The organism is Sporosarcina sp. Y352, from assembly GCF_056786535.1.
Genome location: NZ_JBXCJE010000010.1, coordinates 57,672 through 115,342, shown reverse-complemented (window position 1 = coordinate 115,342; position 57,671 = coordinate 57,672). Strand labels below are relative to the sequence as shown.

The window sequence follows — 57,671 nt, the reverse complement described above, 5'->3', positions numbered from 1 at the left end:
TATTTTTCAGCGCTCGATTGAAGATATTATTGACGAATTGCCATATGAAGATATCGCTCATAAACGCTTGAGTTTATTGGTGAAACTTGGACTCGGTTATTTGACGTTAGAAAGAAAAACACAGTCATTATCGAATGGTGAATTTCAATGTGTCCATTTAGTTTCTGAGCTATTTGCTAACTCAAGGAACCCACATACATTATTTATTTTTGACGAACCTTCAAAAGGGTTATCGCAAAATATATTAAATCAATTCATTGATAGTGTCAGGCTTATTTTGCAGGATGAATCCGTCTCGATAATCATGATTGAACATAATGCTTATATGATGGAAAACTCTGATTTCATCGTTGATTTTGGTGAAAGACAGCTTGCGCCTGTAGAGCACCTTGACGTTGTCAGTCATGATGAATATTATCGTCAACCAAACAGCGCGAATAGAGTTGCACCGGTGCAAATTTCTTCAACCATCCATCAACAACATGGAATTAACCGCTTGAATGAAAATCAAATTGCCTATTTTAAAAATGCAGAAAACGTCTATAAGGGCGGAATCTTAAAAAGTTTATCCTCAATGGCTCGTTTGATATATGGGGAGTACGAATCTGAAACAATTGCACCTGTCATTGCCATTGATCTGGAACGTCACTTGTATAGTCAATATAGTTTTCTCTATGAAATTGGCGGCTTGATCAACCATATTGTGGCGTCGCATTCTACCAATAAAGATACGCGAAGCTTCGATTTCTATTATCAAGACAATCATTGTCCAAGCTGTTCGGGCCGTGGGGTGATAGAAGAATTTGATATAGATGTTGTTATTCAGGACAAAACCGTGCCATTCTGGGAGGGCCAATTGCATCCAGACGTGATGGAGGTATTAAAATATTATCAATATCCAAGACTGGAATTCATTTTTAATGAAATTAAGAATGAGCTTGGTCACGATATGAGTAAAAGCTATAATGAAATGACAGCAGAAGAAAAGCATACTTTTTTATATGGGTATTGGGAAAAGTCATTTTATGACAAAGCAGCTAAGGCACAGAGAACATGGCAAGGATTTAATAATGTAATTGGGATGTATATGTTCATCTCGAAATCCATTATTAAAGAGCATATGAAAGCATCTAAAGAGATGATTTCATGTCCGATTTGCAAAGGTTCCGTGTTAAATCATCACAAACAGCTCAAATTTGGCGACACGGATATTCGTGAAATAATAAAGCAGCCACTTGATCAAGTTTTGAAAACAGTAGGGGAGTTACCGGAACTGGTAAAATTGAAAGCTATTGTAGGCGGCGATATGACTTTGACAGAAGATGTTTCACTGTTAAGTAGGGAAACGCAAGTCGCTTTGAAAATGCTTGAATTAGAATTAGCAAGTTTTGCTGGGTATGAAATGGTACTGCAAAATGTATTGCCATTCTGGGACAGTATTAAAGGAAATATCGAATCCATCAGCAACAATAATCAAGTAACTATTTGTGATTTTGACAATATCAATGAGACGAGAGAAAACATCATTGATAGGTATTTCACTAATGGAAAATACAAAAAACTAACATATGTTTATGAAGCGTTTGGTTACAAAAAACTTATTACCCAAATTAATAAGATAAAGAAAAGTCAGCCTTGCCCATTCTGCAAAGGGAAGAAAGTCATTACTGAAGATAATCTACATGAGGGTGTAAATAAATTAACGATACCTTGTGTGAGCTGTAATGCAAGTGGCATCAATGATGAGGGACTCCAGGAAGTTGTCGAAGGCATAACAGTAGAAACATGGCTAAATGGAAATGTAAATCATATAGTTGATGAAAGCTTATATATTGAGACTGTTGCCGATATTCCAATCTTCAATCGTATTCGTGAGTTAAATAAACAAGATTTGTTGGCGGTTTATCAATGCCTTGACCACAATAATTAAAGTAGAATTATTGTGGCCGAAATTTATTGCAGGTCTAGACTCGAATTAATAGAAGGAAATCCGAAATATATAAAAGTATTATTCAACAATCGGTTGCTTTAATAAAGTAACGGAAAAGCCCATTTTCTCTGTTTTCATTTGCAGAGAAGTTGGGCTTTTTAATTTGGAATTTACTGAGGGTACCCTAAAAGAAGCTTCATTTGTTAATTAATTGCACTTTACAAATTATTGTAAGGGGTTGTAATTGCAAAATACAAGTATTGTTTTTAGAATATTTGCATTATGCAAGTAAGTGGTGATATCAGCTTCCTAATTAAGGATAAAAGGGATGGTGCTTGCATTGTGCAACTAATTATTCATAGAAAAAGCAATAATAAATTTCCCGAATTTCAAGCTGATGTTTCAGGTCGAGAATCTAAATGCTAATGCGAAAGTTGTATTGAAAGTGCATACTATTTGAGTAGCTAATTTAATTCGTATAGGGGTTAATAAACAAATGATAAATGATTTAGCATTTTAAAAGAAGATGTCACCTGCATATGATCCATGGGAAGCCTATGCAATATGCGTTGTGAACATTATGCGGTAGGTTATGTGTGGAGGTGTAAAGACCTAGAAGGGTTTAAGGTATAATTACTTATGTCCAGGCTAGAGGAGATCTCTCATTTGTGGTCCATAAGTATCACAGGTGGCGATCCGATGTTCTCTAGAAAATCGGTAGATCGTTACGTTTTACCATTATTGACGTACACGCATGAACGTGGAGTGCGTACACAGATGAATTCGAACTTAACAATGCCGTTGGACCACTATATGGCGATTGAGTAGGTGCTGAGGCATCTGCTATTTTTTTATTGTGTATCTCTATCTCTAAGAAAGAACCTGACTGTCTGAATTGTGTAGTCCACCTATCAAGTGCAGATGCGGTTAATTCATATTCTTTGACAATATCTTGTCGGCTTTTTCCATTTTCATATAGGGCTACCACCTGTTTTTGAAATCTGTAGATAACGTTCTACTTTTTACGGACATAGTAGATCTCCTCACTTCTTGTGTATTATTCTATTTTCCCTTAATTTAATTGTCCAACTATGTGAAACCTATCCAAAGGTTGAGGAGATTACTGTATATGGTGGAGATAGGTACTCTTAATGTAGATAAGCTAATAAGGAAAGCATTGAGCCTCTAGGGTTTGGTGCTTTTTTGTTTGCTGTAAAGAGACAGATGATGCATAATGGCATCTCACATTGACATAAATTATACCCCCACTCATAATAAAGAGGTATTAATTAGATAGGAGTAGTTTATATGAATAATCAAGTTATCTCTAAATCCAAAATGTCTCCAAAAAATGATCCATGGGAGGCTTATAAAGATATAGAGCAGTATGGTAGATTAACTCTTTCTAGTATAGAATTTACTACCACTTATCTCTGTAATATGAGGTGTAGACATTGTGCAGTAGGACATACTCTAAGCCATAAAGACCCTAAAGCTCTATCTATAGAGTTATTACTGCAAAGATTAGATGAGATTCCTACACTTAGAACACTGAGCCTTACAGGTGGAGAGCCTATGATGTCCTTAAAGTCAGTAGAAAATTATGTACTGCCTCTATTGAAATATGCTCACGAGAGAGGGATATACACTCAAATAAACTCTAATCTGACATTAGAATTAGACAGATATAAGCTCATAGCACCTTACTTAGATGTATTACATATCTCTCATAACTGGACTACAGAGGATGAGTTTATAGATACTGGTTTTGCTATGATGGAAAGAAAGCCTACTAGAGAACAGAGAAAGACATTACTTGACAGGATGATTACTAACTCTAAGGCTTTATCTGAAATGGGAGTATTTGTATCTGCTGAGACAATGCTCAATGGTAGGACAGTACCTCATTTAGAAAAGATACATAAGCAAGTCATAGAAGAAATGGGATGTAAAAGGCATGAGATACATCCTATGTATGAGCCAGGATATGATAGAGGGACTGCCACTAATGAGAGGCAAGATTCTCTACAAGGGATGAACCCAAGTGATTTTGCTTCACAATTAGAAGTGCTCTCGTTGGAGGAAACTAGAAATGCAATTCATGACCTCTTGGATCACCGTAATGAAGACGTCTGGATGTTGTTTGGCACACTACCCTTTTATCCATGTAGTAACAACAAAGAAGATTTGACGCTGTTAAACAGGATTTACAACAGTAAGAATGTGTCCGTTCGTAATGACCCGGATGGCAGATCCCGTTTGAACGTAAATATCTTCACTGGCGAAGTGATTGTAACTGACTTCGGAGACACTCCACCAATGGGCAATATTCAAACCGAAGCACTTCCAATAATGTTAGACCGTTGGCTTGATCGGCCACTTGCAAAGACAATCAGTTGTCATTGTCCCGCTGTGAAATGCTTAGGACCAAATCTTTTGGTAAAAGACGCCTATTACCCTGAGATAGATTTCACGAGAACGGAATCCAATATCTAACTAAGAATACAAATTGTTAGCCTCCTACCTATAATTCCTAAGGTAGGAGGCTTTCTTAAGTTGTCGGAATTACTTCAATGGAATGGTCATATGTTATACTTAATGCCAATGCCGTGCTATTACTCCGAAAAACCTACAATTTAAAAAGACAGGTTCATTTGTCTATGAGAGAAAAGATTAACAATGCTCAAACTTCCCTCTATTTGAGATTGAACGACAAAATAATACCCTAAGATGTATTAGAAAAGAACGAGGACACTACTCACAATCTATCGCAAGTAAGACAGCCCACAGACATTAAGTTTATGGGTGAAGAAGGGACTAATTATTATAAATAATACATATGATATCCAAAATAAATTACCATCCTTACCCATTCCGCAATTGAATGACACGAAAGATAAGCTTCTCGAATGGATTGAGCCCCTAGTAAGCGAAGAGCAATTTCATGAAACGACGAAAGTAATCACTCGATTTTTTGAGGGTAATGGAGAAGCTGAAAAACTGCAAGGAAAGTTATATGAATGGAATAAAAGCATAGAAGGAAGTTGGCTTAAACCATTTTGGAATGCATCCTATTTAAAATATAGAGGTTCTTTGTCAACTGGTATGAACTTTAATGTTTTATTGGATAATAAAAAGTATAGAGAAGACTACACAACGGCGGATTTGATTGGGAAAATTGGTTATTTGATTACTGAGCTCTACCATAGAATTATTGATGGAGAAGTAGGGCCAGTATCGATTAATGAAATCCCCCTAGATATGAGTCAATATAAGAAGTTCTTCCGATCTGTCCGTATTCCTAGATTAAAAATAGACGAATACAAAGTTGCTGAATTTGATAAAAAGAATAATCATGTCGTTATTTTATACAAGAAAAATTTTTATAAAGTAAATGTATCGAATAACGAAGGGGTTATTTATCAAAGTAATGAAATCACAAAGGCAATCGAAAGGGCATTTTCGAATGAGAACGGCGATGGTGAAAATATTGGTATATTTACGACTGCTGAGAGAGACCAGGCTGCAAAGGCATACGAACAACTCATTGTGTCAAATGTAAATGCTGATAACCTTCGGACCATTGCAGATTCGCTTATAGTCATCTCAGTTGATGAAGAAAGTGATGATTCCAAAGAAGCAATCGAAAATATGATGTTAGATGGTACTAACAAATATTTTGATAAGACAATTCAAATTGTCATTACTAAAAATGGAGAGTTAGGATACAGTATTGAACATTCTGCTGTAGACGGGACTACGATATTTGCGGTTATTAGCCATGTAAATGCCGGGCTCTGCAAAGAAGACACCGAAGTTATTTACACCAAAGAGAAGACCGAAGCAGAAAAAATGGAGTGGGAAATTTCAGAGGAACTTCAAGGAACCTTAACGAAGTTTCAAAATGATAACATTCAAACCAGAAAAGAGTTTCATGTAAATTCGGAAACCTTTGAAAAATTTGGTTCAGATGAAATAAAGAAATTGAATATAAGTCCCGATGCCTTTTTCCATATGGCGTTGCAAATTGCGCAATATAGAACCTTCGGTATACTGAGGAGCGTTTATGAACCGGTTGCAGTACGTGTCTTTCATGAGGGAAGGACAGAATGCGCAAGAGCTACAAGTATGGAAAAACTGAAATTGGTGACTGCGCTTGAAGCGGGTGAAAAAAGTAATGAAATCCTATATTCTTTAATGAAAAAAGCGGGTGCAGCCCATTCAAACCGAATCATAGAATGTCGAAAAGGATTAGGTGTTGAAAGGCATATGTTTGGCCTTGAACAAATGTATTATTTAAATGGAGCAAACCTAGGATTAACAGAACTGCCGGAAGTTTTTAACGACATAGGTTATTTGACGATGAGGCATGATTTTATTTCAACAAGTGGCATGGCATACGACAATGTTAAATATCGGATTTTTGGACCAGTCGTTGAGAGAGGATATGGATTAGCCTATATTTTATTAGCCAAAACCATTTCCATCAACATCTCATGTAATTCTTCGGAAAAAGAAAGTGCAAAGATGCTAACCGATAATTTAGTAGTAGCATTAAATGAATTAAGACATATTGCGCAAAATGGTGTGGATCATGAAGAAACAAATGCAGATTAATTAACCTTTCAAACCAGAATAACGCCAATCCAGATGTCCGGATTGGCGTTATTTTTATACCGTTAATCTTCCCACATAAAGGTATTACATTTATCATTTTGTGGCTGTTGATTAGGAAAGCCCAGCTACTTCCGAAGACTTAGACAGGTTTACGTCAAAAGTCTATTCAATAAACTGTTCATTCGACTATACTTGATAACATGAGTTGAATAATTGAAAAATACAGAAGGAGGGGAAAAATGGTTGATTATGCGATGGAGGTTCAAGAGGAAATTGATTTTTGGAAGCAAAAAATGACTCGAAGGTCAGGTTTTATTAGTCGTACATCCAAGACCGCACAGAACAAGATAAATGGTTTGATTCCGGAGAAGTTTCATACAGTAATGACAGAGAGTATTAAAAACATGGTAAAAGCAACGCTCTTCGGTTCAAATATGACGACGAAAAAACCACAAACAACCGTATTAAGTTTATTTGAACGCGATAAGTTATTTAAGGAAAAACTCTCGATTTTTAGAAAAACGGCTGTTATTGAAGGAGCCGGAACAGGGGCGGGCGGCATTATGCTTGGACTTGTTGACTTTCCACTTCTATTATCAATTAAAATGAAGTTTTTGTTTGAAGCTGCTAGCGTTTACGGTTTTGACACGGATAATTACGAAGAGCGTTTGTTTCTCTTGCATGTCTTCCAACTCGCTTTTTCAAGTGAAGAAAAACGGAGAGAAACCTTGATTATCATAGAAAATTGGGAGGTTGAGAAACACCTAATTGCGGACATGGACTGGAAGGACTTTCAACAAGAGTATCGGGATCACATCGATTTAGTGAAGATGTTTCAATTAATCCCTGGCTTCGGGGCAATTGTCGGTGCGTTCGCTAACTATAATCTACTTGACCAACTTGGGGAAACGGCAATGAATTCATATCGGATACGCTTATTATAATCCTTTTGAAAGGTGGGGTAATAGTAGATGTTTTTCAAAAATAAATTGTTCATCGTTTTAGTGCTCGTGTTACTTATTATAGGTGGGATATCGTTGGTGATTACATTAGGAGATTCAACAGGAAATAATGCCCGAAAAATAGTAGTGGATGATTCCTCGTTCACGAATATTGAAATTACGGCCGGCAACGCATCGGTGGAAATCGTACCGACCAATGATTCGGCAACAACAGTAGAATATATAGGTGAAACAAAGAAAAAATCGAAATATGTATTCAAGGCGGATATAAACGGAGACACACTGTCTATTCAATTTAAAGAAAAGCGACGAAGTTTCTTTAGCTTCGGATTTTTTAACAACGACTTAAAGTTGTTAGTAGAAGTACCGCAAAAACAATATAACAAAATCCAAGCGGAAAGCGATAACGGACGGATCAATGTGGAAAATATCCAAGCGGAAGAAATAGTGTTGGAAACAGATAACGGCACGATAGAACTAATAAACGTAGAGACTTCTACAACCGATGTTGAAACGGATAACGGTAAAATTCTCCTTGAATCGGTCGAGGGCAAGATTCAAGGGCAAACAGACAACGGAAGAATTATACTTGTCACTGACGATTTGGATTGTTCGATTGAGTTGACGACAGATAACGGCAGAATCGAAATTCAATCCGAGAAAGAACCGACGAATGCTACGATTGATGTGAAAACGGATAACGGAAGAATCGATGTTTTTGGATATGATAACAAACATACTAAGTTTGGTAAGGGTGAAAATTTGATTATATTAAGAACGGATAATGGGGGAGTAACTGTTACGAAATGATAGGAGACATTCTATCATTTCGTTTTTTCTATTATTTAGCGTTTTTGATAATCATCTTTTGTATCAACATCGAATACAAGCCTCTTATCAATGCAAGGCAATAGTTTTCCTTTTCGAAGAAAATCCCCATGTAATATCGCTTTCGCTCCTTTGTCCCCACGTTGTGTTAAAAGGTCATTGTAAATAACTGACGAGAAAAGAACAGGCGGCGTTATTGATTGTTCAAATGCGGTGGCGACGAACCTGCATGTCGGGTTGTTCTTCATACACGTAATCATTTCTTTAATCATTTGGACGGTAATGAAGGGTTGGTCCGCCAGCATGATGAGGGCGGCATCCGCGTGATTAGCTTGGGCCAGTTGAATCCCACATCTCAATGATTCAGATTGGCCTTCATGAGCCGTGGAACATTGTATAATTGTACATCTAGGATCCGACTTCATTTCTGCGGGCAACCAATTTGCATCATCCGTGTCTTTTGTAATGACATAGATTTCATCGAGCGGCGACTTCAAAGCTGATTCAAGCCCCAAGCTACCTACTGTCATTGTCCCGACAGGCAGAGCCAATTTATCGCTTCCCATACGGCTGCTGCTTCCAGCTGCAAGGTAAATGCCTACAATCTTCATACCTTTTCCCTCCATCTCACTGCGATCATTTCCACTACCAAGTAAGTGTAAATCCAGTTTCAATCATCTGTTTGATTAGCCACATACTCTCACTTAATTTCCTTTTATCAACTATCGCCATCTAGTCAACCTTCTATTCGTTAGTGACATTCCCGCAAAAACAGTTGTTCAACGATTGAATGAGATGAAGAGGTTGCGTCAACACAGCTCCTTACACCTGATTCGACATCTGTGACGCTGATGCTGCCTTAGTGGAAGGTTTGCTTGCGCCAACTAGAAGTGTCTTGCCAAATCGTTTGTATGACCTGTTGCATCGTTTAAAGCGGTACTGAATGCTGTAAATTGTTCAGTCAGTGTAATAGCGGCATTTAAGCATAAAAAATAACCCATCCATGAGTTATCGGCTCAGATGGGTCATCCCGTCATTGTTCTGACAACTACTTTAGCTATTCAGCACTAGCTTCTTTTCCTAATTGTAAAGTTGTCTTCCAGTAGTAACCAGTTTTGCGGAAATGGATAACCAAGAACCCAGTAACTAATCCCGCGTAAATTATAGTCTTTAACCATATCAAACTTAGCTTGTGCACTGCGGGCATCTTCGAACCAGACTTCGTGAATACGCCCCTCCGCATCAGTGTATCGGTAAAAAGGGGACTGAGCTATCAAGTCATATTGAATGGACGCTCCATACTGTAGTGCTCGGCGAATGGCTTCCTGTTGACTGAAGGTTTCTGCCTCTTGTCCTTCCTCGTAGGGAAGTAGCCAGTCTCGTGCGTAGATTTGAAAACCAAATAAAATTTTATTTCTTGGTATCACGGTAACGGCGTAATCCAGCACTTTTTTTATTTCGTTCAAGGGTGAAATAGCTTGTGGCGGACCTAATCGATAACCCCATTCATAAGTCATCAACACAGTGAAATCAACAATTCTTCCGTGTGCTGCATAATCATGTGCTTCATATAATAATCCTTTCTGTTCACCACTAATTTTCGGGGCAAGGGCCGTTGAGACGGAATAGCCTTCGGGATGCAAGCGATCAACCGCCCGCTGCAAAAACTGGTTATATAACTCACGGTCTGCCGGAAACACATTTTCAAAATCAATGTTTAAACCTTGATACCCTTTTTCTTTCATGACGTTTAAAATATTGGTTAATAAAACATCTTGGATATCAGTACTTACTAGGACTGTATGTGCAAGAGCAGATCCGGCAGCCGTGGCACTGAAATTCGTGATAACTATCACAGGAACGATTTTCTCGGCAGCGGCGGATCGAAGCATTTCAGTATCGTCAATTGAATTTAGTCCGCCATCTTCACGTATCGTGTAGACAAAAGGCATCCAGTACGATAAATACCGACCAACTTCTTGAATTTCCCTCGCTCCGGTTTCTCCAGTATTGATGGTATAAGCATTTACGTCTATAACTGGTTTATGGACGGGAATGGTTATACGTGTACTCGATAAAATCATATTCGGGTTTTGTATTTGATTCGCTTGTACGATATCTTCTACAGTTGTACCGTAGCGATGTGCAATTTCGGATAAGTTCTGACCAGGCTCAACTGTATGTGTACGTGATGCTGTGGGAATGACAAGGGCTAGACCGCTTACTAATTTACTTGGATTCTCCAATTTGTTAGCCGTTACAATTTGGCTTACTGTGACGCCGTACCGCTGGGCGATTAACCATAACGTTTCCCCTGGGCGTACCACATGGATTTGCATATAGCTCACTCCTTAGCATTCATATCTTACATGTTATTCAAAATGACAAGGAGATATAATCATTTAAATGATTAACATCTATACATTTCTAGTAGTAAATTAATTAGCATAATTGGAAATTCGAGAGTTTTCTGCAAAGTTCGACTTGACTAAACATATTATATTAATTAAAGTAATGTAATAATTGTAACAGTTTACTATAATGTGTGTTTTTAGTCAGCACAGAAAAAGGAGATTTTTGAGATGTTGTCGTTTTTGGGATTTTGTATGATTACTACCTTTCTTATCTTAGTTATTACTAAGCGTCTGTCAGTAGTTGTAGCTTTCATTTTTGTAGCTGTAGCTTTTGCCGTAATCGGTGGATTTTACGCTGACATGGGTGAAATGATGATGGCGGGTATTATTAAAGTTACACCTACCGCGGTCATGATTGTTTTTGCTATTCTATATTTTGGATTGATGATTGATGTTGGTTTGTTTGACCCTATGATTAACCGGATTCTACGTTTAGTAAAAGGTGACCCATTAAAAGTCGTTTTAGCCACTGCTATTATTACAATAGTAGTCGGTTTGGATGGAGATGGTTCTTCAACATTTATGGTTACTGTTTCGGCAATGTTACCGCTATACAAGAGGTTAGGCATGAATCGTCTAATATTAGCATGTGTGGTCGGTTTAGGAGCAGGTGTAATGAACATCATTCCATGGGGAGGTCCTTTAGTTAGAGCTGCGGCTAGTCTTCAAGTGGAGGTTTCTGATTTGTTTATACCACTGATTCCCGTTATGATTTCAGGGATTTTGTGGACACTGTTTTCTGCCTATTTACTTGGTAGAAAAGAGAGGGAGAGATTAGGAGTTATTAAATTAGATGATTCTTTTAACGCTATTCCAGAGCTAGCGGCTACATCTATAGTAAATAAAGGAGTCACTAAAATATATTGGTTTAACTTACTTTTGACGATTGTTCTTATGGTTCTACTCGTAATGGATGTATTGCCAATCGCAATTTTATTCGCTGTGGCATTTGCAATCGCATTATTTGTTAACTTCCCTAGTGCCCAAAAGCAACAAGAACAGATTTTAAGCCATGCAAATAGCTTTGTCATGATTAGCACGATGGTTTTTGCAGCTGGTATTTTTACAGGTGTATTTACAGGAACACACATGATGGATGAGATGGCGGCGACATTGGTTTCCGTTATTCCTGACTGGCTCGGATCACATATGCCTATTTTAGTTGCACTTACCAGTATCCCTATGGGGTTTGTCTTTTCACCTGACGCCTATTACTTTGGAATTCTTCCCATCCTTAGTGAAACCGCGGCTGGATTTGGCATAGATCCTGTTGAAATCGGACGAGCTGCCTTATTAGGCCATTCAACAGCAGGATTCCCATTATCTCCTTTAGTTCCTGCTACGTTCATTCTTATTGGTTTGGTAGGGGTCGGATTTGGAGAACATCAAAAGTTCCTGTTTAAATGGGCTTTTGGAACAACCATAATTATGACCATTACGGCGGTTTTAACAGGAGCCATTTCATTATAAATTGTGGATATGGATTGAGGTAGTTAATGAAAACAAATGGTACATCACTTCTTACAGGTGGTGTACTATTTTTTGTAGGCAGACTAGAAAACTTTCAAGTCTTGTATAATTAAAATGATAAATATAATCCGTATTCATATTGGAAAGTAGAAGGGAATTGAAAGTTAAAATGATAAAAGCAGTACTCTTTGACTTGGATGGTACTTTATTAAATCGTGATGCATCTGTAGAAAAGTTCATAAATGCACAATACGAACGTTTATATGAGTGGGTCGGACATATTCAAAAAGAGAAGTATGTTTTAAGGTTTATTGAGTTAGATCGAAGGGGATACGTTTGGAAAGATAAAGTTTATCAACAAATGGTTGCGGAATTTAATATAACGGGGCTAACCTGGGGACAACTCCTACAAGACTATGTGAATCATTTTAAAGAGTATTGCGTTCCATTTCCTAACCTCCATGAAATGTTAGCCTCTCTTGCAAATCAATCGATTGTCATGGGGATTATTAGTAATGGGAAAGAGCAATTCCAGATGGATAATATAATGGCCCTGGGTATTGAAAAGTATTTTAAGACAATTTTAATATCCGAAAAAGAAGGCATAAAAAAACCAGATCTTCGAATATTCAAGAAAGCGCTAGAGCAACTTTCTGTTTCTCCAAACGAATGTATTTTTGTCGGGGATCATCCGGAAAATGATGTGAAAGCATCAAAAGATTTAGGAATGCTAGGGGTTTGGAAGAAGGATTCAGAGTGGGAAGATGTTGATGCAGACTTCATCGTCAATGATTTAATGGAAATAAATCTGCTGGTAGAAAATTATGCCCATTAATGACGGACTAAGGCAATTAACGGACTTCCTCGTTGTGAAAGCGAATTGCTAAGAATAGATTTTGAGAAAGAATTTAGTGAAATACCCATGCCATTTTCCGAGACCAACATTAGATAAAGAGAAAGAAGATTTTTCACTCTGGGGGTGGATGGTCATGGCGAAAAGAAACCGAGGAAAAGCATTAAAAAAGCTCCCTTCAAAAGGAAGAGGAGACTGTCCGTTGTGTGACCGAAATCGCATTAAGTTATTGTACAATCATAAAACAGAAGCAAAAGAACTCATTAAGGTTTGTAAAAACTGCAGAGATAGATAATTCAACAAATTGTTCAGCGATTTTTCAATACAATGAGAGACTTCCTTTACAATAAGGGAAGTCTTTTTTAATGAAATCAAGTATTTAATCTGAATAAGCATAGCATACAATTTTATCATGCCTTTTTGAAACGTATGGTATATTTATGAAAAAGGAGTTGCGGTGATGAATGATTTAACGATTAAGAAACTTCAATTACGTGATGAAATTTTGGAAGCATATCCGATTATGAAACAATTACGAACACATTTGGATGAAGTTACCTACTTGGAATTGGTTCTTGAAGCACAAGAAAAAGACCACTACCAACTGGTTGCATTACATATTGAAGGAGAAATCGTAGCAGTAATTGGTTTCAAACCAATGATTACACTCTATTATGGCAGATTTGTATGGGTTTGTGACTTGATAACGGACACAACTAAGCGTTCAAGCGGCCACGGAGAAAAACTGCTTACCTATGTCCATGAATGGGCAAAGGGAAATGGCTATGAAAGTGTCGCGTTATCATCAGGCTTGCAGCGTATGGATGCACATCGTTTTTATGAAGAGAAGATGGATTATGACAAGGTGAGTTATGTATTTAAAAAGTCGCTCTGATAAATATGAATAATTGAAAATAAATCAACTTACTCTGATAAATGTGGATGAGTTATTTCATTATGAAATACGCGTTATTCCAAGAACGCATGTATGGTATAATACAAGAGTAATAGAATAGGTGACTCAAGGGTGGTCGGCTCACTCCCGCACGAAAGGGGGTGGTGCCAATGTCAGTATTCGAATCGTTAATGTTTGCAATTACTTTTGCAACATTTGTCGTAATGATACTTGCATTTAACCATAAAAAATAACCCATCCTTGAGTTAGAGGCTCGTAGGGTTGGGTTAATTCCACTCTGTAGGTGCTGATCCCCTTGGTGGGAACCTTCTATTGCATTGATTGATCGATGCGACAACATCGATCAATCTTTTTTATTGTAATCAATCTATATCCTCATTATACGTTTGAACTTCAACCCTGACAACTAATTTGTTGTTTATTGGTGTATGTGCATGGCTTAAAGTGAGTAAGGGAGCTACACCACGGCAGGACGGTGACTTCTATTAAAAGGACTAATGCGTTATCATTAATACCAACATGAGAGGCGTGTGTTTCCAAATTGACTGAACCAATCAACCAAAGAAAATCAGAGCATATTCAAATCACTTTGAATGAGAATGTAACGGGTGACACTGTCACAACCGGCTTCGAAAAGGTGAAATTCATACATAATGCATTACCCGAAATCAATTTCAGTGAAATATCCATTGGTACGAAGTTTTTAGGACATGACTGCAAAACACCATTCTTAATCAGTTCAATGACTGGCGGGGCCGCATTTGCCGAAACAATCAATCAAAACCTCGCGGAAGCAGCGGAAGAAAGAGGTTGGGGATTGGCTTTAGGTTCGACACGCGCACTGATTGAAAGTGCGGAACATCGAGCTTCTTTTCAGGTACGTAAATTTGCTCCAAGCATTCCAATAATTGCTAATTTAGGAGCTGTTCAATTGAACTACGGTTTTGGCGTAGATGAATGTCTCCGTATCATTGATATAACAGGGGCAAATGCACTTGTCCTTCATTTAAATAGTATTCAGGAAGTGATTCAACCAGAAGGGAATACGAATTTCAAACATCTATTAGAGAAAATAGAAAGATTATGCGGTGAGTTGGATGTTCCGATCGGCGTGAAGGAAGTCGGGTGGGGCATCGATCATGCCACAGCTAAAAAATTATGTGATGTAGGTGTTTCCTTTATAGATGTGGCAGGAGCTGGAGGTACGTCATGGAGTCAAGTTGAAAAGTTCCGTTCAACATCTCCTGTGAAAAAATTAGCCGCTGAGGCGTTCAGTGACTGGGGAATCCCGACAGTTGAATGTATCACTTCAGTAAGGGGCATTATTGGAAAGCAACCGATAATCGCTAGTGGCGGAATACACACTGGTGTGGAAGGGGCAAAAGCCATTGCGATTGGAGCGGATATCGTTGGTTTCGGCAGATCAATTCTAAAAGAGGCAACTTCGTCTGCAGAGGAAGTACTGGTCGCGATGGAAACAAGAGAATTGGAACTTCGAATGGCGATGTTCGGCATAGGAGTGGCTTCACTCAGCGAGTTAAAAAAGACAAATCGGGTCAATTATCAAGTATTTTAACGTTAATATATTTAAATAAAACCCACACCCAGCTTAAATAAAGCAGGGTGTGGGTTTTGATTTATCAAGTTTTTTAGTAAGTCGGCTATTAATTTAATTTATCAGACAGAATCCCGAACGTGTCCCATTTTTATTTACCATAACCAAAGTCTATAACTGTAAAACAGCACTTTTCCTATAACTTTTAATTGCAATTCCCCAATTAGTTTTAAAGTCTATTATTTTGATTAGCGGAATTTCTGTGAGTTTTAGTAAAATTGCTAACCATGTATATATTCCGTTTACAATGAACCTCGCTAGTGCATATATAAACATATAGCTCGCAACTAGTTTACTCTAATATTATTATGTATTCCCGAACAAGTATTCAAGTGAGTGTCAAGACACAGTTTACATAATGGAAGGAATAGGGGGAAGGTGGTACATATTGCAACGCATATATACCTTGATATATGAACTAGCGAGGTGTATGATTATTAAAAATATTAGGAGTGTTCAGTATGAAGATACCTTCGTTTCAACAAGCAGTCGGTTTTAGCGTTGGAGATACTCTATCTATGTTTTTATTAAGGAGTCTCTTTAATCGGAAAAATTATTCAAGAGCTCTCTATGAACAATTTAACTTGGATTTCCCAGGACGTTCAGTTTCATATGAGTACGTTGCACGTACTGCTAACACGTTAGAGAGAAACGGCTTTCTTCGATCTCAAACAGAAGGTCGTAAAAAGTTCTTTCAAATTACTGACAAAGGAAAAGAACGTCTTCAAGAATACAAAACAATTTATGCGCATAGGTTTAGGGAAGTATCTATTGTTATAGATCGATTCTATTATTTTCTAACCAAAAATGGCCAGCCACCGCAAATAGAAGTTGAGCCATTACACGAAGACTTTAGACCTTTTATATCAAAGCTGTTATCCGTCAAAGATGTTGTTCGATTTATGACACTACGATTTAGCTTAGATCGAAATTTTTTTTATATGGCTGAGGTTCAGGAGCAATTGAATAGTTTGTTTGGCTGGTCTCCATCTAATGGCTATTTATACGATATTGCACGCGAAATGGAAGAAACAAATTTGTTGGTTGGATTTTGGCCCGATGAAAGAAGAACTGTTCGCAAATTATATAAAACGGAGGAGAGTGAGCAATTCCTCATGATTGTAGCGGCTTCATTGACTGAACGAATCACTCAAGTTCGTAAATATCTACACTATATTATTAAAATGGTTTGAATTTCGCATTCATTTACGTGCAGCGTCTTTGTCATTAAAACATTAAAAATCCATGCTTGAGCTATTAAATCAAGCATGGATTTTATTTATCCCGGTGCCGATCCCTTGTAGGGGACTAGCTATAATATTACCTACTCAAATCATGTGTTTGAACACTAATTATAATATTGCTTGCATTGATGAATATCAGTATTCACTAGGTTAGGAGCAAATGGATTGGCAAACGTATTTCAATTATTATTGTAGGCACTTTATAAGTGTGCTACACAAATAGGTTCACCAGTTCCTTTCACAAATACTTCAAACGAACCTCTCACTGTATCAATGATTTTTTAAGTCCACATATAACTTTTCCTCCTAATTTCCAATTGATGATGTATAATTGAATAAACAGATTATAATAAAGGCACTGAAGCTATTATAAGTTAACAAAATCTTTGATATACAACACTGTAGTTTGATAGCAGAAAAAATAACGATTGGAAATAAACACTAGGGACATATTGGAATAACTTGAGATGCATAAAAGGAGTTCTATTTCACAATATATGTAATATTGTTAGGTATTATTGTTTTTCAATAGATAATTTTATTGCAGTGAAAAAACAATAATTTGAGTAGTGAGCTTCTTGATTGACATTTCACCTTTACGATCACTTAATTTCAGATTACGCTGTATCTTCGGAAAACATAGTGTTATACTCTTAATTACAGTAATGGATAAGTGTAACAATTGTTAACTGAAAGGGGGTGATTAAATAAGTTCTATAACGACGTCAGAGGTTTACACAGCATGAATAAAACCTAAAATCCTGTCCCGATTATAAGGCATTTATGGACATATCGGGATGAACATGCATCGTTGAAATTTGCGAATGAGGTACAAAAAAAAGATTGTTTTCAATTGCTTACTTTGTAGTGAGAAGAAAAAAGTTATCCATTTTCAAGCTGGATAACCAATCTATCTGATTAAAACAAAAGATTTATCAATTCCAATCTAAGCCTTTTATTTATGTTGCAAATCCTCTCTAGTGTAAGAGTTGGGTGTGTCTGTGAGATAGAATCATCACCTTTTGTTAATGCAAATTATTAAAAGAAAAATATTGAGCTTGCTTATGGTCTTGCTTAAATAATTGGGAGGCAGTATATATGTGGATTATTACCCTATACGCAGAAGTTAGAATTAAAATGTTTGAATTCGACACGGAAAAAGAAGCAAAAGAAGTTTATAAGAATATGAAAGGTAACAAATATCTTTCGTATTATGTTTGAGAACTTTCTTTGTTTACCGTAGATGGATAAGAGCTTGAGCTTTTTATTTATAGTCGAATTTCATTTTGCTCGAAATAATTTGAATTAGTTTCTTCTTAACGCTTTTGCGTAGATTTATTATGTAGGGTAAACACCCAAAGAGTGGACTATCCACTGTGAAGGTAAACTAGCAACTTATTATATCTTCAGAAAATAGTTCCTACTTAAACGATTCATATATATAAAAACCTCCTATATAAATTGGTTTATCAAGTATTTTTCTTAGTACATCACTGTTCCTAGTGATGTACTTTTTTGTATTAATAATTGTGATTTTGTGTAGACTATTTAGGATTCAGAAGGGGAGCTCAGCATTCTAAAAAAGCTTCTTAAATGGCTTTTATCAAAAGAAATAGCGCAAAGGTACAAAAAACGCCACTTAAGCAGCAACAATCCGTTTTCGACTTTATGTTGTATCGGCAATGGATGCAGTTGGAATATGGATCGATTGTTGTTCAGAATGTTATAGCATAGATGAATTTGAACGAGAAACCATTTGCGAAATAACTGTATATGAATTGAGGATAGCTTGATCAACCGGAAATGAAGGCAAAGTAAAAAGGTTGATCAAAATTATTCTCGCCATGAACATTCGTGAATTAGTTAGTTATTTGTCTTCTTACAAAAAAGAGGGCTAAGAACAGACCTCTTTTCATTTAAAAATATTTTAGTTTACATAATATAAATTATCGGAAGTTGCGTATCATTATGTAAGTATACTTGAATCAGTGAGATAAAACGAAAAATAGTGTATTATTTATTAATATTAGCGTTTCTTGTAAATGATGAAAAACCTCTAAAAATATAGATATATTGATTTGTGTATTAATAATTCCAGTAATACTTACAATCGTGTTTGATCCTATAAAATGATTAGCTCTGTTGTTCACTTATTCAAATACAATAAATTAATAACCTCGTGTCCGGTTTTAGCTTTTAGCAATAAAGCCATTCTTCAACTAAAATTTGTAATGACCTTATTTCCACTTTTTTAAGCAATTGAATTACGACCATCTTGACCTTAGGTTGTTTCTAATCCGAATTCAGACATATATAAAGTTATTTCATCTAAATCGGCTTCATTGTATTACTAACCTCTATATAAAACAGAAAAAAACCGCAAAAAGTTAGTTACATACTTTTTGCGGTTTTTTGGGGCTGTTCTAATATGATATTTCTTTTTTTCATCTGGATAAAGAATATTCCCGTCAAACTTAAGCTAATAACTCCGAAAACAATCACCATTGACTGCAATCCAATAATATCTAGGAACGCGCCCGCTGTCAGTAAAACTACCTGGAACATAACCCGTTCCAACATATTACGGAATGAGAAAAATCGACCATGGTACTCTTTTGGCATTTGTTTTTGAAAAATGACCATTGCTGTTGGGAAAAAACAACCTAGAGCGAATCCTAGTACTGCAAAAGCACTTAATACAATAACCAAGCTCTCTGTAAAATAAAGCATGAATTCCGCTACCGCTACCAAGGATGCGAAGGAAAATAGGATTGTCGTCGTTCGCCATTTGTTCGATATGTATTTAACAGCAACCGTTCCGACCATGAATGCTATACCTTCAAATGTATAAATTAGTCCTTTAATAGATGAAGATTCCTGTATTTCACTAATGTTAATAACGATTAAATTAAATGATCCGAGAAAAAGCAATGGAATCAACGTCATTATGAGCGTCATTCCAACCGCGGGGTATGCTTTCAACACAGGAAATACTTCCATGAATCCACCTTTGTTCCCCATCGATTTAACCTCGGCCTCTGTTCCCTTCCCTTCATCGATCCGAAGCATCATAGTGAATAATAGAAGCCCTCCATAGGCTATCATCGATATCCAATAAAGCGATGCGAGTGACCAATAGACAAGCATTAAACCCGCTAAAGCGGTTCCAAGAACTCGAGAAATCGTTGCAACGTTCATATGCCAGCCATTCATAGAGAGTAAATCATCATCTTTAACAACAAGTGGAATGGTCGCCTGCAGTGCAGGAAAGTAGAAAGTAGCAGATAGTTGAATACTAATCATGAATGCAACCATCCACCAAACAGATCCAGTTGAAATCGCGATGAGCATAAAGATTACACTGAGTAAACGGCCTGCTCCTGATATGAGAAGTACAGTTTTTTTCCTCGACTGGTCAATAACTTTACCAGCAAGTGGTCCTGCAATAATTCCAGCGAGTAGACCAATCGACATAATTAAGGCTTTAACAAAATCAGAAGGAATTTTTTCTTGCATAAACTCAAGATTACCGATAATCCCCGTCCATAATCCTAAACCAGCAATCATTTCTCCTGTTAAAATAATCCAAATATTTCGATTTTTCCACATACACTATCCCCGTTCTCCTATTGATAGTCAATCAGACTTTTATTTCGCTTATCGAATATTTTACGTTAGGGCAAATTAAAAGTCATGGGGAAAAACTCCCATGACTTGTAAAGTATTTTATTCGATTTCAGCTTTAGGGTCTTTATAAATAATTGTGATGCTTCCTTCTTTTTTCTCATCTACTATGCTACTACCATTTGAATAACGGTCGACAGGTCGCAATGATCCCGCTACGATAGGAATTTTACTACCCTTTTCCGTTGTCAAAACAATAATCTCATCATTTTTCACCAATAAGGCCCCGATAACCCGGTATGGATTTGACTTTAGCTCTTTAAGAACAACAACACCACGTTGTGCCCTTGAAGCACTTTCAAGCTCTTTCAAGCCCATTCTTTTCACACTACCGCGCTGTGTTGCAACTAAAACAGAAGATCCGTCATCTTGATTGATTTCCATTGCAACAAGCTTATCAGCCTCTTTAAGGTTAATGCCACGCACGCCGGCAGTCCTTATGCCTGTTACGGATAACTCAGTAAGAGGAAAACGAAGAGCGTATGCCTGTTCTGTGAATAGAATGACATCCTCGTCTCCTTTGACAAGTCTGGCATCAATCATTACATCATCTTTTTTAATCCCCATCGCTTTAAATGTTCGGGAATAGCGTTGGACTTTGAAATCGACAAGTTTTGATTGTTTGATTAACCCATTTTGAGATGCTGTTACAATTAACGCTTCTTGATCGAAACTCTCAAGGCCAATTGCCGCAACAATCGTTTCATTCTGCCCAAGTGGAATGATACTTGAGATATGTTGCCCAAGATCTTTCCATTTAATATCCGGCAGCTCATAAACGGGCTGATATAGATAGTTCCCAGCTGATGTGAACAGCAAAAGATGATGTTGCGTGTTCATTGGCGCTTCTAATAGCGTGTAATCAGATTCTTTCATCTCGTGTCCCGAGCCGTTTGAAGCGCTATGAGAACGAACGCTCGTGCGTTTTATATAGCCGTCTTTCGAAACCGACACAATCACTTCTTCGCTTGGTACAAGAATATCTAAATCGACTTTAATTTCTTCGATTTTTTCCTCAATTACAGAACGTCGCGGTTCAGCAAACTTTTTCCGGATTTCAAGAAGTTCTTTTTTAATGACAGCAGATAGCTTTTTATCACTTTTTAAAATTGCATCGAGCTTATCGATAAGTTTCCGAAGTTCGGTATCTTCTTGCTGCAACTCAGTAATATCAGTATTCGTTAGTTTGTAAAGCTGTAGCGATACAATTGCTTCAGCTTGTACTTCAGAGAATTCGAATTTCGAAATAATATTGTTTTTTGCATCGCGTTTATCTTTAGATGCACGTATCGCTATAATCACTTCATCCAAAATTGATAGAGCTTTCATAAGCCCTTCTACGATATGTAGGCGGTCTTGTGCACGTCCTATGTCAAATCGTGATCTACGTGTAACAACTTCTTTCTGATGTCCTATATAGGCATCCAATAGCATTGGTAACGACATTAACGTTGGTCTGCGCCCAGAGATAGCAATCATATTAAAGTTGTACGTCACTTGCAAGTCTGTATTTTTTAGTAAGTATTGTAAAATAGCGTTGCCATCGATATCTTTTTTCAACTCGATAACAATCCGAAGACCTGTCCGGTCCGATTCGTCCCTGACATCCGCGATTCCGTCTAGCTTACGATCCAGACGTAGCTCGTCCATTTTCTTGACCATATTCGCTTTGTTGACGTCATATGGAATTTCCGTCACAACGATTTGCGATTTACCACCTTTTAACGGTTCGATGAACGATTTCGATCGAATGATGAAACGTCCTTTTCCGGTTTCATAGGCTGTTTTTATACCGCTCGTCCCTTGAATCGTACCGCCAGTCGGAAAATCAGGTCCTTTTATAACCGTCATTAATTCATCAACCGTAACGTCCGGATTGTCTATACGCATTAGGACTGCGTCAAGCGATTCGTGAAGTGCGTGTGGCGGGATATCCGTTGCATAGCCTGCGGAAATGCCTGTTGAACCATTGACGAGCAAGTTTGGGTATCTTGCTGGTAAGACAGTTGGTTCAGGTTCAGTTTCATCGAAGTTTGGTATGAAATCGACGGTCTCTTTTCCAAGGTCTCGCATCATTTCACCCGAAATAGCAGAAAGACGTGCTTCTGTATACCGCATGGCAGCTGCAGAATCACCATCTACTGAACCGTTATTCCCTTGCATTTCAACCAACATATGACGCAATTTCCAATCTTGGCTCATCCGCACCATCGCTTCATAGACGGATGTGTCGCCATGGGGATGATAGTTCCCGATGACATTTCCGACCGTCTTTGCTGATTTACGGAATGCTTTTTCATACGTATTTCCCTCATGAAACATTGCATATAAAATACGCCGCTGAACAGGTTTTAAACCATCGCGCGCGTCCGGCAATGCCCGGTCCTGGATGATGTACTTACTATATCTCCCGAATCGGTCACCGATTACTTCTTCCAACGGTAGGTCTTGGAAACGTTCCGTTAGTGTCATTCAAAATCCCCCTCGACATGTAAAAATTCATTATCCAAAATATTATGGTCTTCTTCCATACCAAAATCGACATTGTCTTCAATCCAGCGTCTCCTAGGCTCTACCTTATCACCCATAAGTGTCGTCACACGTCGCTCAACTATAGCACTGTCTTCAATAGTTACCCGAATCAATGTACGTGTTCCTGGGTCCATAGTCGTTTCCCATAACTGATCGGCATTCATTTCCCCAAGTCCTTTGTATCGTTGCAGCATATACCCTTTGCCTACTTTTTCTATCGCTTTTTCAAGTTCGGTGCCTTCCGTCCATGCGTATGCAAATTTTTCGCTCTTCCCTGTCCCTTTAAATACTTTGTAAAGTGGTGGCAAAGCGATGTATACTTTTCCAGCTTCAATCAGCGGTTTCATGTAACGGTAGAAGAATGTCAGTAACAGTACCTGAATATGAGCCCCATCTGTATCTGCATCTGTCATGATGATAACTTTATCGTAAGCGATGTCTTTGACTTCGAAGTCAGAACCTACGCCGCCTCCAATTGCATGAATGATCAGATTGATTTCTTCGTTTTTCATAATATCTTCCAGTTTCGCTTTTTCAGTGTTGAGCACTTTACCACGTAGTGGAAGAATAGCCTGAAAAACTCGGTCTCGTCCTTGTTTTGCTGAACCGCCGGCCGAGTCCCCTTCGACAAGATATAATTCATTCTTCGCAGCGTTTCTGGATTGTGCAGGTGTCAGTTTACCTGATAGAAGTGTTTCCGATCTTTTTCTTTTCTTACCTGAACGCGCATCTTCCCGTGCTTTTCTTGCCGCCTCACGTGCCTGGTGCGCACGGATTGCTTTACGAACAAGGGATGCACTTAAATCAGCATTTTCTTCAAGAAAATAAAGGAGCTTCTGAGATACGATTGAATCCGTGATACCACGTGCTTCACTCGTACCAAGCTTGCCTTTCGTCTGCCCTTCGAATTGTAAAATCTCTTCCGGGATACGTACCGACACAATTGCGGCTATTCCTTCACGAATATCCGAGCCTTCAAGGTTTTTATCTTTCTCTTTCAACAATCCGGTTTTTCTCGCATATTCATTAAATACTCGAGTCATTCCTGTCTTTGCCCCTGTTTCATGTGTTCCACCGTCTTTGGTACGGACGTTGTTGACAAATGAAAGGATTGTTTCCGAATAACCGTCACTGAATTGGAATGCAAACTCGACTTCTATTCCATCTGACTCACCTTCTAAATAAGCGACCTCATGTAGAACATCTTTCTCTTCGTTTAAATAAGTGATAAAAGCCTCAATTCCGGTTTCATATTGGAAGATATCGTGTTTGTCCGTACCTTCTTCCTTTATCTCAATTTTCAAGCCTTTTAACAGAAACGCGGACTCGCGTAAGCGCTCACTAATGGTTTCATAATGATATTTTAAAGTTGAGAATATGGTCGCATCTGGTTTAAAATGGATAAGCGTCCCTTTTTCACGTGTTGTTCCGATTTGTTCAAGCGTTGTAGACGGTTTTCCGCCATTTTCAAAGCGTTGAAGAAATTTCTTTCCGTCACGAAAAATGGTCACTTCCAATTTCTCAGATAGAGCGTTTACAACAGATGCACCAACTCCATGAAGTCCGCCACTCGTTTTGTAACCGCCTTGACCAAACTTTCCTCCTGCATGAAGAACTGTCAAAATAACTTCCGTCGTTGGTTTTCCAGAAGAGTGTATCCCCGTTGGCATACCACGCCCGTAGTCGCGTACACTGACACTGCCATCTGTATGAAGTGTCACATCAATCTCATTACCAAACCCAGCTAGCGCTTCATCTACCGCGTTATCCACAATTTCATAGACAAGGTGATGAAGCCCGCGAGAATCGGTAGATCCGATGTACATACCGGGACGTTTTCGTACAGCATCTAGACCTTCAAGTATATGGATTGAATCATCATCATACGTATATTTTTCTTGTTTTTTCGTCAAAATACAACCTCCATCAAACGAATGTTCTCTTTTATATGATCGTACCGCTTCCTTTAAAGGTTGTCAAATCAACGTTTTCAGAAGCTTGCTCAATTAATTGTATAGAAGAAAGCATTTTATTGCAATGAAGACAGGAAATTGTTAGTTACGGAAATCGGCTGTTTGAGACCCGAAAATTCGAAATCTGACTGGACCTCTTAACTTGGCTTGCCAATTCTCTACTCTCCACATGAAGCCCATTGTCGCAACTTCACGCTTCTGCTAAACTAGGTCTATACATAGACAAATTAAAAAAGGAGTACACAATGGAACTTATCATACTTTTAGTAATTGCTTATTTAATCGGCTCAATCCCTTCAGCACTCTGGGTCGGAAAACTTTTTTACAAAACGGACATCCGGCAACTAGGCAGTGGGAATTTAGGTGGCACGAATACCTTCCGTGTACTCGGTAAAACAGCGGGACTTACCGTAACAATTCTCGATATTTTAAAAGGGACGGTAGCTGCACTGTTACCACTACTCCCTGTTTTCGACAGCATTACAGTCCATCCCCTTATTCCGGGAATACTTGCGGTTGTGGGGCATATGTATCCCGTTTTCGCTCATTTCAAAGGCGGCAAGGCTGTCGCGACATCCGGCGGAGTGCTGCTTGCTTACGAATGGCCCGTTTTTATCCTTGTACTCGTAACGTTTTTCATCGCTTTGAAAGTAACGAAAATGGTGTCCTTATCGTCAATGATTATATCTGTGGTAGGCTTTTTATACAGCATTTTTTACTACTTCCGAACAGGTGATATTTATCTGATGGTAATGATTGGTCTATTCGGTGCCTTCATCTTCTATAGACATCGAGCGAATATTGGCCGGATTAAGGCTGGAACCGAGCCAAAAGTGAAGTGGTTATAATACAATGAAAGCAGAAACGGAAAAGGTTGGTGTTTCCAATGAAGATTATTTTGTCGAACGAAGCGCTATTATGGTTTAAAGAAGAGATGGAAGTTGAACCTGGTGATGCCATCCGTTTTTTTGCAAGATATGGAGGATCCAGTTCACTACAACCGGGATTTTCCCTCGGCGTGACCAAAGAACAACCTGACGAAGTGGCAGTTGAAACGGAGCACGGCAGTGTACGCTACTATATTGAAAGCCGTGACAAATGGTATTTCACTGAACATGACTTGCATGTCAAAGTAGATCCTAAACTGCATGAACTTATTTATTTGTACGAAAAAGCGTGAAGGCATAATGCCTCACGCTTTTATTATTTTTCAACCATCTCTTGTAGTATTTTTTTATTAATTTTTCCGACGTGTGTTTTAGGCAATTCTTTTAGCTCAATTACTTTTTTGGGGATTTTATATGATCCAAGAAACTTGTTACAGTGCATGGTAATGTCGTCACGATCGAAAGGGTATCCGTCTGCCATGATGATAAATGCAACGATGATTTCACCCCATAAGTCATCCTTTACCCCGACGACAGCCACCTCTTTGACCCCATCAAACAGGACGAGGCATTGTTCAACTTCCTGTGGATAAACGTTTTCTCCACCTGTAATAATAGTATCTTTTTTTCTTCCGACAATATAGGTGTAGCCATCACTGTCGCATTTGGCAAGGTCACCCGTACGCAGCCATCCCTCAACTAACGTTTCGGCCGTTGCTGTTGGATTCCGCCAATAATAACTGAAAACATGGGGTCCTTTTATAAATAATTCTCCGACTTCATCTATACCACAAGGCTTCATCTCTTCATTCAATACTTTTGTTGAATTGAATAGCATGCTCTTACCAACAGATCCTATTTTCAGACAAGCTTCTTCGCTTCGGATGTAAAAATTATTTGGGCCTGCTTCCGTAAGTCCGTACCCTTCTTTGAATTTTAATCCTTTCTCATGAAATGCATGATAAATCGTCTGTGGGCAAGGAGCACCGCCAGATAAAAACACTTTCATAGTAGGAAAAGAAGACTGTCGGAAATAGTGTGTGAGAATCATAGACTGATACATCGTCGGCACGAAAAGTGAAATTGTTGCAGCGTATGTATCAGTTGCGCTCAAGGCTTCCTCTGCATCGAATGAGTTACCGACAATTACCGTGCCGCCAGCCATGAGAATAGGTATGCTAAGTGCATTCATGCCTCCGGTGTGAAAAAGTGGCATATAATTTATCGTTATATCCTCTTCTGTTAATCCCCAGCTGACAATAGTGTTCAGCGCATTCCAATTGACAGCGTCAGCCGAAAGGACGACTCCTTTTGAAACCCCTGTTGTCCCTCCTGTATAGATCATCATCCATGGGTCTTCACCTATCAGTTGTTCTACCTTGAAATCTTGATAGTCTACAGTGTTAATCGAAATTAGTGGCACTGAATTAGGAAAACGCATTTCATCAATTACCGTTTTAAACTGCTCATGGTACAGAAGTATGGAGGGGGAGCAATCAGTAAGCAGAGTGACGAGTTCAAAACGACTAAGCCGCCAATTTAGTGGGACATACAGTAAACCTGTCATTTCACATGCAAATAGAATGGCGAACAACTCTGAGCTATTCGGCGCAATAATTGCGATACGTTCCCCTTTTTTATATCCTTGTCTTTTGAAATAAGATGCCCAATGAACAATTCGCTGTTGAAGCATTGCGTACGTCCAGCTATCTCCAGTATGGACGTCTACAAGTGCAGTCCGATTAGGAGAAAGAGCGGCTCTTTTCATGATCCATCCACGGTTTGTGAACATACTTCTCCGCCCCCTTCGTTTTTCACATCATAATACCGCCGTCGACATGCAAGATGTGACCGTGTATATAATCGGATTCTTCACTTGCAAGAAATAGATAGGCATTCGCAATATCACGAGGTTTGCCTAGTCGACGCAATGATGTGGAGGCCTTCATTTCATCAAGAACCTTTTCCGGCATCTTACTGACCATTGCAGTCGCAGTGAATCCGGGGGCTACGGCATTGACATTAATGCCTTTTCGCCCGAACTCCTTGGCCCAAGTTTTGGTCATTCCAACAATTGCCGCCTTTGTAGCGGCATAATTTGTTTGCCCGAAGTTACCATAGATACCACTCACCGAAGATGTATTAATGATTTTTCCTGATTGATTTGTGATCATATGCGGGATAACAGCTTGTGTGCAATTAAAAACACCTGTCAAGTTAACGTCAAGTACACGTTGGAAATCTTCCAGCTCCATTTTGACAAGTGTCGCGTCTCGTGTAATGCCGGCGTTATTGACCAATATATCAATCTGACCAAAACGTTCTAGCGTATTTTCTACCAATTGTGTCACACTCGTACGATTTACGACATCGACTGGCAGAAAGGTCACGTCCAGACCTTTTCCTGTAAATTCCGCTTCTCGTTCTACTCCAATTGTCTCATCAAAATCCGCCATTATAACGTGTGCTCCTTCTTGCGCAAAACGTTCACATGCTGCTAGGCCGATCCCGTTTGCACCACCTGTAATGATAGCTGTTTTTCCATCTAATCTCATGTAGTCATCTCCCACTCCAAAAATTTTTCAATCGTTTCCTTCAGGTTCTCCAAATCATCAATTAGCGGCGAATGGCCCACGTTGTCCAACTGGATATACGTCGCGTTATCCCCAAGGTCCTCTTCAATCTCACGAGTCATCTGTTCCGTCACAACAAAGTCTCGATTTCCTCTTAAAATGAGTACTGGAATTGTTAGGTCTTTTGCTTGATTTGCTCCCTCATGTAAACCGTTATGATGACCGCTAATATTAAATGTGTTCAATGCATGATAGACATCTGCCAGGTTTTGTTGTGTTAGCATATCATCGACATACTGTTCATATTTTTCTTCGTCTGGTTTGTTATGTGTATAAATTAATGCGTTCCAAACCGCTTTCAAACCTTCGCGGTTGTTGGTGTCATATAAGTGTTGAATTGCTACTGTTTTACCTACGTCTTGTGCGACTTCTTCAATGGTCACTAAACGCCGCCTTAAGTCTGGACTGCCGTCTCTCTTTGTCCCGAAAAATGGGTAACCCCGGGTAGAAGCTGAGGCAAGCAGGACGAGTTTATCGCAATATCCGGGAAAGTCCGCTTCAAACTGCATACAGACTGCTCCACCCGTCGACCAGCCAACCAATGAGAAGTCTTTCAATTCAAGCGCATCGACAAAGCCTTTCAAGTCATCTGAAAAATCTTTAATACTTGTAACTTGGTTGGTATAAGAAGATTCACCGAATCCACGAAGGTCCAGTGCATAGACTTTGTACTTCTCGTCTAACACATCCATGAGAATATCCCAATGCTTTGACGAAGTCATATTTCCATGCACAAGAATGACTATCTTTTCACCGCCGGGTCTCTCCCGAAAAGCAATTTGTTCATTATTTAGAAGTGTAACCTTTTGAAGTTCCATCCACTTCTCCCCTTTTACTGTTTTCCCCATTTTACAGTGACTGCTCCCCAAGCATAGCCGATTCCAGCACTAACAAGAACAGCAATATCCCCATCTGTCAGTTTGCCTTCTTGTTCAGCTAGTTCGAGTGATAGGATTTGGTCTATTTGCCCGATATGGCCATATTCGTGTAAATAGATTGAGTTATCGTCATGTAAACCCAGTTCTCTTAAGACGAAGTCATGGGCGGACTTTTTCATATGCAATATAGCTAAGTAACCGATTTGCTCTTCCGAATAGCCACTCTTTTCTAGTGAAGTACGAATTACTTTCAGGAAATTTTGCATCGACTTTTTTTCGAGACGTGCTTTCATTCCAACCGGATCGAGTACATCAAGACGATAGAGACCGTTTTGTAAGTCTTCGGGCGTCAAAGGCGTTTTTGTTCCTCCAATCGGTACAACAACATCTTCCGAAAAGGAACCATCTGTCATAATGTCTGATTCCAAAATGACGTTTTCAAGATGGTTCCGTTTTAATATCATTGCAGCACCCCCAGCACCAAGGTTAAACATGAAACGTGTGCGTCTATTCGAATAATCGATAAAATCACTATTTCGATATCCACCAGCTAAAAGGACCATCTCGATGGAGGGATCGGCTTCCATCATACTTTTCGCGATTTTCATAGCTGTAATGGTTGTTCCGCAACGTTGTGCTACATCGAAACCCCATGCATGATAAGCGCCAATCTCCTCTTGAATTTTAATTGCTGCGGTCCATAGTGGGTATTCTTTATGCTCTTCCCCGATATAAATGATCAAATCGATGTGTTTTGGATCAATATTACCTTTCCTTAATGCTTCTTGTGCAGCCCAAATTCCCATCGCGACTGTATGATCATTCGCTCCTGGGATCGACTTTTGCGTGATTCCCATTTTCTTTTTGACTATATCGACGGACAATCCAGATTGGTCTGAGATTTCTTCGGCAGTCATTTTAGTTTCAGGAATATACACACCTATACTAACGATTCCAACGACCATCACAAGACCTCCTTTTTGCCTGCATTTATTGTAGCTTGTGACTTGCGTGTATTACGCTTCCATAGTTTTTCGCGTATCGTACCGACAACACCTCTCGGGAAAAAGATGACCGCAATTATATAGACGATTCCGAAGAAAATGATCCATCTTTCGAAAATCGGATAGTCTTTTGCAAGTCCCGATAAATAGTGTTGTGTCAATTCGATAATTCCTGCTCCAAGAATTGGCCCTATAAGTGTTCCAACGCCACCGATAATCGTCATAAGAAGGGCATCAAGCGTTATATCCATTGTGAGAACACTTGTATTTACGAAACGAAGTGATATTGCATAGAACGAGCCTGCAAGACTTGCAACGACACCTGCAACTACAGAAGCGATTACTTTATAATGTAACGTATTGAATCCGAGTGACTTCGTTCGCTGTTCGTTTTCTCTAACGGCGACGAGGACCCTGCCAAGTGGAGAATTGACAAATCTCCGCAAGAAAATATAAACGAGAACTAGAAAAAGTAACACAACAAAGTAAAACATCATTCGATCTTTGAAAAAATCGGGCGCTTTAAACGTGAAACCATCATTGCCATGGGTCACGGTTCGCCACTTTTCCGCTAGGACTAGAAATAATCCAGAAACGGCCAATGTAAGCATCGCAAAGAAATGACTTTTCAAGCGTAATGTCAATAATCCAATAAAAAAACTAACGATACCCGCTAGAATCATACCTGCAGCAACCGATAGGATAAATACGCCCATTGTTGGCTCGATATTTTTCAGCATAACAGCTGTCGTGTATGCACCCATTCCGAAGAACATTGCATGACCAAACGAAACGATACCTGTATACCCGAGTAAGATGTCATAACTCATAGCTAGAATTGAGAAGATGAAGATTTGAGTCAGCAAAATCGTCCACGTTCTCGATTCAGACACGAATGGGAAGGCTACAAGAGCTAAGACAATGATTACGAGAAATAGGTTGTTCCACTGATATTTTCTCTTCATGCCGTCACCCCTTTGCTGTGAAAAGACCTTGCGGACGGAATATCAATACAATCGCCATTAGGATCATATTAACCGCAAGTGATAAAGCCGGTACGTAATACGCCATATAACTTCCCGCGAGTCCGACAAGAATAGCGGCAAGGAGTGAACCTGGAAAACTTCCCATACCACCGATAACAACGACGATGAACGCCAAAATTGCGAATTCCATCCCCATTTCCGCATAGATAACACCTGAATAAGGAGCCATCAGTGCACCGCCGAGTGCAGCAAGTGCCGCACCAGTCATAAAGACAAGGAGGAATACACGTTTAATGTTAATGCCGAGTGCTTGCACCATATCTTTATTGAGAACGCCTGCACGTACGATAAGTCCGATTTTTGTTTTCTTCAATATGAATTGAAATGCACCAAAGATAAGGAAACCAACAAGGATTATGAATATACGGTATTTAATTAGAAGGATATCTCCGAATTCCCAACTACCTGCCAAATAAGGAGGTACCTTTGCGGCAATCTGGTTCGGTCCAAAGACAACTTTCAACATTTCAGTAAGAACAAGCATGAAGCCCAGAGTAATGAGTATTTGCTGGACATGGTTGCCATAAACGGGTGTAATGATAATCTTTTCAGTAATGAAACCAAGAACGATTCCCGTAGCAATTGCACCTAAAATACCAATGAAAAAACTTCCGGAAATTCCATAAAACCAGACACTGGAAAACGCTCCCCACGCAAACAAGCCACCATGTGCAAAATTGAGGACGCTCATTAATCCGAAAATCAATGTTAGTCCGGAGGCTAAAAGAAAGATAAGCATGCCCGTTGCCAAGCCATTGACCGTCAAGTTAATTAGCAATTCCATCGCACAGCCCCCTTATCCTATTCCTAAATATTTTCTTTTTACTTCTTCGTTATGGACGAGCTCTTTCATCAGACCGGAATGGACTGTTTTTCCGTCGTCTATGAGTGTGTATGTATCTCCGATGCGACTCGCCATCATGAAATTTTGCTCGACAAGGATAATCGTCGTACTTTTTTTCATTTCTGTAATGGCTTCCATCACTTTTTCAATAACAATCGGTGCCAACCCTTTGGAAGGTTCATCTATTAGTAGCAACTTGCTGTCATTAACGAAAGCTCTTGCCATCGCGAGCATTTGTTTTTGACCACCTGATAAATGCCCTCCATCCTTTTTCCAAAAGGTTTTTAAATCAGGGAAAAGCTTCAGAACATATTCCTGTCTTTCTAAAGCTGCATCATCTTCCTTTTTCATCGCAACTTTGATGTTTTCCTCTACTGTCAAATCTCCGAAAATGCCTTGATCTTCTGGAACGTAACCAATGCCTAGATTTGCAATTTCAAACGTCGCTTTTTTTGTTATGTTTTTTTCATTAAATGTGACTGAGCCCTTTGAAGCTTGCGTTAGTCCCATTATTGTTTTTAACGTAGTCGTTTTACCAGCGCCGTTTCGGCCGAGCAATACACTGACTTCTCCCACCGGAGCTTCAAACGAAATACCTTGAAGGATGTGGTATTGTCCGATGTACGTGTGAATCTCTTCAACCTTCAGTAAGGGGTTCATCGTAAAGCCCTCCCAAGTAAGCATTTTGGACTTGTTCGTTATCCATAATTTCCTGCGGACTCCCATCTGCCAACAGCTTGCCGTTAAATAGCACCATAATGGAATCGGAAAGATCGAGAATCATATCCATTTTATGTTCGATTAGTAAAATCGTTTTCTGACCGGTGCCTTTTATTTGACGGATAACATCCAAAATTGCAGGTACTTCCTCCAAAGACATGCCGGCGGTCGGTTCATCAAGAAGAAGCACTTCAGTGTCTAGTGCGAGTAGCATGGCTATCTCCAATTTACGCTTTTCGCCGTGGGACAGTTGGCTCGCAATCGCATATTCTTTTCCAGTTAAGAGGACAAGATGTAACAGCTCGTATGCTTTTTCAGTTAATTGCGGATAACTGGTGAAGTGGCGCAACAACTGATACCTTATTTTCTCCTTCGATTGAACCGCGAGGCGAACATTTTCCAAAACCGTCAAGTTTGGAAAAACGTTTGTAATTTGGAAAGAACGGCCGAGCCCTTTCCGTGTTCTAGAAACCGCGGATGATTTAGACAAGGGTTCGCCTTTGTAATAAACCTCTCCTTCGGTCGCTTTCAATTCCCCACTAATCAAATTAAAAAACGTCGTTTTCCCTGCACCATTTGGACCAATAATTGACTTGAAATGATTTGCAGGCATTTCAAAATTCACATGGTCTATAGCTATATGACCACCGAAACGAATCGTCAAATTTTCCGTTCTAATAATCGGCTCCATATATTTAGCCCCCTTTCATCTGTCCCTCTCCACCTGAAGAAACTCGTTCATCAGATGGAGAGGGACAGATCCGTTTAACTGGACTGTCCCGTTTATTTTATTTATCGTTCATAATTGGTGGCTCGGTTTCATCCGGCGAAAGTTCTCGGATTAGAACAGGTACTGGATAATCGACTCCCTCTTGCTTTTCAAGTTTTATGGAATAGAGTGTTTGCAATGCTTGATGATCTTCTTCTCTAAATGTCATTGTTCCTTTCGGCGTTTCGAATGACATACCTTCCATCAGTTCAATTAACGTTTTACCGTCAGCATCTCCATCGGATTTTTTCAACGCTTCAACGATTGCGATGGCCGCCGACATCCCGCCAGGCGTGAACAAGTCAGGAACTTCACCGTTGAACCGTTCTTTATGTTCTTTGACTAGCCAGTCGTTCACTTCATTATTCGGAAGCGTGTGATAGTAAACTGTGAAACCCTCCATTCCTACAAGCGGTTCCATAATCGAAAGTGCGGCAATGTCAGGTGCACCTGTTGAAATTTTGATGCCTTTTTCCTGCATCTTCAAATCGGAAATCTGATTCCACGGGGAGTTTGCGCCCGCCCATACTACAAACATGTAATCCGGTTTTGCTTCAACAATTTTTTGCAAATTGGATGTAAAATCTGTTGCTGCAGGATCTGCAAATTCTTCAATAATCACTTCAGCTCCCAGGTCTTCAGCAGCCTTTTTGAAAGCGGCTACTCCGTCCCAGCCGAACGAATAATCTGGGGCGAATGTTGCGATTTTAACGCCTGGTTTTGCAATGGCGGCAGCACCAGCTACAGCATCTTGAGAAGAGTTACGAGCCGTTCTAAAAATGAACGGATTGAATTCAGAACCTGTAATACTATCTGCAACAGCAGGTTCGACAATCATGATTTTTTCGTATTCTTCTGCAAGAGGTAAAACAGCGAGTGTATCTCCTGAACTCGAAGATCCAACAAGGAAGTCCACTTCATCATCCTCTAGCAATTTCGTTGCCTTTTGAACGGCAACTTCAGGTTTCGTTTCCGTATCTTCAAAAACAACTTCAATTTTCTTGCCTGCTACTTCCATCGTGCCATCCGTTGCGTACTCTAATCCAAGTTCAAAGCCGCGAGTTGTCTGTTTTCCATACGACTCTAGTGCACCCGTTAAAGAGGCAAGCACTCCTACTTTGATGGTTCCAGCTTCCTCTACTTTTTTAATGCCTTCGTCATCCGGTGTGTCCGTTGTACCCGTTGAACTACCGCCGTCCTTGCTACAAGCCGAACTAAAAACCAACATAAGGGCAAGTAATGAAACCAACCAAGTTCTCCTTTTCATGAATAAACCCCTTTCTCTTATCGTTTGTAAACGCTTTCTAACTAACTATTACTCTACAAAATGGCAGTTACAAATCAGTTACAGGAACAAAAGCGGAAGCACTTGGTCAAAGTCAACAAGTATAAGACAAAAAAAGGGATCGTCCACTTAAAGGACGTCCCCCTACAATTCATTCATAATCATCCTATACATCTGTTCTGTCGTCTCCATCGGCTCGATATCCAGCTCATCCTTCAGAACCACCCTACATTTTTTATACCACTTAATGGATTGTGATCTATTTTGGAGCTGGTAATGGGCAAACATGAGGAGTCTGTATGCTTCTTCCCATGTCTCATCAATACGCAGCAGTTTTTCTGTCCAGTATACAGTTTTACCGAAATCACGGAGCCGTGTATATGTTTGTGCGATTCGCTCAATCACATGAATATAGCGCTGTTCCGCCTGTTCACGTTCATCAGAAATCCAACCAATCGATAGCTTCTCCTCGAATAACGGACCTTTATAGAGTGCGGCCGCTTTTAATAGTTGTTCAATAGCAATTAAAGGAAAACGTTCCGATACGCCGATTTCTGCGTATTTTCGAAATTTATCCAAGTCCGTTCTGATTTCCGCATCTGGATTCAATCGATACATCGTCTGTTTACGAACGATAAAATAGGGATTTCCTCTTGCGCTACGATGCGGCTCCAACACTTTCAACAATGCATTCAACGCCACTTTGAAGTCTCTATCTGCACTTTTTTCATCAGATGTATCCCAAAGTTCACGCATGATTTCTTCTTTCGTGACAAATCTTTCCCGATTCAAAAGTAAGTAAACAAAAAGTTCTTTGGCCTTATCTCTTTGCCAATTACGGTCGTTTACTTCCTCGATTCCTAGATGAAGATTAAACGGACCCAATAACCAAACTTCGATTTTGTATCCCGGGTGATTTGAAACGTCTGTTAAATTCAAGTGGCGAAGGATTTGTTGAATTTCTACATGATTGCTGCATTCACTTCCGGCCTTAATAAAGAGAGGATAAATCGATTGCCTATCAAAAGGCGAAAAGAGTGTTTCGCTCATCAAGAAAAAGAGATAGTTAGAGTTTATGCAAAGCTCGGAAAATGATTTTGCTGTCTCTGAAAATCGGTCATCATCTTCCGTTTTATCATATATACACATGAGCCAAAACGATGTAACCATCTCGCCGTAAGTGTCTCCACATTCCTTAAAAAGGCGATTCGCGATGATTGAATGCTCAAGCGACTCATTATAATTGCCGGCGTAATAATGAACAATCGAAAGTCCAATTCGAATAAGGCTTGAAAGCCAACTGTCGTAAACTTTTTCAGTCTCGCGCAGGCCTGCATCTCCAAAACGAATCGCTTCCGCAAATAAGCCTTGCCGAGCTTTTATTAAAGATAGTCCTAAATAAGGTTCCGCTTTCCCTCTTGATACTCGGAGCTCATCCATTCCATGTATTGCTTGCATATAATGGTGCTCAGGTATGTGCAATTCAGAGGAATCATGGATTGTGGTTGCATGCCCCATCCGGATTCGACCAACCGCTTCAACAAAACCAGATTTCCCCCTTTCTCCAACCTCAATGCCTTTTGACGCACTATCCATGGCCAACTTAGCTTGACCCATCAAAGAATAAATAAGGGATAAAAGTACATCTGTTTCTCTATGTGAATCTGGCAAGAACGAATCGTCTGTAATTCGATCTGTTAGAATCGCCTCGGCTTCTCTTAACTTTCCGGTTCGCAGTAAAATCCTTGCGTCAAGATTTCCTTCACGAAGAACTTTTTCATCTATTTCTTCATTTTCTACCCAAATTGCAGCATCTACAGCTTTCCCTAGATTTACAAGATTCTCCGCGAATTGCCGTTTTAACCTTTCCATATCGTTAAAATTTGTCTTTACACTTCTTTGGCCGAAAGAAATAGCCTCGCGTAAATAAGGCTCTGCCAGTCCGGGCTGGATTGTGTCCAAATAAATATGAGCAATTCCGGCATTTGCCCGACTTTGGTAATGAGCGTCATCATTTACTTTAGCTAGTTGTAGACAAGCCTCGTAAGCCTGTCTTGCCTTTTCATAGAACGCGCGATATCGATGGGCTTCTCCTTCATAATAATGAAGAGTATAATAAGAATCTCGCAATGTTTTCGGAAGTTCTTTAATCGTATCAAGAAGCCAGTCGAACTGACCTAGTTTCACTAATGCGATACCTGTATCTGCTAATTTTTGAGCAATAAATAAATCATCTCTGCTTTTAATGGCATGGTGAATAGCCTGGACAGGATTATTTTCTGAACTGTAATAGTCCGCTGCTTTTTTTTGTAAGAACATAAAACGATTAGAATCCAGCGGCTCCCATTTTGCTTCAAGAAATTGTTGAAATAAAGCATGGTAACGATATGTACCATCTTCTCCTAAAGATTGTATAAAGACATGTTGCCCAGCAAGTTCTTGAAGTACTGAAGCCGCCTCTGCTCCGTAAAATTCTTTTACTAGGAGCTCGGAAAAAACAGGAAAAATGGAAAATGCCAAAAGCCATTCTCTATGTTCTAACGCCATATTTTTAAATACTTCTTCCGATAAATAAGAAAATAAATCATGCAATGCGAGCTTCATCGCTGTTATGGAAGGGATTTCAGACTCGATCATATGCACCGCCACGAGATTGACCGCTATCGCCCATCCCTCAGTTAATTGGACGATGTTTTCCGTTTCTTCTTCCGTTAACACTTTGTTATAATAATCCTCGTAGAATACCGCAATTTCTTCATCGGAAAAAACGAAATCATTCTCCGTGATTTCACATAGTTGCGCGGTCATTTTTAACTTGATAAGACTTGACCATTTGGGACGGGTCCGAGTTGCGATGATTAAGTGAATATGGGGTGGAAGGAATTCAATGATTTTTTCCATCAAATAAGTGATGTGGAAGACATGATCTACATGATGAAAGTCGTCGATGACAATCGAAAACGGTTCACCAATTTCGCAAATTTCATTTATAAATAAAGTAAGCCATCTATTAATGTCCTCCTCTTTCGGGTACATCGAAGGGCTTTCCCAATCGTCGAACGAATGACCGAAATTCGGAATTGTGCGCTGAATACTGTGAATCAGATAAGTGATAAAAGGTAGGATATCATCATCCTCTTCGGTAACGCTATACCATGAATGAATGGACCGGGTATCTTTGAAGTAAGAAGATAAGCCTGAACTTTTTCCAAATCCTGCCCCACTATGTAATAATGTCAATTTTACTCGTTCGGACGTTTTCATTTTTTTTATGAAGGAAGATCTTCGCATGTATGTTGAGGTTGGAATTGGAGGAATTAATTTTGATTGAAGCACGGGAGTATAGGTCATCAGTTTATCACCTTCCAATTATTTCTTTTCTATAAGTTTAGCATACTAATGTTCTGAATTGGGTGATAGTTATTGTCGGAAAGAATCATAATTCAATAGAAAAAAGCGTGAAGGCTCAATGCCTCACGCTTTTTTGATTAGATCAAACCGTTCTAACTGTTCGAACAGTCCTTCTTTTAGTAAAATGTCCCGTTCATGCTTACCGAACAGGTCAAAATGAGGGTATTCTTTGCGCATATCAATCCATTCCGGCTTCAAACCATATTGTTTTCCCCATTCAACAAGTTTGTCCATATCTGCACAGCCTGCCTTTGTTACTGTTTTGCATCCCGGAAAGCGTTCATCGAGCCAGTAATGGGTTAAAAACGCCATTTCTCCTTTGCTGACTGCTTTTTTCCATGCCTGTAGTTCAGCTCGTCTAATTCCAAATGCCATTAGTCTTTGCACCGCTTAATTTCTGTATATAAAGCATCCCATTCTGGAGCGATTTTCTTTAAGGAAACTGGACGGAATGATTCTTTTTTCACGACGACATGTTCGGATTTTGCTGTTGCTGAAATTGTACCGTCTTCATGAAGGATTTCATAGCCGTAGGTCGTACGCAACCTTCCGTGTGACTCTACCCACGTCCGCACAGTCGCTTTTTGACCGTATTTCATCGCAGCCTTATATTGGATGGATAAGTCCGTCACTGGCGATAAGAAGCCGTCCGCCTCAAGTTGTGCGTATGTATAGCCCAAGTCCTCAATTAGTTTCGTGCGTCCGATTTCCATCCATACTAAATAGTTCGCATGATAGACGATCCCCATCTGATCCGTCTCGGCATATCTGATTTCAATCTCTTTTTCACTGATAAACATTACCATCACCTCACTACCTATTATACAAAAGCAATTCTGAAAAAGCTGTCCCGAGGTTGCAATAATTTCACAACAAAAAAGGTGCCCGAATAAATCGGACACCTTCTTAGTTATTGAAATTAGTTCGCTTTCATTTTATCACGAAGAACCATTTGTAGGATTCCGCCGTGACGGTAGTAATCAACTTCAACATCAGAGTCGAAACGTGCTAGTACGTCGAATTCTTTGACAGAACCATTTTTCGCTGTTGCTGTCACTTTCAGAATATCGCGTGGTTTAACGCCTTCTGCGATGTTAACGCTGATTTCCTCTTCACCAGTAAGACCAAGTGTTTCAGCACTTTCGCCTTTCATGAATTGAAGTGGTAGAACGCCCATCATAACAAGGTTTGAACGGTGAATACGTTCGTAGCTTTCAGCGATAACTGTACGGATACCAAGAAGTGAAGTACCTTTTGCAGCCCAGTCACGTGAAGAACCCATTCCGTAGTCTTTACCTGTGATGATAGCAAGTCCTGTGCCTTCTTCTTGATACTTCATAGCAGCATCATAGATTGGCATAATTTCTTTTGTAGGCCAGTAAGTCGTAAATCCGCCTTCTGTTCCTTTAGCAATCTGGTTACGAATACGGATGTTAGCGAATGTACCACGCATCATCACTTCATGGTTACCACGGCGTGAACCGTAAGAGTTGAAGAAACGAGGGCTTACGCCATTTTCAATCAAGTATTTACCAGCTGGCGTATCTTTACCGATTGCGCCCGCAGGAGAAATGTGATCCGTCGTAATTGAATCGCCAAATTTACCAATGACACGAAGCCCTGAAAGTGCTTGAATGTCAGCTGGCTCTGTTGCCAGACCTTCAAAGAACGGTGGATTTTGGATGTAAGTTGAGTTTTCATCAAAATCATATAGTGAATCATCAGTTGTTTCAATTGCATTCCACGCTTCGTTCTCAGTGAATACACGCGCATATTCTTTACGGAATAATTCAGGCGTAACTGTTGCTTTAACAACTGCTTGAATTTCTTCCGTAGTTGGCCAAATATCTTTGAAGAAGACATCAAAGCCGTCTTTGTCCTTACCAATTGGATCTTTTTCGAAGTCGATATCGACTGTTCCAGCAAGTGCATAAGCAACAACAAGTGGCGGTGAAGCCAAGTAGTTTGCTTTCACAAGTGGGTGAATACGTCCTTCAAAGTTACGGTTACCAGAAAGTACGGATGACATTAGCATATCGTTTCCGGTAATTGCTTTTTCAATTTCAGGTAGTAGTGGCCCAGAGTTACCGATACATGTTGTACAACCGTACCCAACAGTATTAAATCCAATTTGATCCAAGAATACATTAAGACCTGAATCTTCCAGGTAGCCTGTAACGACTTTTGAACCTGGTGCAAGTGATGTTTTCACATAAGCAGGAGGTGTAAGCCCTTTTTCAACTGCTTTTTTCGCAACAAGTCCAGCACCTAACATAACATATGGGTTAGAAGTGTTTGTACATGAAGTGATTGCTGCGATTGCAAGGTCACCGGTTTTGATTTCGACAGAACGTCCGTCTGCGAATTCGATAGTAGCTGTTTTCTTCAACTCTTTTGGTGATAAACCAAAACCTTGGTTCCCTTCAGGTGCAACAACTGCTTCGTTAAATGAGCTTTGCATTTCTGTAAGAGGAATCAAATCTTGTGGACGTTTCGGTCCAGCAAGGTTAGCAGCAATACCAGAAAGGTCGATTTCTACAACATCAGTGTAAGTAGGTTCTTCATTCTCTACAGTGAAGAACATATCATTCTCTACTAGGTATTGTTTAACTACTGCAATGTCGCTCTCTTCACGGCCTGTTAAGCGCATATAATCTAGTGCTTCTTCGTCTACTGGGAAGAATCCACACGTTGCACCGTATTCAGGTGCCATGTTTGCAATTGTTGCACGGTCTGCAAGTGGTAAGTGTGCAACACCAGGTCCGAAGAACTCGACGAATTTACCAACTACACCGTGTTCACGAAGTGTTTGTGTCACTTTAAGTGCAAGGTCAGTAGCTGTTGTTCCGTTTGGAAGTTGGCCAACAAGTTTTACACCAATAACTTCTGGAATCGGGAAGTATGAAGGCTGTCCGAGCATGCCCGCTTCAGCTTCAATACCACCGACACCCCATCCTAGAACACCTATACCGTTGATCATCGTCGTGTGAGAGTCTGTTCCAACAAGTGTGTCAGGGTATGTTTCGAATGTACCATCTTGGTTTTCAACTGCATGAACAACGTTTGCCAAGTACTCAAGGTTAACTTGGTGGACAATACCTGTTGCTGGTGGGACTGCACGGTAGTTATCGTATGCTTTTTGTGCCCAGCTTAAAAATTGGTAACGTTCTGTGTTGCGTTCAAATTCAAGTTCCATGTTTAAGTTAAGTGCTTCCGCCGTTCCGTAACGGTCAACTTGCACGGAGTGGTCAATAACAAGGTCAACTGGAATTTCAGGGTTGATTTTGTTAGGGTCACCGCCCATAGCTGCCATTGCTGAACGAAGTGATGCAAGGTCAACGACAACAGGTACACCTGTAAAGTCTTGAAGAATAACACGTGACGGTTTGAAAGGTACTTCTGCATCAGCGTCTGCATCTTTCCCCCATTTCGCCAAGTTTTCAACATGATTGTCTTTGATGACATATCCGTCATGTTGACGCAGGACGGATTCAAGTAATACTTTAATCGAGTAAGGTAGATTGGAAACTTTAGCGATGCCGGCTTCTTCGAGTGCAGCAAGACGATAATAGTTATACGTCTTCCCATTCAGGTCGAATGATGTTCGGCTGTTATGCAAATTGCTTTTTGCCATTGTTGAATTCCTCCTTTTATCTTAAAAAACTGCTGAAAAGGCTGTAAATAAGCGTCTTTTCTCTACTTCATCATATAATACCTACACACATAAGTAAAATACATTAACTTTATAGTCTATCATAAGTTAATGTTATGACCCTTCTGTTCTTGCAAAAACGCTTCATACATGAAAATAAATTCTAGATTCCTCCCCATAAAAATATTGTATGGTTTGTTAAATCCTTCATTTCACCAAAGTGCAGACGCCCATTGTATGCATGAAATTGACTATTCGTGTCGATGCTAACTCTTCCTATACATACATACCCTGTTTCAATCCTTTTGGAACTCTCTTTGCAAAAAAAATAGCTGGCTGTCAGTGTGCTAATAATATAGGTCCCCCAGGTAACACTACGTCATTTTAAAAACACGCTTTATGCTATTGTTCTACATTAATCCTCAAAAATTCTTAAAAAAATTGGTAATTTATTTCTTCTTGATGTTTAGGGTATTGTAATAAAGGTTATTACAAATACTGTAGAGGTAATCATAAATCACTAAAAAGGAGATGGACAGTTATGAGTTTCATTTGGTTTTTAATTATTGGTGGTATCATCGGTTGGTTAGCAGGTATGATTTTAGGGAAAGATATCCCAGGCGGAATCATTGGTAATATTATTGCCGGAATCGTCGGCGCATGGATTGGCGGAATGCTTCTAGGAGAATGGGGTCCAAGGGTTTCTGACTTCTATATTGTTCCAGCCATCATCGGAGCACTTATCCTTGTATTCATTGTGAGCCTAATCATGAAATCAATGCGTAAAGCTTCTTAAATCTAAGAAATAGACACTAAAAAGATGGACCCCATTCGTGGCGGTCCATCTTTTTATTCACTTTTTTCCATTTCAATTCGCTGGGCTTCAAATTCATCAAAAAACCAAAGAACATCCTCGACGTATTTGTCACTATGGTTATAGTTGAAAATTGCTTTTTCAAATTCCCCATCCGCTGCTCCACTCTTTGATAAGTAGTTAGCGGCACTATAAATTGCATCTTCCAAATCATATGGATCGGCAATGCCATCATTATTTGCGTCAACGCCATATCCACCATATTTTTTTATCACAACTGGATTAATTTTATCTTTTTCAGGAATTTCTCCCTTTCCAAGGTCTCCACATCCCGGGTAAGTCCAACCGACGAACGTACAAGGCATAAACTGCATATGTCCTTCAGCACCGACGGGTGACAGTAATGGATCCATCGTAGAAAACTTCGTTTCAATCCTATGGTGCGCTGCAAGTAACGTCCAGGGAATACCGTAAACTTCTGCTGCTTCTTTGTAGACTGGTATGTACTCTCCCGGTATTTCGTTAGCCGTGCGACGGTCTTGCATATCCAGCAATGCGCTAGCGGACTTCTTTATAATATCCGGATTTTTCAGACCTGTCCAAATGATAGCTGTTAGCGTGAAGACTGTAACAGCAATAGGGACAAGTAAGATAATGAACATTGCTTTCGCCTTCAAGGATATTCTTTTGTTTTTTCGCTTCTTCATCTCTTCACACCTTTAGTTACAGCCTTGCATTATCGAATTATGCACCTGCTTTATTTAGTGCTTTAATGTCTTTAACGATCTGATCGAATGGCACTTCTGTCATTCCGTTATATGATTTCACAACTTCCCCTTGTTGATTGACGAGGGAAAAAGTAACTGCGTGCATTACCTGGTCCGAATCCGGAATATCTGCAACAAGCGTTTTGAATGATTTTGCTGCGAAGTCAGTGATTTCCTCTTGTTTATAGCCCGTCAGCATTTCCCATCTACTCTGATCTCGGACATCATACGCATCAACGTATTCTTGCATAGCTTCTGGAGTATCAACTGCAGGATCAATACTGAATGATACAATCTTGTAGTCATCAACGCCTTCATCCCCAAGTTGGTTATCTAGCTCCGCCATGTTCATCATCATCGGTGGGCAGGCACTCGTACATTCGGTGAAAACGAATTGTGCTATCCAAACTTTCCCTTTCAAATCATCCAATGAAACCTGTTCATTTTGTTGATTCGTAAATTCAAAAGGTGCAACTTTATAATTGTGATCTTCTTTGAAACCACCACCGGTACACGCACTCAAAATGACCATGACTAGTAACATATAAATCAACAATAACTTTTTACTCATTTTATATCCTCCATTATTTATTGATACGTTTATCATATCGGAAGTATAGGGTTCAAACAAGCATGTGATGTTTGAACCCTCGTCGAACCTATGACGGTTTTGTGAAGTTAACTTCATCGTTGACGACCAGAAGTTTCGATTCGAATCGGAGCAAGAGATAATGCTTGTCATCTTTAGTTAATCATTCATCGAAATATACTAGTTCCGTTGTATTTTTATATTCGATTGTGAACAAGTCAATCACCTCCTTTCATCCGAAATAGAAGAAAGCAATACATTGTCCGTGTGTTTTTTCACGGATGCTCTTATAATGGTAAATAGAACGGAAGAGGTGAATATTGTTGCAACAAGACTTATTTATGTGGTTCATCATTTTCTGGTGCGTTGTTCTTATTGGACTATTCGGTATCGGCGGTTTCTTCATGTTCCGAAAGTTTTTAAAAGTGTTTCCGAAAGCGGATGGCAAGTCTACACTCGACTGGGAAGAACATTACGTGGAGAGCTCTCTTCACCTGTGGAATGATAAAGCTAAACTTTTGCTGAATGAGCTCGTCGTCCCAGTACCGGAATTATTCCGGCCGGTAGCGAAACAAAAAATCGCAGGAAAAATCGGTGAAATTGCACTTGAGGAAAATGCAAAAGCAATTGATACCGATCTTATTATCCGTGGATATATACAAGCGACACCGAAACGTGACCATAAGTTCCTGCGCAAGAAATTGGCTGAAATGAAGTTCGATTTAACTCAGTACGAACATTTATTTTAGTCAAATAAAAACGCTAGGCGCTATAGCCTAGACGGCAAAAGGTGTCCGCATTTAACTGCGGACACCTTTTATTTGTTTATATTTAGTCAGCATACCTATCCGCCATGGAATAATCATTCCAAATGCTAGAATCCAGAACATTCCGCCCAGTTCACCTACATCAATGGTGCTGCTAAGAAGCAGTTTTCCAACAAGTCGGAGAAGTAGCAACCCTAGCAGTATAAATAGGAAGGCTTTGGATCGCTTCATATAAATATCGTCATCTCTACGTTCAAAATGCGTTGTCTTTATTAGGATAATCGAGAATAGAAGCCCAACAAAGATGGCCTCGAATATTTGAGGTAACGACACTCTGAATTCCTCGAATATGAACATCAGTGCACCCGTTGACATAAAAAGGGGAGGCAAGATGATTTTCATCGGCGTTACAGGCCTTTTCGCCGCTTTCGTTCTGACAATCAGCGCCATTGTCCCCATGAATAGTGCAAGTATGGTTGAACCGGTTATGAGATAAACCGAGGGTACCTTTGTAAAAACGGTTTCAATTAATTCGTTCATTGTATTTCCTCCAACCGACGCTTCAGTTATTCCATCCATTCATTGAATGAACTGATTTGCTTGTTCAACTTAAAAACCTTGGAAGTCGCCAAATATTGGGCTTAATATGCTTGTTAAATATGTCAATCCATCGAAGAACAACAAAATTCCGAAAGCAATCATGATGATGCCTCCAATTTTCATTATTAGGCCACTGCGTTTTCGAATCCATCCAAGACGTGTGACAAAGAACGATAAGACAAAGAAAGGTATTGCAAAACCTAACACGTACATTAACATATAAATGACGCCCGACCCCGGATTTGTCGCAGCAAGTCCCATGATTACTCCGATTATTGGTCCCGAACATGGTGTCCAGCCAGCAGCAAATGCAAGCCCTATCACTGTGCTTCCTAAGTAACCCGAAGGACGGTTTTTAAATTGCAATCTCTTTTCTCCCATAAGAAACTTGGGTGTAAAAATACCAGCAATCATCAGCCCAAACAAAACCATAAAGATTGCTCCAACTTGTCTTAGTACTTGTTGGTTTTCTTGGAAGAATGTCCCCACAAGCGATGTAGCAAAACCAAGTACGACGAAAATTATCGAAAATCCGATTAAAAAGAATAGTGTATGTAGCATACCGTTTCTATTCATGCGTTTCGAATCCGATTTTAAATCATCCAGCGACATGCCCGTAATATATGATATGAATGCTGGATATAACGGCAATGTACACGGTGATATGAAACTTAAAAAACCGGCGCCGAAAGCGAGAAATAAATTTATGTCTGTTCCCACATTATTCTCTCCCCTTCATTTTACTTTCTTAATCTTATCAAAAACAACACTAAAATACGCCCTTTCTGTCTGTGAACAGTTTATGACTTTTAAAGTAGCGTTTGTCTACGTTCTATATTCTATGTAAAAACCAGCTTGTAACGCCAGTTAAAGGCGTATGCAAGCTGGTTTTTTTAGATAACATCTTCCAAAATATTGTTTTGAAGTAGATACATCTTATGGTATAGACCTTTTTGTCCGAGTAATTCTTGGTGTGTTCCGCGCTCTATTATTTCCCCCTTATGAAGGACGAGAATCAGTTCAGCATCTTGAATAGTACTGAGTCTGTGGGCAATAGCAATTGTTGTACGTCCCTTCCTCATCTTTCCAAGACTTGTCTGTATTGCCACTTCTGTTTCTGTATCAATGTTGGCAGTCGCCTCATCGAGAACGAGAATTTTAGGGTTCGTTGCAATTGTCCGTGCAAATGCGACGAGTTGACGCTGCCCACTTGAGTACGTAGAACCGCGTTCCGTCACTTTTTGCGAGTACTTTTCGGGAAGTTTTTCTATGAACTCATTGGCCTGAACAAATTCCGCAGCCGCTCTTACCTCTTCTGCTGTCATATCCTTATTATGCAAACGGATATTGCTTTTGATGTCTCCATAGAAAAGAAACGGATCTTGCAAGACAAGACCTGTCTTTTTCCGTAGTTCTTCTTTTGGAAATTCTTTCAATGAAACATCATCGATATAAATATCACCACGTTCATATTCATAGAAACGCATCAGTAAGTTGATAATGGAGCTTTTTCCGCTTCCTGTATGACCAACGAGTGCAACTGTCTCTCCCGCATTCGCAGTGAAAGAGATATTTTTTAGTACATCAGTTTGTCCATCATATGAAAAAGATACATTACGGAATTCGATTTTACCGTCTTGAATTACGGCTTGTTTACCATCGTTCTGTTCCGGTTCCATATCCGGATCATCCATTAATTTAAATACACGGGACGCCGCAACCATTGCTTGCTGAAAAATGGATAATCTTTGCATCACTTGTTGGACGGGCTGGAATAAACGACGAATCAATGTCGTAAATGCATATAAAACACCAACTTCAACAGGGCTTGCCAGTGATATAAATCCGAAATAACCGAGTACAAAGACGATTGCTCCTGCATACAGCAGATCGATTGCCGGACCGAGCAGGATGCCGTCAAATTTAATGTTACGCATTCCTGCACGGTAATGTTTTTCGTTGATGTCGTCAAACTCAATTTCTAGACGTTCTTCCTGCCTAAATGCTTGAATCATCCCCATGCCGGATAATGATTCGGCTATTTTAGCATTCAGCTGACTCAACCGTTCACGGATGTCTTGATAGAAATCCGCACTATATCTCCTATAAATGACGATGACCGTTAAGAAGAGTGGCAACAATAACAGGGATATTAGTGCAAGCTTTGCATCAAGTGAAAATAGTGCAATGTAAACGCCGAGAAGCACAAAAATGGCTTGTAAAAACGTAACAATGACACTGACGAACATTTCTTTGATGGCTTCCGTGTCATTTGTTACACGCGAAACAATACTTCCAGCAGGCGTTTTATCAAAATAACGCATTCCAAGGCTTTGCACTTTTGAAAACACATCGATTCGCATCTGCTGAATAATTTTTAACGCAATATCTTGGAATCGAATCAGTTGGAAATAGGACACGACGACCATAAACACTTGGATACCTATATAAACTAGCGCAATGTTCATTATTTCTGTTCTTGGGAAGTTCATCGTCGCTAAATGATTATCGATAAATCTTTGGATTATCAAAGGTCCGACTATACTGCCAGTGACTGTCAAAACGAGTAGGATCAGCGCAAATATAATGCTCTTTTTATGAGGAATGATATATCTCAACAATCTCTTTAAAACAAACCATTGATCTTTTGCCGTTAGTTTCGGTTGTTTTTCTTCTGACATTATTCCTCACCCCCCTGTTCGACAAGTACTTCAAGTTGTTGCAAGTCATACATTTCTTTATATCTTCCAGCCAGATCGATTAATTCTTCGTGTGTTCCAGCTTCGACAATTGCTCCTTCATCCATGACGATAATTTTATGTGCATGTTGGATGGCACTTAGTCGATGTGAAGTAATAATTGTAGTTTCGTTCGTACGTGTTTGTTTGAGCGAGTATAAAATTGCTTCTTCCGTTTGGGCATCGACAGCTGATAAAGAATCATCCAAAAGTAGCAATTCCGGTTCCATAATTAATGCACGTGCAATGGAAACCCGTTGTTTTTGACCTCCAGACAGAGAGACCCCACGTTCTCCTACTATCGTTTCATACCCTTCTGTAAACCCTAAAATATCTTCATGGATATGCGCGAGTTGCGCAGCATGATGAATTCTATCGGGTGCTATTCTTGGATTTATGAAAGCAATATTTTCAGCAAGTGTCGTTGAGAAAAGGAAGTGGTCTTGCGGTACATAACCGATTGACTCTCTTAAACGTTGCTGTTTATATTGATTAATAGGTTTGTCTCCATAAATGATGCTTCCTTTATACCCTTCAAACTCTCGTAACAGTAATTTCAGGATTGCCGTTTTACCTGATCCCGTTTTACCGACAATTCCCATTGTTTCACCCCGTTTTAATGTGAAGTGAACATTACGCAGAGCCGCCCGCTCATCACCTGGGAATTTAAACTCATCTATATCGAAATGCAAATCGCCTTCGGGTCTTCTATCAATTGCACCAGGCAAATCTTTAATTTCAGGCGATACAGATAATAGTTCTGTAATTCGGCTGTAAGATGCATTACCTCTCTCTACGATATTAAAGAGGAAGCCAAATGCAAGCATTGGCCAGACCAGAAGGCCGAGGTAGGCACTGAACGCTACCATGTCACCGATTGACATGTCCCCTGCAATGATAAATTTCGTTCCAAAATAGAAAGACAGAATGTATGAAATCGCGAATATACCCGTAATTGTCGGATCGAATAATGCATCCACTTTAGCGACACGCATATTTTTACTGACAACATCAGTAGACAATTTGGTGAAATCCTCAATATCTTCGTTTTTTTGTCCGAATGTCTTAATGACTTTGATACCCGATATACTTTCCTGTGTCTTGTCATTCAAATTTGAAAATGCTTCTTGGGAAAATCTGAATCGCTTGCGTAGCAATCTACCATAATAGCTAGTCAGGAAGATCATGAATGGCAACGGAATGAGTGCAATTAGTGTCAGTTTCCAATGGATGGTGATTGCCATTGTTAAAATGACGAATCCGCCCGTCGCAATGGAATCGACCAGTGTCAAAATCCCCATACCCGCCGTTTGCTGCACGGCATTTACATCATTTGTTGCATGAGCCATTAGGTCTCCTACACGTCTTTTTTGGTAGAAGGATGGTGACATTCTTGTAAAATGATTGAACAATTTTTCACGCATCGTCCGCGACAACAATACAGCAGAACCAAAAATCATGACACGCCAATAATAGCGCGCTATGTACATGAGAATGCCGGAAATTGCTAGGATAACAAGCCATCTTGTGAGCCCGGCGGTTGTTAACGAACTCTCTGTAATGTCATCGACGATAATCCCAATAATCTTCGGTGGCAACAGTTGCAATATTGAGACGAAAACAAGCGCCGAAACCCCTAAAAGATATTGCTTCTTCCGCTGTTTGAAAAACCAGCCGAGCTGAACTAAAACCTTCACACTACTCCCCCTATTTTACTATAAAATTGAACCTTTGATTAGTTTAGCAAATGTCTGGACAATAAAAAAGGTCCGAGGTATAAATAATTCGAATTCGGAAATAGTTTCGTTGGTAAGATACGGATAAGCCATGCCATTTGCTCATATAATTACGAAGTATCGTCATTTGACTTTGAGGAGGAACTTAAATATGAGGACAGTAAATAACAAATTACTAGTATTGCTACTTATACTACTAGGCACGGCAGTTTGTTCAGCCTGTTCGTACAATAGCGAAAAAGCGGTGCGTAATGGTGATGTTGTCAATATGCATGGACCTGTCTATAACTACCCCGTATTCGAAGCTTTTTTGGAAAGTATAGAGTCTAAGAAATCCGATGTAGTCCGTATTGCAAATTACTCACTTGAAGGAGACCCGACTTTATACAATCTGTCCTACAACGGCTCCTCGATTGCCTTAGAGATTAACCGTTCAAAAAATAAAAATAGAGGAAACAATCCTACTAAAACAAACATGACATGTACAAATCTAATTGAAAAGGATGGTCAGCAATTATTTGTCTACACGCTTACTGGATGCGATTCGTCTGACGAAAGTTTTACAATTTTAAGTGTAGCGAAAGAGCATGTGGACGAACATGAACACTAGGTATAGCTAATTAAGGTCGATTGTCTCGATGCAGACAATCGTATTCAGAGAATTTTTTTGCAACTGGGAGTTATCCTCTATATAAATAACTTGTAGCCGAGTATCCAACCTTTTCAATATACCTGTCGTGTCAGTAAATAATCCATACTCCCACGTTCTGATACGGACTTCGCAACGCGCTTGATAAGCAATATCTAACTGCTGTTGAAATTCCTGGAGCGACCATTCGTCAATATTGGGCTTTCGTTCATAGTTGTCTTCTCCCATCCAGTCACGTAACTCTGTCAAGTGTTCTGTCAACATCATCGCTGTCCATTTGATGCGTCCACGATCACGAATCAAAAAAATCACTCCTTTTTCCGGATAAATAAGTTCAACAATGTATAAATGAATTACACGTTAAAAATGAGGCAACCCTTTTATTAAAAATGCCCACCAATCAGTTTCTCCCGTTCAACCGTCGTTCCTGCATCTGTGTAAGAGACCGCACGCAGAACAGCATTCGTTCCATATTTATTTCGGAGCGAATCAATCACTCCACCAAGTTGTCGGGTGCGCCATTTGTTTTCATCGAACAGACTGAGCTGCATGGAATGCTCTTCCTCTAACTTTGTTAGACTTAGTGATAATTGCCGAATGGGTCGGCCATCATGAAATTCATCAAGCAATGCCGTACACACACGATAAATTTCCATTGTGTCATTCGTTGCTTCATGTATCGAGCGTGAACGGCTAAAACCGCCGCCTAGTACTTGTTTTGAATAGCCTACAGACAAATGAATCGTGCGTCCTGCTCTACCCGATTCCCTCGCCCGCATCGCTACATCCTCACACATTTCAAGAATGATTGTGAGTACATCTTCCCGTACGATGTAATCACGATAGAGAATCTGCCCTTTGCCGTAGCTCTCTTGCCCTTCAACAAGTGGCGGAGCCCCCAAATCAGATAAATCGATGCCATGTGCATGGTAATACAATTGATTGCCCATGACGCCGAATTTTTTTTCAAGTCTTTCGAGCGGAGCATGAGCAAGGTCACCGACCGTAAATAGCCCCATTCCATTTAATGTCTTTTCAATTCTACTGCCAATCCCCCACATGCGGCTTAGCGGTGCAACGGGCCATAACTTGGTAGGTACATCTTCATACGTCCAATGCGCAACACCCGTCTTTTTCGCTTCGATGTCGAGAGCGAGCTTTGACATCAGCATATTTGGACCGATGCCGCACGCAGAGGGTATCTGGAATTGATCGATGAGATCGTCCTGTATCCGCCTCACAGTTTCTTCGAGCGGGCCCCATAGCCGTTCGGTTCCGCTGAGGTCAATGAAACTTTCATCGATGCTGTACACATGGATTGCCTCTTTAGGAACATAATTGTTCAGCAGCCGGGTGATTTCCATTGATACTTCGATAAAAAAACCCATTTTCGGTTCGATTAGATGGATTGCGGGGTCATCGGGTATTTCAAATAGCCGCATACCAGTCCGCACGCCAAATTTTTTTTCAATGGTGGAGATGCAGCAAGCACGATACCACCTTTCCGCTCTTTATTGCCGATGATGGCAATCGGCACTTCCATAACATCAAGCCCTTCGATTGCGGCAGCACAACTGGCGTAAAAGCTACGCATGTCGAGGCAGACAATTTTCCGATTTGGTAAATGATCATACATATCAAACTCCCCCTACACAGAACTCATGTTCTTATTTACATTATAGCCCTAACTGTAACTCATATACAATGGAATAATTATGCAAGCACTTTGTTCCTTTCATTTTTCCCACAGCAAAAAAGCCGGCAGTTAGCCAGCTTTTAATAAGATACATCGCTTTTCACTAAGGAATTCATAAAATTTTCGACCTGTGGATAAACTACTAAATGATATTCCACGCCCAGATTCCAGAACGGAGCATTTTCTCATTTTTTCATAAAGTACTTTCGGCCCAGTCTTTCGACAACTGACGGTGCAACAGCGTAAATTTTGCTAGTGATTCCCATATACCAAGGTAAATTCACATCGCGGACAGATTTCCCCAATGTTTTAATCACCGCATCGGCAACAGCTTCCACCGTCAACAAATGTCTGCCGAGCGATGTACGGTAAGCACCTGTTTCATCCGCAAGTTCAAGAAAAGGTGTGTCAATCGGACCCGGATTAATAGTGGTGACCTGAATACCGTATGAAGCTACCTCCATACGAAGTGCATTCGTATAGCCAATAATCGCGTGTTTTGAAGCAGCGTAAACGGATGCTTTCGGGGTAGCAACTTTCCCCGCCTGTGAACCAAGATAAATAAGATGGCCGCTCCGGCGCTCTCTCATGCTGGGCAATAAAAGCTTTGTCAGTTGCATCGGTGCGATGACATTGACGGTCATCATGTTTTGAATCGCTTCATCGGGAGTCTCATGTGCAAAACTGAACGTACCCATGCCCGCTGAAAAAATGACAGCATCCGGAGATCTAATCTGCGTCATTAAATGTTCGATGTCTTCTTTTTTTGTTAAATCTGCCGGTATCACTTGTGCGCCTTCAAGTCGCAACTTCTCTAAAATGGCAAGTGATCTTCCCGTTGCCCATACTTCATATCCCTCTGCCAAAAGCCGCTTCGATAATGCATAACCGACACCGCTCGTAGCACCTGTAATCAAAACCATTTTACGCTTGCTCATATTGGAGAATTCCGTTTTCATCTCGTTTTTCATGAACAAGTCCCTTTTCAAAAAGGTAATCGGTTTGGCCAATTGTTTCTGATAGCGTAAGACCAAGCTCTTTTTCATAGACGGATGGGAATAACTCGCGCGTCAATTCGAAAATTGTACGTTGGCCTTTATCCATCATTGCAAGCACCTTCATCGCCCGTTCGTGCTGTCTTACGAAACGGCCTTCAATAAGCTCGTGAGCATTGCGCACTTCATCACCATGACCGGTATATATGATATCAACGGGTAAAGTAAGAATGCGTTTCAACGACTCGTTATATTGCAACAAAGAGCGTGGACGGCCATGCTCAGGATTAAGCGGCGGCTCGATAAGCGGATTTGAAGAAACTTTTTCAAGCACCAAATCTCCGCCAATCATTGTTCTATTCTCTTCATCCCACAATACGATATGGCTTTGCGCATGACCTGGTGTTTCCATAACCGTCCAGCCGGCATGCCCAGGCAGCGCATCTTCTTCAGCAAGCGTCATGTCGAGTGGACGTTCTCCCATAAACGCGACAGACCTTTTCATCTTCTTAACCCAGCCAAGGTACTGTTCAGGTACGCCTTCTTCGATAAGTCGCTCTAGATAAAATGCATCATGATAGCGGAAGAAAGCTTCATCCCGTTTGAGCCATAAATCATTGTAGGTATGGCCTAAGACTTTTGCGTTATCAAATGCGTCAATCCAACCAGCGTGATCTGGATGATGATGTGTCAAAATGACCTGTTCAATATCATTGAATGAGTAACCGGCTTCCTTGATGCCCTGTTTCAATGCTTCATATGCTTCAGGGGTTTTCGGCCCCGCATCGACGAGTGACAGCGTATCTCCTTTTATAAGAAAAGCATTTACATCGCCCACTGCGAACGGTGTTGGAATAACAATCTTGTGTATCATATAAAAATCCCCTTTATAAGATGAATGAGTATTCAGTACAGTGTACCTTTTTTATGAGTTGACGTCATCTTTTGAATCTATCCTCTACCAAGATGTTAATATACTCGTATAAGGTATATGACCCCGTTGTTTACTTAAAAGAACATTTTGGTACGAACGCATCCTATGATACAAGCAGTGCGGTACAAAACAGCTGACCGAAAAAACATGTGTAAAATGTGGCAAGATAAATGGTCCAAATGCCAAGTTTTGTGGTGACTGTGGTGAAGACCTTTAACTCTGATGCAAAAGAGGTGTTCCTATGACGGACTTAACAAATAATAAAGATTTGGAATCGATCAAAACTGAACTGACGACGGTAAATAAATGTCCTTCCTGTGGAGGTAACACGTTATTTGAACCGAAAAGTGGAAATCTGAAAAGTCCGTTTTGCGGAAGCGAAAAGGAAATCGACCAGTCTTGGGAAAATAGTATTGAACACGACTTCTTAGAAGCATTAGAAAAAGAAATTCACAGCTGGGACGATGAAAAACGTGTTTTTAAATGTGAAAACTGTGGTGCCGAAACACTTTTAGATAAAGATAAAGTGGCCGATTTCTGCTCATTTTGCGGGTCTTCTCATATTGCAATAAGTGATCACCATGCGGGCATGAAACCAGCATTGGTGCTCCCCTTTAAAGTCGCGAGAAATGATGCAGTTGAAAAATTTAAGATATGGCTGAAAAAGAGATATTTTGCTCCATCTAAGCTAGTGCAATCGTATAAAATGGATACCATTGCGGGAGCATACATCCCGTACTGGACTTTTGATGCCCAGACGGATTCTTCTTTTATCGTCCAGATAGGCACGTATTATTACGTAACGGAAATGCGGACCCTATTTGAAGATGGCAAGTCCAAACAAGTATCGGAACAGGTAAGGAAAATCCAATGGCGTACGGAACACGGGCGCTACAGCGAATTCTTTGACGATGTTTTGGTGAAAGCATCACGTAATGTAGCAAGTGGCCTTATTGATAAGATTGAACCCTTTCAGTTAAATGGACTCCTCGACTATAAAACAGAATATTTATCCGGTTTTTTAGCAGAAAGGTACTCGATTCCATTGAAGGATGGCTGGAATGATGCAAAAAATAGTATTGACGCCGGTATTAAGAATGGAATACATGGACAAGTATATGGTGATGTTGTCAATATTGTAAGTGTTTCCACTAACTACGACAACATTACTTACAAACATATTCTATTACCTATTTGGATTTCTTCGTTCCAGTTCAACAATAAAATCTACCGCTTCCTCGTTAACGGACAAACCGGTAAAGTTAGTGGGCAATCGCCGATAAGCGCCGTAAAAGTATCGATTTCCGTCATAGTGATCTTAGCAATTATATTCATAATCTACTTGCTCTACACGATAAGCTAAATATTTTATTGCATAAAATGATAGTTGACTTTCTTCAGTCGGCATGCAATAATCGGACTAATTCAAGTACATATAGGCGTTGAAGAAGATAAGTAATTGCGGTAATGGAGAACAGAAAATGTGGTCACTGACTGAAAGCCACCCTCCCTCTCCCGCTTTGAACCTCCTTCCGAGCTGCTGTGGAAACACAGGCGTGCCTTTCGCGTTAAGAAAGAACGAGATGTACCGGTTTATAATCGGTAAATTTAGGTGGTACCGCGGAAACATGTGTTTTCGTCCTTATTTAGTAGGGGCGAGAGCGCATTTTTTTTGCGTCTGTCAAAGGAACTTATGCTGTTATTAACGGAATGAAAGAGGTAATTCAGATGAAAACGATTGTATTTATAGGAGCCGGATCGATGGCGGAAGCCGTTATTTCCGGTATTGTGGAGCAAGGTGCTGTAATACCTCAAAATGTTTACGTCATGAACAGATCGGACGATGAAAGACTAATTTCACTGCACAATAAATATGGAATCTCGATTGTTAGCAAGGACAAAGAAGCGCTGAAAAATGCAGATCTCATTGTACTTGCGACAAAACCAAAAGACATCTACCAAGTGATGGCAGACACACTTCCCCATTTGGCTGAAAAGACAGCGGTTTTATCGGTCATTGCAGGTGTTTCAATACAAACAATCGAGACAGGTCTCGGTTTTAGACCAATCGCGCGCTCTATGCCCAATACATCTGCTACAATCGGAAAATCAGCCAGTGGTATCGCATGGAATAGTGCGGTTAGCGATGCGTTAAAAATACATATACTCGGTCTTCTCAATTCAATTGGGATGGTGAGAGAAGTCGAAGAAGATGACCTACATGCAGTCACTGCTCTTTCCGGAAGCGGCCCGGCGTATGTCTATTATTTAGCGGAAGCACTTGAAGAAGCGGCAATCAGCAAGGGTCTTACAAAAGAAGTAGCACGTGCGCTTATTATCCAGACTATTGAAGGAGCTGCGGCGATGTTGAAAGAAACAAGTGCGGAACCCGCGGAACTGCGCGAAAACGTGACAAGTCCAGGTGGCACAACGCAAGCAGGATTAGAAGCTTTGGAAAAAGGTCTATTTAAAGAAACGGTTGCGGACTGCATTAGTCAGGCGGAGAGGCGTTCGCGTGAGCTTGGAGCAATGTCTTAAAGTTACTCAATTTGTAATAAACAGTAGAACGTCAAACTCGAATAATAGATCACTATTTAAAGTGATTATTATTCGAGTTATCGTTCAAGTAAACAAAACATGTATTCGTTAAAATACTACCATCTTCATGGTAAGTTATAGTTCTATCAATATCGAAAAACACAATTTTGTAAGCCATAATAATCCCCTATAGTAGTAGCAAATTAATAGATAAAAAATACTCATATTAAATCACACTATGCTTTTCGGATTAAGCTACTGTTGCAGTAACGAATGATATACTTCGAAAATCTTAAAGCCATATCAATCCTCAGCTCATCAGAAGTGAAAAATTCACTCCCCACACCTTTTCGAACATTTATTGCCTCTTTAATTATCTGATGCCATTCCCCTGGTAAATGCAGCAATCCATACTCTCCAGCACCAAGTTTGGATATAATGCTATGTTCCTTTAAGGTGTAATATTGACGCAACAAGCCGAGAACGGACCACTCAATTTCAAAATCAATCGCTTCAGAAGGTAGTTGAAGTAACTGCTCAATTGAACCCTCAATACTTTGAATCCGTTTGGCCCAATACGTATTTATATTGTCGCTTACATAGGTTATCAGATCATGTGAGTCAACTTCAATTCTAAGCTCTCTTGGTTCTGGACCTATCATGTTAATTCCATGCTTTTTC

Annotated in this window: 47 protein-coding genes, 3 pseudogenes and 1 other annotated feature (2 of these 51 cut by a window edge); of the genes and pseudogenes, 21 read left to right on the top strand and 29 right to left on the bottom strand. The window is 39.9% G+C overall.

Going from position 1 to position 57,671, the window contains the following annotated elements:
- The 6 genes and pseudogenes from AC1TO6_RS15800 to AC1TO6_RS15775 all read left to right on the top strand — a co-directional run.
- A protein-coding gene (locus tag AC1TO6_RS15800) for an ATP-binding cassette domain-containing protein (protein ID WP_482102579.1) crosses the window boundary here: on the top strand, nt 1-1,930 show its 3' portion. 1,241 nt of this gene lie to the left of the window's left edge; only the last 1,930 of its 3,171 coding nucleotides appear in the window; its start codon lies off the left edge, out of view; it ends in the stop codon at nt 1,928-1,930.
- A 552-nt stretch (nt 1,931-2,482) separates the two neighbouring features.
- Nucleotides 2,483-2,752, top strand: a pseudogene (locus AC1TO6_RS15795) (radical SAM/CxCxxxxC motif protein YfkAB); the annotation flags it as partial.
- 486 nt (nt 2,753-3,238) lie between these two features.
- A complete protein-coding gene (yfkAB, locus tag AC1TO6_RS15790) occupies nt 3,239-4,426 on the top strand; it encodes a radical SAM/CxCxxxxC motif protein YfkAB (RefSeq protein WP_482102578.1) in 1,188 nt (395 codons plus the stop codon).
- Nucleotides 4,427-4,735: 309 nt separating this feature from the next.
- Nucleotides 4,736-6,547, top strand: a complete 1,812-nt coding sequence (locus AC1TO6_RS15785) for a choline/carnitine O-acyltransferase (RefSeq protein WP_482102577.1) — start codon at nt 4,736-4,738, stop codon at nt 6,545-6,547.
- Between the two features lie 239 nt (nt 6,548-6,786).
- Nucleotides 6,787-7,491 (top strand): EcsC family protein, encoded by a 705-nt coding sequence (locus tag AC1TO6_RS15780; protein ID WP_482102576.1) that lies wholly within the window; start codon nt 6,787-6,789, stop codon nt 7,489-7,491.
- A gap of 27 nt (nt 7,492-7,518) precedes the next feature.
- Complete coding sequence (locus AC1TO6_RS15775) at nt 7,519-8,319, top strand: DUF4097 family beta strand repeat-containing protein (protein ID WP_482102575.1); 801 nt, start codon at nt 7,519-7,521, stop codon at nt 8,317-8,319.
- Nucleotides 8,320-8,354: 35 nt separating this feature from the next.
- Here the strand turns inward: AC1TO6_RS15775 and AC1TO6_RS15770 are convergent, their stop codons facing one another.
- The gene (locus tag AC1TO6_RS15770; protein WP_482102574.1) at nt 8,355-8,948 is read right to left on the bottom strand and encodes a nucleotidyltransferase family protein; all 594 of its coding nucleotides are present in this window, start codon (nt 8,946-8,948) and stop codon (nt 8,355-8,357) included.
- A gap of 456 nt (nt 8,949-9,404) precedes the next feature.
- Complete coding sequence (locus tag AC1TO6_RS15765; RefSeq protein ID WP_482102573.1) at nt 9,405-10,676, bottom strand: glycoside hydrolase family 18 protein; 1,272 nt, start codon at nt 10,674-10,676, stop codon at nt 9,405-9,407.
- 243 nt (nt 10,677-10,919) lie between these two features.
- Between AC1TO6_RS15765 and AC1TO6_RS15760 the strand changes: the two genes are divergently transcribed.
- From AC1TO6_RS15760 to AC1TO6_RS15730, 7 genes are all read left to right on the top strand, one after another.
- Entirely contained in the window at nt 10,920-12,221 is a 1,302-nt protein-coding gene (locus tag AC1TO6_RS15760; protein WP_482102572.1) for a CitMHS family transporter, read from the top strand.
- Between the two features lie 169 nt (nt 12,222-12,390).
- Complete coding sequence (locus AC1TO6_RS15755; RefSeq protein ID WP_482102602.1) at nt 12,391-13,056, top strand: HAD family hydrolase; 666 nt, start codon at nt 12,391-12,393, stop codon at nt 13,054-13,056.
- Nucleotides 13,057-13,210: 154 nt separating this feature from the next.
- A complete protein-coding gene (locus tag AC1TO6_RS15750) occupies nt 13,211-13,369 on the top strand; it encodes a hypothetical protein (RefSeq protein ID WP_482102571.1) in 159 nt (52 codons plus the stop codon).
- 165 nt (nt 13,370-13,534) lie between these two features.
- Nucleotides 13,535-13,969, top strand: a complete 435-nt coding sequence (locus tag AC1TO6_RS15745) for a GNAT family N-acetyltransferase (protein ID WP_482102570.1) — start codon at nt 13,535-13,537, stop codon at nt 13,967-13,969.
- A 562-nt stretch (nt 13,970-14,531) separates the two neighbouring features.
- The gene (fni, locus tag AC1TO6_RS15740) at nt 14,532-15,566 is read left to right on the top strand and encodes a type 2 isopentenyl-diphosphate Delta-isomerase (RefSeq protein WP_482102569.1); all 1,035 of its coding nucleotides are present in this window, start codon (nt 14,532-14,534) and stop codon (nt 15,564-15,566) included.
- 500 nt (nt 15,567-16,066) lie between these two features.
- Nucleotides 16,067-16,798 (top strand): hypothetical protein, encoded by a 732-nt coding sequence (locus AC1TO6_RS15735; RefSeq protein ID WP_482102568.1) that lies wholly within the window; start codon nt 16,067-16,069, stop codon nt 16,796-16,798.
- Nucleotides 16,799-17,947: 1,149 nt separating this feature from the next.
- Nucleotides 17,948-18,070 (top strand): hypothetical protein, encoded by a 123-nt coding sequence (locus AC1TO6_RS15730; protein ID WP_482102567.1) that lies wholly within the window; start codon nt 17,948-17,950, stop codon nt 18,068-18,070.
- 1,170 nt (nt 18,071-19,240) lie between these two features.
- Here AC1TO6_RS15730 and AC1TO6_RS15725 read toward each other — a convergent pair.
- The 3 genes from AC1TO6_RS15725 to parE all read right to left on the bottom strand — a co-directional run bounded on the left by AC1TO6_RS15725 (nt 19,241) and on the right by parE (nt 24,978).
- Nucleotides 19,241-20,458, bottom strand: a complete 1,218-nt coding sequence (locus AC1TO6_RS15725) for an MFS transporter (RefSeq protein WP_482102566.1) — start codon at nt 20,456-20,458, stop codon at nt 19,241-19,243.
- 117 nt (nt 20,459-20,575) lie between these two features.
- Nucleotides 20,576-23,005: a DNA topoisomerase IV subunit A gene (gene parC, locus AC1TO6_RS15720; RefSeq protein WP_482102565.1), complete on the bottom strand. Its 2,430-nt coding sequence runs from the start codon at nt 23,003-23,005 to the stop codon at nt 20,576-20,578.
- The gene (gene parE / locus AC1TO6_RS15715) at nt 23,002-24,978 is read right to left on the bottom strand and encodes a DNA topoisomerase IV subunit B (protein WP_482102564.1); all 1,977 of its coding nucleotides are present in this window, start codon (nt 24,976-24,978) and stop codon (nt 23,002-23,004) included. The genes parC and parE overlap by 4 nt, the downstream gene beginning before the upstream one ends.
- A gap of 305 nt (nt 24,979-25,283) precedes the next feature.
- Between parE and plsY the strand changes: the two genes are divergently transcribed.
- Nucleotides 25,284-25,886 (top strand): glycerol-3-phosphate 1-O-acyltransferase PlsY, encoded by a 603-nt coding sequence (gene plsY, locus AC1TO6_RS15710; RefSeq protein ID WP_482102563.1) that lies wholly within the window; start codon nt 25,284-25,286, stop codon nt 25,884-25,886.
- A gap of 38 nt (nt 25,887-25,924) precedes the next feature.
- Nucleotides 25,925-26,218: a HesB/YadR/YfhF family protein gene (locus tag AC1TO6_RS15705; protein WP_482102562.1), complete on the top strand. Its 294-nt coding sequence runs from the start codon at nt 25,925-25,927 to the stop codon at nt 26,216-26,218.
- Between the two features lie 23 nt (nt 26,219-26,241).
- Here the strand turns inward: AC1TO6_RS15705 and AC1TO6_RS15700 are convergent, their stop codons facing one another.
- The 13 genes from AC1TO6_RS15700 to acnA form a co-directional block, all read right to left on the bottom strand.
- Nucleotides 26,242-27,717 (bottom strand): AMP-binding protein, encoded by a 1,476-nt coding sequence (locus AC1TO6_RS15700; protein WP_482102561.1) that lies wholly within the window; start codon nt 27,715-27,717, stop codon nt 26,242-26,244.
- 22 nt (nt 27,718-27,739) lie between these two features.
- The gene (gene fabG / locus AC1TO6_RS15695; RefSeq protein WP_482102560.1) at nt 27,740-28,480 is read right to left on the bottom strand and encodes a 3-oxoacyl-ACP reductase FabG; all 741 of its coding nucleotides are present in this window, start codon (nt 28,478-28,480) and stop codon (nt 27,740-27,742) included.
- Nucleotides 28,477-29,376 (bottom strand): intracellular short-chain-length polyhydroxyalkanoate depolymerase, encoded by a 900-nt coding sequence (phaZ, locus tag AC1TO6_RS15690; RefSeq protein ID WP_482102559.1) that lies wholly within the window; start codon nt 29,374-29,376, stop codon nt 28,477-28,479. Before phaZ ends, fabG begins: the two co-directional genes overlap by 4 nt.
- 14 nt (nt 29,377-29,390) lie before the next feature.
- Nucleotides 29,391-30,401, bottom strand: a complete 1,011-nt coding sequence (locus AC1TO6_RS15685; protein ID WP_482102558.1) for a 3-oxoacyl-ACP synthase — start codon at nt 30,399-30,401, stop codon at nt 29,391-29,393.
- On the bottom strand, nt 30,401-31,405 hold the full coding sequence (locus AC1TO6_RS15680; protein ID WP_482102557.1) for a branched-chain amino acid ABC transporter permease: 1,005 nt from the start codon (nt 31,403-31,405) through the stop codon (nt 30,401-30,403). Before AC1TO6_RS15680 ends, AC1TO6_RS15685 begins: the two co-directional genes overlap by 1 nt.
- A 4-nt stretch (nt 31,406-31,409) precedes the next feature.
- Nucleotides 31,410-32,270: a branched-chain amino acid ABC transporter permease gene (locus AC1TO6_RS15675; protein WP_482102556.1), complete on the bottom strand. Its 861-nt coding sequence runs from the start codon at nt 32,268-32,270 to the stop codon at nt 31,410-31,412.
- Between the two features lie 12 nt (nt 32,271-32,282).
- A complete protein-coding gene (locus AC1TO6_RS15670) occupies nt 32,283-32,990 on the bottom strand; it encodes an ABC transporter ATP-binding protein (RefSeq protein WP_482102555.1) in 708 nt (235 codons plus the stop codon).
- Nucleotides 32,968-33,741 carry an ABC transporter ATP-binding protein gene (locus AC1TO6_RS15665; RefSeq protein WP_482102554.1) on the bottom strand — a complete coding sequence of 258 codons (774 nt, stop codon included), beginning with the start codon at nt 33,739-33,741 and terminating at the stop codon, nt 32,968-32,970. Before AC1TO6_RS15665 ends, AC1TO6_RS15670 begins: the two co-directional genes overlap by 23 nt.
- A 97-nt stretch (nt 33,742-33,838) precedes the next feature.
- On the bottom strand, nt 33,839-35,086 hold the full coding sequence (locus AC1TO6_RS15660; protein ID WP_482102553.1) for a substrate-binding domain-containing protein: 1,248 nt from the start codon (nt 35,084-35,086) through the stop codon (nt 33,839-33,841).
- Nucleotides 35,087-35,248: 162 nt separating this feature from the next.
- Complete coding sequence (locus AC1TO6_RS15655) at nt 35,249-38,344, bottom strand: AfsR/SARP family transcriptional regulator (RefSeq protein ID WP_482102552.1); 3,096 nt, start codon at nt 38,342-38,344, stop codon at nt 35,249-35,251.
- Between the two features lie 234 nt (nt 38,345-38,578).
- Nucleotides 38,579-38,890 (bottom strand): hypothetical protein, encoded by a 312-nt coding sequence (locus AC1TO6_RS15650; protein WP_482102551.1) that lies wholly within the window; start codon nt 38,888-38,890, stop codon nt 38,579-38,581.
- Entirely contained in the window at nt 38,890-39,315 is a 426-nt protein-coding gene (locus tag AC1TO6_RS15645) for an acyl-CoA thioesterase (protein ID WP_482102550.1), read from the bottom strand. Before AC1TO6_RS15645 ends, AC1TO6_RS15650 begins: the two co-directional genes overlap by 1 nt.
- A 119-nt stretch (nt 39,316-39,434) precedes the next feature.
- Nucleotides 39,435-42,149, bottom strand: a complete 2,715-nt coding sequence (gene acnA, locus AC1TO6_RS15640) for an aconitate hydratase AcnA (RefSeq protein WP_482102549.1) — start codon at nt 42,147-42,149, stop codon at nt 39,435-39,437.
- 559 nt (nt 42,150-42,708) lie between these two features.
- Here acnA and AC1TO6_RS15635 point away from each other — a divergent pair.
- The gene (locus AC1TO6_RS15635; RefSeq protein WP_482102548.1) at nt 42,709-42,963 is read left to right on the top strand and encodes a GlsB/YeaQ/YmgE family stress response membrane protein; all 255 of its coding nucleotides are present in this window, start codon (nt 42,709-42,711) and stop codon (nt 42,961-42,963) included.
- 53 nt (nt 42,964-43,016) lie between these two features.
- On the opposite strand, the gene AC1TO6_RS15630 is transcribed toward AC1TO6_RS15635, so the two are convergent.
- Together AC1TO6_RS15630 and AC1TO6_RS15625 are read right to left on the bottom strand one after the other, a co-directional pair.
- A complete protein-coding gene (locus AC1TO6_RS15630; RefSeq protein ID WP_482102547.1) occupies nt 43,017-43,688 on the bottom strand; it encodes a lytic transglycosylase domain-containing protein in 672 nt (223 codons plus the stop codon).
- Between the two features lie 37 nt (nt 43,689-43,725).
- On the bottom strand, nt 43,726-44,319 hold the full coding sequence (locus AC1TO6_RS15625; protein ID WP_482102546.1) for an SCO family protein: 594 nt from the start codon (nt 44,317-44,319) through the stop codon (nt 43,726-43,728).
- 359 nt (nt 44,320-44,678) lie between these two features.
- On the opposite strand from AC1TO6_RS15625, the gene AC1TO6_RS15620 reads away from it, so the two are divergent.
- A complete protein-coding gene (locus AC1TO6_RS15620) occupies nt 44,679-45,086 on the top strand; it encodes a DUF2621 family protein (RefSeq protein WP_482102601.1) in 408 nt (135 codons plus the stop codon).
- A 51-nt stretch (nt 45,087-45,137) separates the two neighbouring features.
- Here the strand turns inward: AC1TO6_RS15620 and AC1TO6_RS15615 are convergent, their stop codons facing one another.
- The 4 genes from AC1TO6_RS15615 to AC1TO6_RS15600 all read right to left on the bottom strand — a co-directional run bounded on the left by AC1TO6_RS15615 (nt 45,138) and on the right by AC1TO6_RS15600 (nt 50,139).
- Complete coding sequence (locus AC1TO6_RS15615) at nt 45,138-45,644, bottom strand: CcdC family protein (protein WP_482102545.1); 507 nt, start codon at nt 45,642-45,644, stop codon at nt 45,138-45,140.
- A gap of 69 nt (nt 45,645-45,713) precedes the next feature.
- Nucleotides 45,714-46,424, bottom strand: a complete 711-nt coding sequence (locus AC1TO6_RS15610) for a cytochrome c biogenesis CcdA family protein (RefSeq protein WP_482102544.1) — start codon at nt 46,422-46,424, stop codon at nt 45,714-45,716.
- A gap of 173 nt (nt 46,425-46,597) precedes the next feature.
- On the bottom strand, nt 46,598-48,385 hold the full coding sequence (locus AC1TO6_RS15605) for an ABC transporter ATP-binding protein (protein WP_482102543.1): 1,788 nt from the start codon (nt 48,383-48,385) through the stop codon (nt 46,598-46,600).
- Nucleotides 48,385-50,139 (bottom strand): ABC transporter transmembrane domain-containing protein, encoded by a 1,755-nt coding sequence (locus tag AC1TO6_RS15600; RefSeq protein ID WP_482102542.1) that lies wholly within the window; start codon nt 50,137-50,139, stop codon nt 48,385-48,387. Before AC1TO6_RS15600 ends, AC1TO6_RS15605 begins: the two co-directional genes overlap by 1 nt.
- A 190-nt stretch (nt 50,140-50,329) precedes the next feature.
- On the opposite strand from AC1TO6_RS15600, the gene AC1TO6_RS15595 reads away from it, so the two are divergent.
- Entirely contained in the window at nt 50,330-50,788 is a 459-nt protein-coding gene (locus AC1TO6_RS15595; RefSeq protein ID WP_482102541.1) for a DUF4362 domain-containing protein, read from the top strand.
- Nucleotides 50,789-50,794: 6 nt separating this feature from the next.
- Here AC1TO6_RS15595 and AC1TO6_RS15590 read toward each other — a convergent pair whose 3' ends face one another.
- The 4 genes and pseudogenes from AC1TO6_RS15590 to AC1TO6_RS15575 form a co-directional block, all read right to left on the bottom strand.
- Nucleotides 50,795-51,130 carry a YolD-like family protein gene (locus tag AC1TO6_RS15590; RefSeq protein ID WP_482102540.1) on the bottom strand — a complete coding sequence of 112 codons (336 nt, stop codon included), beginning with the start codon at nt 51,128-51,130 and terminating at the stop codon, nt 50,795-50,797.
- Between the two features lie 80 nt (nt 51,131-51,210).
- Nucleotides 51,211-52,463 (bottom strand): annotated as a pseudogene (locus AC1TO6_RS15585) (Y-family DNA polymerase).
- Between the two features lie 245 nt (nt 52,464-52,708).
- Entirely contained in the window at nt 52,709-53,494 is a 786-nt protein-coding gene (locus tag AC1TO6_RS15580; RefSeq protein ID WP_482102539.1) for an SDR family NAD(P)-dependent oxidoreductase, read from the bottom strand.
- Nucleotides 53,448-54,392 (bottom strand): MBL fold metallo-hydrolase, encoded by a 945-nt coding sequence (locus tag AC1TO6_RS15575; RefSeq protein ID WP_482102538.1) that lies wholly within the window; start codon nt 54,390-54,392, stop codon nt 53,448-53,450. Before AC1TO6_RS15575 ends, AC1TO6_RS15580 begins: the two co-directional genes overlap by 47 nt.
- Before the next feature lie 187 nt (nt 54,393-54,579).
- Between AC1TO6_RS15575 and AC1TO6_RS15570 the strand changes: the two are divergent.
- From AC1TO6_RS15570 to proC, 3 genes and pseudogenes are all read left to right on the top strand, one after another.
- Nucleotides 54,580-54,669: pseudogene (locus AC1TO6_RS15570) on the top strand (double zinc ribbon domain-containing protein); the annotation flags it as partial.
- A gap of 24 nt (nt 54,670-54,693) precedes the next feature.
- The gene (locus AC1TO6_RS15565) at nt 54,694-55,815 is read left to right on the top strand and encodes a TFIIB-type zinc ribbon-containing protein (protein ID WP_482102537.1); all 1,122 of its coding nucleotides are present in this window, start codon (nt 54,694-54,696) and stop codon (nt 55,813-55,815) included.
- 70 nt (nt 55,816-55,885) lie between these two features.
- Nucleotides 55,886-56,099 (top strand) — a binding site (T-box leader).
- 81 nt (nt 56,100-56,180) lie between these two features.
- Entirely contained in the window at nt 56,181-56,990 is an 810-nt protein-coding gene (gene proC / locus AC1TO6_RS15560) for a pyrroline-5-carboxylate reductase (RefSeq protein ID WP_482102536.1), read from the top strand.
- A 236-nt stretch (nt 56,991-57,226) separates the two neighbouring features.
- Here the strand turns inward: proC and AC1TO6_RS15555 are convergent, their stop codons facing one another.
- On the bottom strand, nt 57,227-57,671 hold the 3' portion of the coding sequence (locus tag AC1TO6_RS15555; RefSeq protein ID WP_482102535.1) for an aminoglycoside adenylyltransferase domain-containing protein. 371 nt of this gene lie beyond the right edge of the window; 445 of the gene's 816 nt are visible here — the last part of the coding sequence; the start codon falls outside the window, past its right edge; its stop codon occupies nt 57,227-57,229.

Excerpts from the sequence above, each read along its gene's own strand:
- AC1TO6_RS15730 (WP_482102567.1), top strand. The coding sequence starts at position 17,948 with ATGTGGATTATTACCCTATACGCAGAAGTTAGAATTAAAATGTTTGAA.
- AC1TO6_RS15650 (WP_482102551.1), bottom strand. The coding sequence starts at position 38,890 with ATGGCATTTGGAATTAGACGAGCTGAACTACAGGCATGGAAAAAAGCA.
- AC1TO6_RS15765 (WP_482102573.1), bottom strand. The coding sequence starts at position 10,676 with ATGCAAATCCATGTGGTACGCCCAGGGGAAACGTTATGGTTAATCGCC.
- AC1TO6_RS15735 (WP_482102568.1), top strand. The coding sequence starts at position 16,067 with ATGAAGATACCTTCGTTTCAACAAGCAGTCGGTTTTAGCGTTGGAGAT.
- plsY (WP_482102563.1), top strand. The coding sequence starts at position 25,284 with ATGGAACTTATCATACTTTTAGTAATTGCTTATTTAATCGGCTCAATC.
- AC1TO6_RS15605 (WP_482102543.1), bottom strand. The coding sequence starts at position 48,385 with ATGTCAGAAGAAAAACAACCGAAACTAACGGCAAAAGATCAATGGTTT.
- parC (WP_482102565.1), bottom strand. The coding sequence starts at position 23,005 with ATGACACTAACGGAACGTTTCCAAGACCTACCGTTGGAAGAAGTAATC.
- AC1TO6_RS15580 (WP_482102539.1), bottom strand. The coding sequence starts at position 53,494 with ATGAAAAACGAGATGAAAACGGAATTCTCCAATATGAGCAAGCGTAAA.
- AC1TO6_RS15680 (WP_482102557.1), bottom strand. The coding sequence starts at position 31,405 with ATGAAGAGAAAATATCAGTGGAACAACCTATTTCTCGTAATCATTGTC.
- AC1TO6_RS15565 (WP_482102537.1), top strand. The coding sequence starts at position 54,694 with ATGACGGACTTAACAAATAATAAAGATTTGGAATCGATCAAAACTGAA.
- AC1TO6_RS15665 (WP_482102554.1), bottom strand. The coding sequence starts at position 33,741 with ATGGAGCCGATTATTAGAACGGAAAATTTGACGATTCGTTTCGGTGGT.
- AC1TO6_RS15675 (WP_482102556.1), bottom strand. The coding sequence starts at position 32,270 with ATGGAATTGCTAATTAACTTGACGGTCAATGGCTTGGCAACGGGCATG.
- AC1TO6_RS15725 (WP_482102566.1), bottom strand. The coding sequence starts at position 20,458 with ATGTGGAAAAATCGAAATATTTGGATTATTTTAACAGGAGAAATGATT.
- AC1TO6_RS15625 (WP_482102546.1), bottom strand. The coding sequence starts at position 44,319 with ATGAGTAAAAAGTTATTGTTGATTTATATGTTACTAGTCATGGTCATT.
- yfkAB (WP_482102578.1), top strand. The coding sequence starts at position 3,239 with ATGAATAATCAAGTTATCTCTAAATCCAAAATGTCTCCAAAAAATGAT.
- AC1TO6_RS15660 (WP_482102553.1), bottom strand. The coding sequence starts at position 35,086 with ATGAAAAGGAGAACTTGGTTGGTTTCATTACTTGCCCTTATGTTGGTT.
- AC1TO6_RS15775 (WP_482102575.1), top strand. The coding sequence starts at position 7,519 with ATGTTTTTCAAAAATAAATTGTTCATCGTTTTAGTGCTCGTGTTACTT.
- AC1TO6_RS15700 (WP_482102561.1), bottom strand. The coding sequence starts at position 27,717 with ATGTTCACAAACCGTGGATGGATCATGAAAAGAGCCGCTCTTTCTCCT.
- AC1TO6_RS15615 (WP_482102545.1), bottom strand. The coding sequence starts at position 45,644 with ATGAACGAATTAATTGAAACCGTTTTTACAAAGGTACCCTCGGTTTAT.
- AC1TO6_RS15755 (WP_482102602.1), top strand. The coding sequence starts at position 12,391 with ATGATAAAAGCAGTACTCTTTGACTTGGATGGTACTTTATTAAATCGT.
- AC1TO6_RS15705 (WP_482102562.1), top strand. The coding sequence starts at position 25,925 with ATGAAGATTATTTTGTCGAACGAAGCGCTATTATGGTTTAAAGAAGAG.
- AC1TO6_RS15595 (WP_482102541.1), top strand. The coding sequence starts at position 50,330 with ATGAGGACAGTAAATAACAAATTACTAGTATTGCTACTTATACTACTA.
- AC1TO6_RS15635 (WP_482102548.1), top strand. The coding sequence starts at position 42,709 with ATGAGTTTCATTTGGTTTTTAATTATTGGTGGTATCATCGGTTGGTTA.
- AC1TO6_RS15670 (WP_482102555.1), bottom strand. The coding sequence starts at position 32,990 with ATGAACCCCTTACTGAAGGTTGAAGAGATTCACACGTACATCGGACAA.
- AC1TO6_RS15685 (WP_482102558.1), bottom strand. The coding sequence starts at position 30,401 with ATGGTCGTTGGAATCGTTAGTATAGGTGTGTATATTCCTGAAACTAAA.
- AC1TO6_RS15745 (WP_482102570.1), top strand. The coding sequence starts at position 13,535 with ATGAATGATTTAACGATTAAGAAACTTCAATTACGTGATGAAATTTTG.
- AC1TO6_RS15630 (WP_482102547.1), bottom strand. The coding sequence starts at position 43,688 with ATGAAGAAGCGAAAAAACAAAAGAATATCCTTGAAGGCGAAAGCAATG.
- fabG (WP_482102560.1), bottom strand. The coding sequence starts at position 28,480 with ATGAGATTAGATGGAAAAACAGCTATCATTACAGGTGGTGCAAACGGG.
- AC1TO6_RS15575 (WP_482102538.1), bottom strand. The coding sequence starts at position 54,392 with ATGATACACAAGATTGTTATTCCAACACCGTTCGCAGTGGGCGATGTA.
- AC1TO6_RS15780 (WP_482102576.1), top strand. The coding sequence starts at position 6,787 with ATGGTTGATTATGCGATGGAGGTTCAAGAGGAAATTGATTTTTGGAAG.
- phaZ (WP_482102559.1), bottom strand. The coding sequence starts at position 29,376 with ATGGAACTTCAAAAGGTTACACTTCTAAATAATGAACAAATTGCTTTT.
- AC1TO6_RS15770 (WP_482102574.1), bottom strand. The coding sequence starts at position 8,948 with ATGAAGATTGTAGGCATTTACCTTGCAGCTGGAAGCAGCAGCCGTATG.
- proC (WP_482102536.1), top strand. The coding sequence starts at position 56,181 with ATGAAAACGATTGTATTTATAGGAGCCGGATCGATGGCGGAAGCCGTT.
- AC1TO6_RS15645 (WP_482102550.1), bottom strand. The coding sequence starts at position 39,315 with ATGTTTATCAGTGAAAAAGAGATTGAAATCAGATATGCCGAGACGGAT.
- AC1TO6_RS15750 (WP_482102571.1), top strand. The coding sequence starts at position 13,211 with ATGGCGAAAAGAAACCGAGGAAAAGCATTAAAAAAGCTCCCTTCAAAA.
- AC1TO6_RS15760 (WP_482102572.1), top strand. The coding sequence starts at position 10,920 with ATGTTGTCGTTTTTGGGATTTTGTATGATTACTACCTTTCTTATCTTA.
- acnA (WP_482102549.1), bottom strand. The coding sequence starts at position 42,149 with ATGGCAAAAAGCAATTTGCATAACAGCCGAACATCATTCGACCTGAAT.
- AC1TO6_RS15620 (WP_482102601.1), top strand. The coding sequence starts at position 44,679 with ATGTGGTTCATCATTTTCTGGTGCGTTGTTCTTATTGGACTATTCGGT.